This window comes from Rhizobium sp. SU303 (assembly GCF_021052345.1).
GTDB lineage: Bacteria > Pseudomonadota > Alphaproteobacteria > Rhizobiales > Rhizobiaceae > Rhizobium > Rhizobium laguerreae.
This window is the reverse complement of record NZ_CP088095.1, coordinates 224,137-279,447: the sequence shown is the minus strand read 5'-3', so window position 1 is coordinate 279,447 and position 55,311 is coordinate 224,137. Positions and strand designations below refer to the sequence as shown.

At 60.9% G+C, this 55,311-nt stretch carries 56 protein-coding genes and 2 tRNA genes (2 of these 58 cut by a window edge); 14 read left to right on the top strand and 44 right to left on the bottom strand.

Annotation, left to right across the window (positions count from 1 at the left end; genetic code table 11):
- The 12 genes from RlegSU303_RS01405 to RlegSU303_RS01350 all read right to left on the bottom strand — a co-directional run.
- On the bottom strand, positions 1–19 hold the start of the coding sequence (locus RlegSU303_RS01405) for a zinc-dependent alcohol dehydrogenase family protein (protein ID WP_017958943.1). It extends 992 nt beyond the left edge of the window; 19 of the gene's 1,011 nt are visible here — the first part of the coding sequence; it begins with the start codon at positions 17–19; its stop codon lies off the left edge, out of view.
- Positions 20–118: 99 nt separating this feature from the next.
- Positions 119–907, bottom strand: a complete 789-nt coding sequence (locus tag RlegSU303_RS01400) for an L-iditol 2-dehydrogenase (RefSeq protein ID WP_017958942.1) — start codon at positions 905–907, stop codon at positions 119–121.
- Between the two features lie 135 nt (positions 908–1,042).
- Positions 1,043–2,098: a carbohydrate kinase family protein gene (locus RlegSU303_RS01395; RefSeq protein WP_094086740.1), complete on the bottom strand. Its 1,056-nt coding sequence runs from the start codon at positions 2,096–2,098 to the stop codon at positions 1,043–1,045.
- On the bottom strand, positions 2,098–2,769 hold the full coding sequence (locus tag RlegSU303_RS01390; RefSeq protein ID WP_231283836.1) for a D-lyxose/D-mannose family sugar isomerase: 672 nt from the start codon (positions 2,767–2,769) through the stop codon (positions 2,098–2,100). The genes RlegSU303_RS01395 and RlegSU303_RS01390 overlap by 1 nt, the downstream gene beginning before the upstream one ends.
- Entirely contained in the window at positions 2,769–3,923 is a 1,155-nt protein-coding gene (locus RlegSU303_RS01385; protein WP_094086741.1) for a Gfo/Idh/MocA family protein, read from the bottom strand. Before RlegSU303_RS01385 ends, RlegSU303_RS01390 begins: the two co-directional genes overlap by 1 nt.
- Before the next feature lie 22 nt (positions 3,924–3,945).
- Positions 3,946–4,770: a class I fructose-bisphosphate aldolase gene (locus tag RlegSU303_RS01380; RefSeq protein ID WP_094086742.1), complete on the bottom strand. Its 825-nt coding sequence runs from the start codon at positions 4,768–4,770 to the stop codon at positions 3,946–3,948.
- A 136-nt stretch (positions 4,771–4,906) separates the two neighbouring features.
- Positions 4,907–5,680, bottom strand: a complete 774-nt coding sequence (locus RlegSU303_RS01375; RefSeq protein WP_094086743.1) for an SDR family NAD(P)-dependent oxidoreductase — start codon at positions 5,678–5,680, stop codon at positions 4,907–4,909.
- An 11-nt stretch (positions 5,681–5,691) separates the two neighbouring features.
- Entirely contained in the window at positions 5,692–6,417 is a 726-nt protein-coding gene (locus RlegSU303_RS01370; RefSeq protein ID WP_094086744.1) for an SDR family oxidoreductase, read from the bottom strand.
- Between the two features lie 30 nt (positions 6,418–6,447).
- Entirely contained in the window at positions 6,448–7,725 is a 1,278-nt protein-coding gene (locus RlegSU303_RS01365; protein ID WP_094086745.1) for a D-tagatose-bisphosphate aldolase, class II, non-catalytic subunit, read from the bottom strand.
- Positions 7,725–8,702: a tagatose kinase gene (locus RlegSU303_RS01360; RefSeq protein WP_094086746.1), complete on the bottom strand. Its 978-nt coding sequence runs from the start codon at positions 8,700–8,702 to the stop codon at positions 7,725–7,727. The genes RlegSU303_RS01365 and RlegSU303_RS01360 overlap by 1 nt, the downstream gene beginning before the upstream one ends.
- A 30-nt stretch (positions 8,703–8,732) precedes the next feature.
- A complete protein-coding gene (locus RlegSU303_RS01355; RefSeq protein WP_231283382.1) occupies positions 8,733–9,947 on the bottom strand; it encodes an ROK family transcriptional regulator in 1,215 nt (404 codons plus the stop codon).
- A gap of 62 nt (positions 9,948–10,009) precedes the next feature.
- Entirely contained in the window at positions 10,010–10,894 is an 885-nt protein-coding gene (locus tag RlegSU303_RS01350) for a sugar phosphate isomerase/epimerase family protein (protein ID WP_017958932.1), read from the bottom strand.
- A gap of 298 nt (positions 10,895–11,192) precedes the next feature.
- On the opposite strand from RlegSU303_RS01350, the gene RlegSU303_RS01345 reads away from it, so the two are divergent.
- The 6 genes from RlegSU303_RS01345 (at position 11,193) to RlegSU303_RS01320 (ending at position 16,507) form a co-directional block, all read left to right on the top strand.
- Positions 11,193–12,626, top strand: a complete 1,434-nt coding sequence (locus tag RlegSU303_RS01345; protein ID WP_043294391.1) for an extracellular solute-binding protein — start codon at positions 11,193–11,195, stop codon at positions 12,624–12,626.
- A gap of 94 nt (positions 12,627–12,720) precedes the next feature.
- Positions 12,721–13,596, top strand: a complete 876-nt coding sequence (locus RlegSU303_RS01340) for a carbohydrate ABC transporter permease (RefSeq protein WP_017958930.1) — start codon at positions 12,721–12,723, stop codon at positions 13,594–13,596.
- Between the two features lie 4 nt (positions 13,597–13,600).
- The gene (locus tag RlegSU303_RS01335) at positions 13,601–14,437 is read left to right on the top strand and encodes a carbohydrate ABC transporter permease (RefSeq protein WP_231283381.1); all 837 of its coding nucleotides are present in this window, start codon (positions 13,601–13,603) and stop codon (positions 14,435–14,437) included.
- A 4-nt stretch (positions 14,438–14,441) separates the two neighbouring features.
- Entirely contained in the window at positions 14,442–14,648 is a 207-nt protein-coding gene (locus RlegSU303_RS01330) for a DUF2160 family membrane protein (protein WP_003545406.1), read from the top strand.
- Positions 14,649–14,708: 60 nt separating this feature from the next.
- Positions 14,709–15,770: an ABC transporter ATP-binding protein gene (locus RlegSU303_RS01325; protein ID WP_017958928.1), complete on the top strand. Its 1,062-nt coding sequence runs from the start codon at positions 14,709–14,711 to the stop codon at positions 15,768–15,770.
- A gap of 11 nt (positions 15,771–15,781) precedes the next feature.
- Entirely contained in the window at positions 15,782–16,507 is a 726-nt protein-coding gene (locus RlegSU303_RS01320) for an SDR family oxidoreductase (protein ID WP_017958927.1), read from the top strand.
- Positions 16,508–16,516: 9 nt separating this feature from the next.
- Here RlegSU303_RS01320 and RlegSU303_RS01315 read toward each other — a convergent pair whose 3' ends face one another.
- The 5 genes from RlegSU303_RS01315 to RlegSU303_RS01295 all read right to left on the bottom strand — a co-directional run bounded on the left by RlegSU303_RS01315 (position 16,517) and on the right by RlegSU303_RS01295 (position 22,284).
- Positions 16,517–16,786, bottom strand: a complete 270-nt coding sequence (locus RlegSU303_RS01315) for a hypothetical protein (RefSeq protein ID WP_017958926.1) — start codon at positions 16,784–16,786, stop codon at positions 16,517–16,519.
- A 289-nt stretch (positions 16,787–17,075) separates the two neighbouring features.
- Entirely contained in the window at positions 17,076–18,503 is a 1,428-nt protein-coding gene (locus tag RlegSU303_RS01310) for an L-arabinose isomerase family protein (protein ID WP_017958925.1), read from the bottom strand.
- 28 nt (positions 18,504–18,531) lie between these two features.
- Complete coding sequence (locus RlegSU303_RS01305) at positions 18,532–19,536, bottom strand: ABC transporter permease (RefSeq protein WP_017958924.1); 1,005 nt, start codon at positions 19,534–19,536, stop codon at positions 18,532–18,534.
- A complete protein-coding gene (locus tag RlegSU303_RS01300) occupies positions 19,533–21,092 on the bottom strand; it encodes a sugar ABC transporter ATP-binding protein (RefSeq protein WP_017958923.1) in 1,560 nt (519 codons plus the stop codon). The genes RlegSU303_RS01305 and RlegSU303_RS01300 overlap by 4 nt, the downstream gene beginning before the upstream one ends.
- A gap of 22 nt (positions 21,093–21,114) precedes the next feature.
- Complete coding sequence (locus tag RlegSU303_RS01295) at positions 21,115–22,284, bottom strand: sugar ABC transporter substrate-binding protein (RefSeq protein ID WP_094086749.1); 1,170 nt, start codon at positions 22,282–22,284, stop codon at positions 21,115–21,117.
- Positions 22,285–22,474: 190 nt separating this feature from the next.
- Between RlegSU303_RS01295 and RlegSU303_RS01290 the strand changes: the two genes are divergently transcribed.
- On the top strand, positions 22,475–23,344 hold the full coding sequence (locus tag RlegSU303_RS01290) for a helix-turn-helix domain-containing protein (RefSeq protein WP_026158518.1): 870 nt from the start codon (positions 22,475–22,477) through the stop codon (positions 23,342–23,344).
- A 763-nt stretch (positions 23,345–24,107) separates the two neighbouring features.
- On the opposite strand, the gene RlegSU303_RS01280 is transcribed toward RlegSU303_RS01290, so the two are convergent.
- The 10 genes from RlegSU303_RS01280 to RlegSU303_RS01235 all read right to left on the bottom strand — a co-directional run bounded on the left by RlegSU303_RS01280 (position 24,108) and on the right by RlegSU303_RS01235 (position 30,239).
- A tRNA-Phe gene (locus tag RlegSU303_RS01280) sits at positions 24,108–24,183 on the bottom strand.
- Between the two features lie 179 nt (positions 24,184–24,362).
- On the bottom strand, positions 24,363–24,575 hold the full coding sequence (yacG, locus tag RlegSU303_RS01275) for a DNA gyrase inhibitor YacG (protein ID WP_017958919.1): 213 nt from the start codon (positions 24,573–24,575) through the stop codon (positions 24,363–24,365).
- Between the two features lie 135 nt (positions 24,576–24,710).
- Positions 24,711–25,331, bottom strand: a complete 621-nt coding sequence (locus RlegSU303_RS01270) for a Maf-like protein (protein WP_017958918.1) — start codon at positions 25,329–25,331, stop codon at positions 24,711–24,713.
- Between the two features lie 57 nt (positions 25,332–25,388).
- Positions 25,389–25,607 carry a translation initiation factor IF-1 gene (infA, locus tag RlegSU303_RS01265; protein ID WP_003545338.1) on the bottom strand — a complete coding sequence of 73 codons (219 nt, stop codon included), beginning with the start codon at positions 25,605–25,607 and terminating at the stop codon, positions 25,389–25,391.
- Positions 25,608–25,729: 122 nt separating this feature from the next.
- On the bottom strand, positions 25,730–26,215 hold the full coding sequence (locus RlegSU303_RS01260) for an arsenate-mycothiol transferase ArsC (protein ID WP_017958917.1): 486 nt from the start codon (positions 26,213–26,215) through the stop codon (positions 25,730–25,732).
- The gene (locus tag RlegSU303_RS01255; RefSeq protein WP_017958916.1) at positions 26,212–26,685 is read right to left on the bottom strand and encodes a UPF0262 family protein; all 474 of its coding nucleotides are present in this window, start codon (positions 26,683–26,685) and stop codon (positions 26,212–26,214) included. Before RlegSU303_RS01255 ends, RlegSU303_RS01260 begins: the two co-directional genes overlap by 4 nt.
- A gap of 4 nt (positions 26,686–26,689) precedes the next feature.
- The gene (gene hisD, locus RlegSU303_RS01250; RefSeq protein WP_017958915.1) at positions 26,690–27,988 is read right to left on the bottom strand and encodes a histidinol dehydrogenase; all 1,299 of its coding nucleotides are present in this window, start codon (positions 27,986–27,988) and stop codon (positions 26,690–26,692) included.
- A 116-nt stretch (positions 27,989–28,104) separates the two neighbouring features.
- The gene (locus RlegSU303_RS01245) at positions 28,105–28,536 is read right to left on the bottom strand and encodes a DUF2948 family protein (RefSeq protein ID WP_017958914.1); all 432 of its coding nucleotides are present in this window, start codon (positions 28,534–28,536) and stop codon (positions 28,105–28,107) included.
- 108 nt (positions 28,537–28,644) lie between these two features.
- Positions 28,645–29,937: a UDP-N-acetylglucosamine 1-carboxyvinyltransferase gene (murA, locus tag RlegSU303_RS01240; RefSeq protein WP_017958913.1), complete on the bottom strand. Its 1,293-nt coding sequence runs from the start codon at positions 29,935–29,937 to the stop codon at positions 28,645–28,647.
- Positions 29,938–30,044: 107 nt separating this feature from the next.
- Positions 30,045–30,239 (bottom strand): hypothetical protein, encoded by a 195-nt coding sequence (locus RlegSU303_RS01235; RefSeq protein ID WP_003556333.1) that lies wholly within the window; start codon positions 30,237–30,239, stop codon positions 30,045–30,047.
- A gap of 154 nt (positions 30,240–30,393) precedes the next feature.
- Between RlegSU303_RS01235 and RlegSU303_RS01230 the strand changes: the two genes are divergently transcribed.
- A tRNA-Thr gene (locus tag RlegSU303_RS01230) sits at positions 30,394–30,468 on the top strand.
- A gap of 133 nt (positions 30,469–30,601) precedes the next feature.
- Here RlegSU303_RS01230 and RlegSU303_RS01225 read toward each other — a convergent pair.
- The 3 genes from RlegSU303_RS01225 to RlegSU303_RS01215 form a co-directional block, all read right to left on the bottom strand.
- Positions 30,602–31,453, bottom strand: a complete 852-nt coding sequence (locus tag RlegSU303_RS01225) for a helix-turn-helix domain-containing protein (RefSeq protein ID WP_094086751.1) — start codon at positions 31,451–31,453, stop codon at positions 30,602–30,604.
- Between the two features lie 176 nt (positions 31,454–31,629).
- Positions 31,630–32,304: a formylglycine-generating enzyme family protein gene (locus tag RlegSU303_RS01220; protein ID WP_231283379.1), complete on the bottom strand. Its 675-nt coding sequence runs from the start codon at positions 32,302–32,304 to the stop codon at positions 31,630–31,632.
- The gene (locus RlegSU303_RS01215) at positions 32,304–33,230 is read right to left on the bottom strand and encodes an aldo/keto reductase (RefSeq protein ID WP_231283378.1); all 927 of its coding nucleotides are present in this window, start codon (positions 33,228–33,230) and stop codon (positions 32,304–32,306) included. The genes RlegSU303_RS01220 and RlegSU303_RS01215 overlap by 1 nt, the downstream gene beginning before the upstream one ends.
- Before the next feature lie 669 nt (positions 33,231–33,899).
- Between RlegSU303_RS01215 and RlegSU303_RS01210 the strand changes: the two genes are divergently transcribed.
- Complete coding sequence (locus RlegSU303_RS01210) at positions 33,900–34,142, top strand: DUF982 domain-containing protein (protein WP_011650393.1); 243 nt, start codon at positions 33,900–33,902, stop codon at positions 34,140–34,142.
- A gap of 239 nt (positions 34,143–34,381) precedes the next feature.
- Here the strand turns inward: RlegSU303_RS01210 and RlegSU303_RS01205 are convergent, their stop codons facing one another.
- Together RlegSU303_RS01205 and RlegSU303_RS01200 are read right to left on the bottom strand one after the other, a co-directional pair.
- A complete protein-coding gene (locus RlegSU303_RS01205) occupies positions 34,382–34,642 on the bottom strand; it encodes a hypothetical protein (protein ID WP_094086753.1) in 261 nt (86 codons plus the stop codon).
- 115 nt (positions 34,643–34,757) lie between these two features.
- Positions 34,758–35,018, bottom strand: a complete 261-nt coding sequence (locus tag RlegSU303_RS01200; RefSeq protein ID WP_094086754.1) for a BON domain-containing protein — start codon at positions 35,016–35,018, stop codon at positions 34,758–34,760.
- Between the two features lie 182 nt (positions 35,019–35,200).
- Here RlegSU303_RS01200 and RlegSU303_RS01195 point away from each other — a divergent pair, with 182 nt between their 5' ends.
- Together RlegSU303_RS01195 and RlegSU303_RS01190 are read left to right on the top strand one after the other, a co-directional pair.
- Complete coding sequence (locus RlegSU303_RS01195) at positions 35,201–35,467, top strand: hypothetical protein (protein ID WP_094087684.1); 267 nt, start codon at positions 35,201–35,203, stop codon at positions 35,465–35,467.
- Between the two features lie 107 nt (positions 35,468–35,574).
- The gene (locus RlegSU303_RS01190; protein ID WP_231283377.1) at positions 35,575–37,632 is read left to right on the top strand and encodes an ATP-dependent helicase; all 2,058 of its coding nucleotides are present in this window, start codon (positions 35,575–35,577) and stop codon (positions 37,630–37,632) included.
- An 11-nt stretch (positions 37,633–37,643) separates the two neighbouring features.
- Here the strand turns inward: RlegSU303_RS01190 and RlegSU303_RS01185 are convergent, their stop codons facing one another.
- From RlegSU303_RS01185 to mscL, 5 genes are all read right to left on the bottom strand, one after another.
- Complete coding sequence (locus RlegSU303_RS01185; RefSeq protein WP_231283376.1) at positions 37,644–38,696, bottom strand: enoyl-CoA hydratase/isomerase family protein; 1,053 nt, start codon at positions 38,694–38,696, stop codon at positions 37,644–37,646.
- 81 nt (positions 38,697–38,777) lie between these two features.
- The gene (locus tag RlegSU303_RS01180; protein ID WP_231283375.1) at positions 38,778–40,736 is read right to left on the bottom strand and encodes a putative bifunctional diguanylate cyclase/phosphodiesterase; all 1,959 of its coding nucleotides are present in this window, start codon (positions 40,734–40,736) and stop codon (positions 38,778–38,780) included.
- Between the two features lie 107 nt (positions 40,737–40,843).
- Positions 40,844–41,878: a UDP-glucose 4-epimerase GalE gene (galE, locus tag RlegSU303_RS01175; RefSeq protein WP_131718648.1), complete on the bottom strand. Its 1,035-nt coding sequence runs from the start codon at positions 41,876–41,878 to the stop codon at positions 40,844–40,846.
- Between the two features lie 195 nt (positions 41,879–42,073).
- Complete coding sequence (locus tag RlegSU303_RS01170) at positions 42,074–43,240, bottom strand: pyridoxal phosphate-dependent aminotransferase (protein ID WP_151519620.1); 1,167 nt, start codon at positions 43,238–43,240, stop codon at positions 42,074–42,076.
- A 111-nt stretch (positions 43,241–43,351) separates the two neighbouring features.
- A complete protein-coding gene (gene mscL, locus RlegSU303_RS01165) occupies positions 43,352–43,789 on the bottom strand; it encodes a large conductance mechanosensitive channel protein MscL (protein WP_017958900.1) in 438 nt (145 codons plus the stop codon).
- 207 nt (positions 43,790–43,996) lie between these two features.
- Between mscL and RlegSU303_RS01160 the strand changes: the two genes are divergently transcribed.
- Positions 43,997–47,512: a PAS domain-containing hybrid sensor histidine kinase/response regulator gene (locus RlegSU303_RS01160; protein WP_151519621.1), complete on the top strand. Its 3,516-nt coding sequence runs from the start codon at positions 43,997–43,999 to the stop codon at positions 47,510–47,512.
- 8 nt (positions 47,513–47,520) lie between these two features.
- Here the strand turns inward: RlegSU303_RS01160 and RlegSU303_RS01155 are convergent, their stop codons facing one another.
- A complete protein-coding gene (locus RlegSU303_RS01155; protein ID WP_094086759.1) occupies positions 47,521–48,078 on the bottom strand; it encodes a TetR/AcrR family transcriptional regulator in 558 nt (185 codons plus the stop codon).
- Positions 48,079–48,215: 137 nt separating this feature from the next.
- Between RlegSU303_RS01155 and RlegSU303_RS01150 the strand changes: the two genes are divergently transcribed.
- Positions 48,216–49,418: an MFS transporter gene (locus RlegSU303_RS01150; protein WP_151519622.1), complete on the top strand. Its 1,203-nt coding sequence runs from the start codon at positions 48,216–48,218 to the stop codon at positions 49,416–49,418.
- A 4-nt stretch (positions 49,419–49,422) separates the two neighbouring features.
- Here RlegSU303_RS01150 and RlegSU303_RS01145 read toward each other — a convergent pair whose 3' ends face one another.
- On the bottom strand, positions 49,423–49,866 hold the full coding sequence (locus RlegSU303_RS01145) for a YybH family protein (protein ID WP_017958896.1): 444 nt from the start codon (positions 49,864–49,866) through the stop codon (positions 49,423–49,425).
- A gap of 117 nt (positions 49,867–49,983) precedes the next feature.
- Positions 49,984–50,388 carry a GFA family protein gene (locus RlegSU303_RS01140; RefSeq protein ID WP_011650379.1) on the bottom strand — a complete coding sequence of 135 codons (405 nt, stop codon included), beginning with the start codon at positions 50,386–50,388 and terminating at the stop codon, positions 49,984–49,986.
- 58 nt (positions 50,389–50,446) lie between these two features.
- Between RlegSU303_RS01140 and RlegSU303_RS01135 the strand changes: the two genes are divergently transcribed.
- Complete coding sequence (locus tag RlegSU303_RS01135; RefSeq protein WP_017958895.1) at positions 50,447–50,947, top strand: MarR family winged helix-turn-helix transcriptional regulator; 501 nt, start codon at positions 50,447–50,449, stop codon at positions 50,945–50,947.
- Positions 50,948–51,178: 231 nt separating this feature from the next.
- Here the strand turns inward: RlegSU303_RS01135 and RlegSU303_RS01130 are convergent, their stop codons facing one another.
- The 4 genes from RlegSU303_RS01130 to RlegSU303_RS01115 all read right to left on the bottom strand — a co-directional run.
- Positions 51,179–51,388 (bottom strand): cold-shock protein, encoded by a 210-nt coding sequence (locus tag RlegSU303_RS01130; RefSeq protein ID WP_003545273.1) that lies wholly within the window; start codon positions 51,386–51,388, stop codon positions 51,179–51,181.
- Positions 51,389–51,808: 420 nt separating this feature from the next.
- Entirely contained in the window at positions 51,809–54,022 is a 2,214-nt protein-coding gene (locus RlegSU303_RS01125; protein WP_231283374.1) for a 3-hydroxyacyl-CoA dehydrogenase NAD-binding domain-containing protein, read from the bottom strand.
- Positions 54,023–54,037: 15 nt separating this feature from the next.
- Positions 54,038–54,421: a cupin domain-containing protein gene (locus tag RlegSU303_RS01120; RefSeq protein ID WP_131718643.1), complete on the bottom strand. Its 384-nt coding sequence runs from the start codon at positions 54,419–54,421 to the stop codon at positions 54,038–54,040.
- Between the two features lie 2 nt (positions 54,422–54,423).
- A protein-coding gene (locus RlegSU303_RS01115; RefSeq protein WP_017958891.1) for an acetyl-CoA C-acetyltransferase crosses the window boundary here: on the bottom strand, positions 54,424–55,311 show its 3' portion. The gene runs 321 nt beyond the window's last position; the window shows 888 of its 1,209 coding nt (coding positions 322–1,209); its start codon lies beyond the right edge, outside the window; its stop codon occupies positions 54,424–54,426.

Here is a 55,311-nt window from a genome sequence, read left to right as displayed (position 1 = left end):
CTAAACGTACAGCTCTCATTCCACTCCCCCAAACCACAAGATCGATTGTCTCTTCGTGCTGATGAAGCCGCTTCTCAGGATGACGCGGCATCGTCCATCCCGGGCACGGCTCAAGCGCTTAGCTCATGACATTGCCGCCGTCGACATTGTAGCACTGCGCCACGATATATGCTGCATCGGGCCCGGCCAGGAAGGCCGCCATGGCAGCTTGTTCTTGGGGGGCGCCAAATCGTCCGGCGGGCACGGCGGCGGCCACGCGGCGCTTGACGTCACCGGGTTTCAAACCTTCCCGGCTGCCGAGTTTTGCATCGACGACGTCCCACATCGGCGTATCGACGACGCCGGGAGCGATGGCGTTGACGTTGATCCCGTAACGGATCAGCTCCAGAGCGCAGCTTTGCGTGATGCTGATGACGGCCGCCTTGGAAGCGCAATAAGCCACCGCAGGTCCTTCGCCCCGACGGCCGGCCTGGGACGAGAAGTTGATGATGCGTCCACCTTCCCCTCTTTCCACCATGTGCCGGGCAACGGCCTGCGTCATGAAGATCAGGCCTTCGATATTGACCTGAAAAACTTTCGCGGTCCGTTCCCGGGATATTTCCAGGATGGACTCGACGTCGTAAATGCCTGCGGCGTTGACCAGGATGTCGATCTGACCGGCGGTGGCGATAGTGAAGCGTACAGCTTCTTCGATGCTGTCCTGGCTGGTCACATCAAGCGCTACACCCCAGGCATCAGGGCCGATTGCTTCCGCCACCCGTGCGCACCGTTCACCGTCGAGGTCAGCCACGACAACCCTGGCGCCTTCGGTGCCGAAGCGTTCGCATACCGCCTTGCCGATGCCGCTCGCTCCTCCCGTGACCAATGCCACCTTGCCGGAGAGCCGCGCCGTTTCCGCATATGTCATCGCACTGCCTCCCCGATGGCGCCTAAATCGGCAAAGGCGCCGTACGCGGCTGCCATAATGAATAGTTTCATGTTTGCTCCTCCCCTTTTGACTGAACGATAATCGGAACCGCCCTCCTGAGGCGACGCCAATGGGCTAAGCGGATTGCGGGTTCGTCTCCTTCGCCTCGCGAAGAAGGACGGATATGTCGGGGATGCCATCGGTGGCCGTCGCCCCCTTGAGGCAACGCGCAGCTGTGGCATGGGCGACGGCGCAGATATGCTCGACCGGCCAGTTCTCATGCAGGCCGTAGAGCACGGCGGCGCAGAAAGCGTCTCCTGCGCCGACGGTACTGACGATGTCATCGGGATCGACAGGTCGTGAACGCGTGATGATCGGCGAAGCGCCTGATGCAAACCAGAAGCAGGTTTCCGGCGCATGGATGATCGCGCCCTTGGCGACACCCGCCGCAAGCAGGCGCTCGCCCGCTTCCAAAAGCCCCGCCTCGATCAAATCCCCCTTCGCATCGCGAACGATAACGCCGGTTGCACGTCCCGCCTCCATCTCGTTGATGATCAGATAATCGCAGAAAGGCAGAGCGACGCCGACCTTGGCCGCAAATTCCGGGTCTTCGCTCGATACGAAATCCACGCAGGTCGTAAGCCCCGCGCGGCGCGCCGCTTCCAGCAGGCGCGATGCTCCCGAACGGCCGTCGGGGCCGATGCCGTCGAGCCCCGGCAACAGCATGAGATAACCGAGATAGAACAGCCGGTAGCCGGCCTTGGCGAAGGCCGCGGGTGAGACAAGCTTGTCCGTGACGGCATCGTTGGCGCCGCCATGATAGAAGAAGGTCCGGTTCTGACCGGGCACATTCATGACATGCGTATGTGCCGTCACCCGGTCGGCAAGCGCCGTCAGCCCCCCGACATCGACGCCGGCAACTGCTAGGCGGGCCTTGACGATCTCTCCGTCCTGATCGGCGCCGATGCATCCCGCCGCCGCCAGCTTTCCTGGAAATCCAAGCGAGGCCAGATCGGTGACAACATTGGCCGCCCCGCCCCCCACGCCCAGATCCTGGTGCAGGATATGCGCGAGATTGCCCTGTTCGGGCCAATAGGACAGGGTGTGGACGCGATCGACGATGAAGTTTCCCGCACAGACGATGCCGCCCCGCTTCTGACTGTCGCGATCGTCACCCTCCCCGACCCGCATCAGCTGCCTCCTTCGTTCCACAAGGGTCTGAGCGGCGGCTCGTCTTCCTCGATCGCGGCAAAACGTGCGATCGGCTCCAGGAGGAAATTATCGCTGTTGTCGTCGTTGACCTGGCTGACCTCGCCGACAAGGACAGGTCCGCCGCCTTTCCTGCCGTAGAAGCGGTGGTAAAGCCCGGTACGGATCGTTACGCTCTGGCCAGGGTGGAGAACCAGCGGCTCCCATGCGGCGAGCCGGTGCGGCAGGCCGTCTACCGGCACCGTCACATCATCTTTCAGCACATTGCCATCGGCATCGGTTGCGGCGAATTCGATGACGAGATCGCCGCCGGCGCGATTGATGATGTCTTCCATCTTCGCCGCATGACGGTGGGTCGGCGTGAGCTGCCCCTCGCCAACGAAGAGCAGCTTTTCGGCATAGGTCCGTTCACCCCTGATATCGACGATACCATTGCGCAGGCAGAACAACACCAGACCGCATTCGGCGAACCGGTCCGAGCCGAAATCGGTGACATCCCAACCCAGCTGATGAGCGCGCAAATAGGCTGATGCCTCGGGATGTGCGGCAAAATCCGCTGCCGTCCAGGAGCCCCATGCCGGCAGGGACCAGTGCCAGCGCTCGAGGGTCTCGGTTGCCCGCAGAAACGCGGCGTTAATCTCGGAGCGCTTCATCATGTGGGCGCCTCGTCATACTCGACCGGTACCACGACGTCCTCGCGACCGGATTTGAGGGCTGCCGTCAGGACCGCGTGATGCGCCTGCGCCTCGGCCGGGGTCGCGCAGCCGAAACCGTTCGCATTGCCGCCGGCAAGCTCATCGACGAAGGCCGCCCACATCTGCTGAATGGCGTCGGCAAAACCGAACTCGAAAATCTTGCCTGTGATGGCCGGAAACAGCGAGCCATAACCGAGATCCTCGGTGCTCCAAGCCTGGGCACCGCCATTATAGTCCATCCACTGCCACTGGCGCGGCGACTTCGTACTGAAGAACGCGCTCTTCTTCATGCCGAGAACGCGGATGTACCAGGTGTTGGATTCGCCGGGCGCGATGCGCCAGGTTTTCAGCACCATCGGGAAATCTTGATCCCCGGTGCGCACGCGACTGCTGATCGTGGCATTGTCCCAGGTGGTGCAGGGCAACATGCCGCCCTTGCCGTCAGGACGTTCGGTGACCTTCTTGACCAATTGCGCATGCAGGGTGGTCGGGCGCCAGCCGAGACGCAGCGGCACGTGCAGCACATGCATGCCGAGATCACCCATGCAGCCATAGTCGCCATTGATATCGGCCATGCGCTTCCAGTTGATCGGCTTCTGCCGGTCGATATCCGAAGAGTGCAGGAAACCCGCCTCGACTTCGATTATATCCCCCATCTCGCCGCTTTTTGCGAGCGCGATGACCTTCTGCGCGCCGGGGAAGAAAGGCATTTCCGACGAGCAGCGGACCAGGAGTTCGGGATGCTCGGCGAGAACCGCCATGATTTCCCGGTTCTGCGCCGCGTCCATGCCGAAGGGCTTTTCGCCGAGAAGATGTTTTCCGGCCTTCAGGATGTCGATGTAGAATTGCTGGTGCAGCACATGCGGGACAGCGCAATAGACCGCATCGACCTCGGGATTGGCCAGAAGCTCCTTATAGTCGGCGGTGAACTGGCGACCAGTCGGCACATGATCCCTGAACCAGTCGAGCAGCGTCGCGTTGGTATCACAGACGGCGACGATTTCCGGTCGGGCCTTCACATCGGCCAGATGCAGCCAGCGCGCCGCGGCACTCGCGAACTCGCGCCCCATCAGACCGCAGCCGATGACGCCGAAGCGGAATATTTTCGTCATGACATGTCCTCCCAGACGCGCGTCAGGCAATATGCAGCGAGGCTTGCTCGACGGAAGCCTTGTCATGGACAATCGCCATCAAGGCCCGCGTCATGCCGCCGGGATTGTGATGTTGGATGACGTTGCGGCCATAGACGATGCCACGGGCGCCCTGCTCCATCAACTGCTTGGTGCGGATCAGGATTTCCTGATCCGAAACGCGGCCGCCGCCGCGCACCAGCACCGGCAGGCCTTGGGCGATTTCGACCACGCGGTGATATTCCTCGACATTGTCGCAGGGGTCGGCCTTGATGATATCGGCGCCGAGTTCGGCCGCCTGGCGTACAAGCGGCAAGATCTTGTCGATCGCGCCATCGACCATGTAGGCGCCCTTGGAATTGTCCTGCATGACAAGCGGCTCGACCATCAGCGGCATGCCGTAGATCTCGCATTCGCGCTTCAGGCTGTTCACATTGCGCACGCAGGCGCGGTAGACTTCCGGCTGGTCCGGCAGCATCAAGAGATTGACGACGACACAGGCAGCATCCAATGCAACGCCCTGCTCCACCGCCCTGTCGATCATTTCGGAAAACAGCTGAGACGGAAGGGGATTGCCATAGATGTTGGCGATGTCGGTGCGCAGCACCAGTGCCGGGCGATGTTTGCCGGGAATAGCCTGCAGAAGGGGTGCCGTCCCCGGCGGCAGCTGAATGGCATCCGGCGCCGCGTCAGCGATCACCTCGATGGCCGTCTTCATGTTCTCGATGCCGGCGAGGAAGGTCCGTTCATTGAACATGCCGTGATCGATAGCAACGTCAAAACAATTTCCAGACACGCCGAAAAGTCGGTTCAATCGCGCGGATTTCATCAAACTTCCTCCCAATATGGTAACGTTTCCACATTTGGATAAACGCGGCAGGAATACGAGTCAAGATAATGTGGTAACGTTTCCATACTGTTTCCAGATGTGGACGAGGCGCCGCTCACACCTCGTCCGGGAAGGACTACCAGCAGGTGAATCCTGCATCGACGTTGACAATTGCCCCGGTCATCAGGCTGGCGGCGCCCGAGGCGAGGAAGAGGACCGCGCTGGCAACTTCCTCCGGCGTTCCCATCCTGCCCATCGGCGTGTCGGCGAGCCAGAGCGGTATCCGCTCGCGATTGGCTTCGACGGCCACCACCATCGGCGTCTCGATGTAGGTGGGCGCGACGGCGTTTACCCTGATGCCGTGATGGGCCCACTCGGCGGCCAACGAGCGCGTGAGGTGATGGACCGCCGCCTTGGAGACGTTATAGGCCGTCTGAGGCTGGGGCCGGTTGCAGATCGTCCCCGACATCGAGCCGAGGTTCACGATGGCGCCGCGTTTCATCGAAATCATCGAACGACCGAAGGCGCGTGAGCACCAGAAGACGCCGTTGAGATTGACGTCCATCATGCGCAGCCAATCGGCGTCGGTGAGATCCTCCGCCGGGATGCCGCTCTGACCAATTCCGGCATTGTTCACCAGGACGGTCGCCGGCCGGCCGCCGTCGGAGAGCTCAGCCGCGATCGCGTCCATTCGGGCCGCGTCGGTGACGTCGCCCACCCGGACTTCGATGTCGTAGCCTCTGTCGCGGAGAGCTAGCGCTTGCTCAGCGTCGGCCTCGCTGCGTTCGATGACGACGACGGCGGCGCCCGCTTCGGCCAGCGCCTCGGTGCAGCAGAGACCGATCGCACGCCCTCCGCCTGTGACCACCGCACGCTCGCCGTCGAGGCGAAATTTCTGCTGGTAGCTCATGTCACGTCTCCTCAAATGTCAAAGGCGCTTGGAAGCACGACGATATCGCGGATGGTGACGTTGCGCGGCCGGGTCAGCATGAAGATGATCGCGTCAGCGACTTCCTTGGGCTCGATCAAAGCCCCGGCCTCTTTCGCCTTGCGAAGGTTTTCCTCCGGCCAATCCGCGAGCAACGCGCTGATCACCGGGCCTGGAGAAACCGACCCCACACGAATGCCACTTTTCAGAAGCTGGCGTCGCATCGTCTGGACGAAACATGTCATCGCCCATTTCGATGACGAATAGACCGGTTCCCATGGAATCGCCGAGTGTCCAGCAACGGAACTGGTGACGACAATGTCGCCAGTGCCACGTTCGATCATGTGCGGAATGACGCTTCGAACGTTCTTGATGACGACGTTGACATTGAGATTGAGCATCCGATCGATGGTATCGAGGTCGGTTTCCATCAGGTCGCCGCCGATATAGGTGCCTGCATTGGCATGCAGGATATCGAGCTTGCCCGTCTTCGACAGGATGCCCTCGAGCAATCCCGCGCACTGGTGCGGATCCAACAAGTTGAGCACCAGCGGAATAGCGCGCTCGCCAAGCCTGGCACAAACCGTCTCAAGGGCCTTCTCATCGCGGTCGACGAGGACGACCGTCGCGCCTGCGGCGAGCATTGCCTCCGTCGAAGCGAGCCCTATTCCGGACGCAGCACCCGTGACCGCCGCGATCTTCCCATTCAAATCCGTCATCGATTTTTCCTCCTGACTTGATCCAGATTGTCAATTCTTCCCGAGGCCGCAAGCGGCATGATAGTCCGAGAGGCTCTTCGTCACTCTCCAGATCAAAACCTGTTCCGGATCGAGCGGCGCATCTGCGAAATCCTGTGCGGCCGGCATGTGCTGCCAAAGCAACGGCAGCGGTACGATTTGCCCTCGAAGGGCCTCGCACAGGCGCCGGACGGCATCTTGTGCTTCAGCCGACGCCCAATAATAGCGGATGCGGTCGGACAGCGAATAGTGCCGCAGCCAGCGCATCTCGGCGTCTGTGCCGTGGTAGTGGCGGCTCCAATTGCCTGGCTGATCGAGCATCAGCACCTCCATCGCCGCATAGAGCGGACGCGGGCCGTAATCGAGCAAGAGGTCCGAAGCGATCGCATCCAGCGCGTAGAGCGCTTCGCGCAGGACAAAGGTCAGTTCGGGACCGACCTTCAGAATGGGAAAGCCGTCCTCCACCAGCGCGGTCAAGGGCCGGGTTCCCTGATAGTCCGTCGAATGCGCCTCGAAGACGAACTGCGGCTCCTCGGTGAGCACCGATTTCAGCGCGTCTATCTTGCTGCGATCATAATGGATGACATTCTGATTGCCGAACTCGACGCCCGGCTGAACGACCAGACCGATGGCCCGTCCAAACGCTTGCCCGAGTCCGGCCTCCGCAAAGATCCGGCGGTGGACTCCGATCGTCTTCAGCGCCGCTGCGGCAGCTGTCGGTTCGATGGTTGTCAGGGCATGGTCGGCCCCGCCTGGCGGCGGCACTTCGGTGCCGATGACGTAAACCGGCATTGCGCCGCCGCTCTTCTTCGCCGACGCCTCGGCGACCGCCGCAAGCCGGGCGGCGCGATGGGCGGTGGTTTCGTCGTCGAGCGCCATCGGCTCGCTCTTGCAGCCCATCGAGGCGTCGAGGTGAATCTTGCGAAATCCGGCCTCGACATAGGCGGCAACCATCTTCTCGGCCTCGGCCATGGCCTCTTCGGCCGGGCGGTCACGCCACGGATTGGGACCGAGGTGATCGCCGCCGAGAACGATCAGATTTTCGGGGCATCCCTCCTCGGCTGCTATTTTGCCGACGAGGGACGCGAAGTCGCTTGGCGTCATTCCGGTATAGCCGCCGAGGTGGTTGACCTGGTTGCAGGTGGCTTCGATCAGGACGGTGCTTGCCTGTTGCCGCCCGTGTCGGAGAGCGGCGCGCAGCACGATCGGATGGGCCGAGCATACGGAGGTCACGCCTCTGGGGTGGCCTTCGATCCTCAGCCTGGCCAGTTCGTTGAGATGCACCTGCATCACGGCCGCCTTTCCGTTGAAGCGATAAACGCATCGAGCTCTTGCCGAGTGCCGGCGCCTTCCATCGGACCGAGGACCGTCACGTTGCGCGCGCCAGCGGCCGAGCCGTAGGTCAGAGCTTGCTTCGGGGACATTCCGAGCCGCCGGCAGGTGAGATAGGCACCGCCGAAGCAGTCGCCGGCGCCGGTGGGGTCGACCTCTTGAACGACAAATGCCGGTGCGTCGATGCGGTCTCCGTCTCTGCCGAAATAGGTCGCGCCTTCGGCTCCGCGCTTCAGCACGATCTCTTTGACGCCCACCTCGAACAAGCGGCGGATCGCGTCTGCCTCCCCTTCGACACCTGCGGCACGCTCAAGCTCCTCTCCGGACGGCAGAAGCAGATCGGCGGCAGCGACAAGCTTGGAAAAGCGGCGCTCGGTATCCTCATCCAGCTTCAATTCCTTGCGAATGTTCGGATCCACCGAGAGCGTCCCCCCGCGTGCCTTGACGATATCGACCGCCTTGTCGATCACCTCACGCGCACTGGGGACCGACAGGGCCGAACCCATCACGTGAAGATGACCGCTCCGATTGATCAGATCGCCGACCGCTTGAGACCAGCCGAAGCGCGCAGCTGCTGATGTGGCGATGTTGTAGACGAAATCCCGGGAGCCATCCTTGCGGTAGCGGACAAAGGCGCTTCCTGTGGGATAGTCCGGATCGATCGAGATCGTCGAAACGTCGACGCCGTCGCGTTTGAGCCGATCGGTATTGACACGACCGAAGTCGTCATTGCCGACGGCGCCGACCATTGCGGCCTTGCCGCCGAGGCGCCCGCATTGCGAGATGAAGATAGCCGGCGCTCCGCTCGCGAACGGACCGACGAGCGGCTGGGCTTTAAGAAAACCGTCTCCGACCGTCGTGGCGACGATCTCGACGAGGATCTCCCCTACGCAAACGGTGGGACCAAGCAGGTCCGGAGCCAGTACTGAAGTCATTTGCAATCCTGCTTTCGATCGTTCTTGTCTTCAACTCGTCGCCGAATGGATCGGCGCACCGTCCTCGCCGCCGAACTCCTCGCTCTCCAATGACAGAAAGCGCTGGTGCAACATGCACGCCGCCCCGAAGGCGGAACCGAACTCCGCATCATCGTCCACGACGATGTCAGGCGTGGGGAAAGGTATGCTCTGGCCCTCCGACATGTGGACCGCCACGCGGGCGGCCACCATCGGGTAGAGGGATGCCACGGAGCCACCCAGCACGATCCTGTCGGGGTCGAGCAAACGACAGGCCTGCAGCAATGCGTAAGCGAGATGGCGCGACCAGATTTCGGCGATATTGACCGCGGCCGGGACGCGATCATGAACGTCGCCAAGGAACTCCTGCAGATCGACGTGCTTACGTCCAATAGCCTCGCGATACTGCCTGATCAGCACTTCGCGACCGATCAGCTGCTCAAACTTCTGACCGCCGCTTCCCGGCACCAGAGTGTGGCCGATTTCTCCCGCCAGGCCGTGGCCGCCCCGGAACAGTTTGCCATCGATCATGATGCCGCCGCCGACGCCGGTTTCCATCAGCAGGAACAGGGTCACGCCTGAGACGCCGTGACGATAGCTGTAGCCGATCGCAAAGGCGTTGGCGTCGTTTTCAACCGCGATCGGGACGGTGGCCGGGAAAGCAGACCGCCCAACCTCCTTCAACGACACCTCCCGCCAGCCGATGATGGGTGCGAGGGTGACGATTCCGTCCGGCCGGATGTGGGCCGGCGCCGATATGCCGAGACCCTTGCACCGTCCGATCATCCCCTTCGCCATTGCGCCTATGATCAGCTCGACGCCCTGCGCCACGGCCTCCTCCACGGTCGACGACGGCGTGTCGAACGCGATTTTCCGACATGCCCGGACTTCAGCGGAGAGATCGACAACTGCAGCCGATATATGCTCGACGCCAATCTCTATCCCGACGAAGAATGCGGCATCGGGGACAAGTTCGAGCATGATGCCCGGGCGCCCGGCACGGGAATGTTCCAGGCGCTGCTTGCCGCTCTCGTCCGACTCCTGAACGAACCCGCCTTCCGTGAGTTCCGCGACGATCTCTCCCGAGGACGAGCGATTCATCCCGAGCTTCCGGGCGAGATCCGCCCGGCTGAGGCTTCGGTGGGCATAGATCGTCTGCAAGGCGGCGACGATATTATTCTGCCGGATCCTGCGCGGCGAACTTCCGATGGAGACGGTGTCGTTCATATTTCAATTCCCTTCAGTCGGCCCAACCCTTACACGACTGGAACAGGCTGTCAGAGGGATAATCAGGGCCGCGCGTTTGTGGCGCGGCGGCGCTTGGCCTCGTCATATTTCAGCTCGATGTAGCGCTTCGCGTGCGCCGCGAGCGGATCATTATCCTCCCAGGTGTCGCGCCAGATCGCGCAGGCGAGCGACAGGCCTTCGTCCACGACCGTCGTCGAGAAGCTCTCGAACACGATGTCGCGCTTGTAGTCGATGTCGAGCAGAGCGTCGAAGATCAGATCGAAGTTGATGACGCCGTCGCCGAGGTAACCGCGGTTGCTCTCGCCGATGTGGAAGTAACCGATCTTGTCGCCGGCCAGGCGGATCGCCGCGGCCGGATTGGCTTCCTCGATATTCATATGGAACGTGTCGAGGTGGAGACGGACATGCTCCGATCCGGTCTCGGCGATGAACTTCAGCCCCTGCGCCGCCGTATTCAGCAGGTTCGTCTCGAACCGGTTGACAATTTCCAGGACGAGGTCGACGTTCGCTTGTCTCGCGACTTCGGCAGTCGCGGCGATCGCCGCGACGCTGTTGTCCCAGCCCCTCTTCGTCGGCTGGCGATTGTACTTGGTGTGCGCGGAATAGAGAATTCCACCCAGCTTGTTGCCGCCGATATCACGGACCGCACGAACGGCGTCGGCCAGCGTCTGCTTGCCGGCAGACACCGCAGAAGCGTCCTCGCTCGATACGTCCCTGTCGAGCGGCAGACCCATCGTCACGCCAATCTCGACGTCAAGCGACTGCGCAAGCTTTGCAAGTCGATCGAGATTGAATTTCTCGGGGCGCAGATAGGCAAATTCGATGGTGCGATATCCGTGTTCGGCCGTCTTGTTCAGGGCCATCTCCAGCCCTTCCTGCGTTTGGCCGCCTGTCCATACAAATGAATGGATACCCAATCGACGCATAGCCTTTTCCTCCAAAAAATGCCTTTGGCTGTGGACAGTGCTATGCCATTTAGTTTGGCAAGACAACAAATAATTTTAACGGCTATTTTTGTGCTGCTTTGCGAAATTACCTTGCAATGCAATATATTACACTTCTTGCGATTTGCATCGCACCCTCCGCCGGAAATTAGTTTCTGCAAAAATCAATGGGATAGATCAACGATTTGCATGTTTAGACAACAAATGTTGCGTCGCCGGTTTTTTTGGCCTACACAAAGGACCGGCGAAATGATCTCGCTGCACTTTGGGAGGATTGAAAATGAATTATGCTTTGAAGGCTAGCGCGCTTGCGCTGACGCTCGGCCTCGCCACGACTGCTTCGCCGGCCTGGGCTGACTTCTGGTCCGACGCCGGCGCCAAATTCAAGGGCGTGACACTGCACGGCGTCACCGAGAGCACCCCGCCATCGAACTACATCAGGAACGTGCTCGCTCCGGAATTCGAAAAAAAGACCGGCATCAAGGTCGACATCGAGACGACGTCCTGGGATCAGATGTACGACAAGGCCATCAAGGACATGGAAGCCAAGACCGGCATCTATGACATGGTCTATATCGAGCAGGACATCATCTACTCCTATCTGGCCAGGAATTTCCTCGTCGACATCACGAAGACGCTGAAAGACCAGCCGGATCTGAAGGCGCCGACCTACGACGACGCCAATTTCACCAGCTTTGCCGACTACTTCAAGGACTCGAGCGGCGATCTCTTCGGCGTTCCGATGGAAGCCTTCCTGAAGGCGTATCTCTATCGCAAGGACCTCTTCGACGATCCGAAGATCAAGGAAGCCTTCAAGAAGGAAACAGGCAAGGACCTGAAGCCGGCGACCACACACGCGGAATATACTGAGATCGCCGAATTCTTCACGAAGTACGGCAAGGACAACGGCATGGAGCTCTGGGGCACGACCGCTCAGGCACATACAGGCCATCCGGCGTCCTGGTATGAATTCTTCGAGTCCATCGTGCCGACCTTCGGTGTCTACAATTGGGGCATCGACGCCAAGAACAACTATGCGGCGACGGTCGAACATGGCGGCGCGATGAACAGCGACAAGGCGAAGGCCGCCTTGAAGTACTGGCTGCACCTGCGCGACATCGCTCCTCCGGAATCGACGCAGTCAACCTGGACGGAAACTGCAACGACCTTCGCCGCGGGCCGTGTCGCCCAGGGGCTGATCTATGGTGAGAACGCCGCCTGGATCGCAAGCGATCCGGCGCAGTCGAAAGTGGTCGGCCAGGTCGGTTTCGCTCTGCCGCCGCTCGAGCCGGGCGTGCTGGACGACGCGAAAGCCGGAAAGGGCTATATCGGCTACTACGATGGCGGTGCCTTCGGCGTGCCGGTCACGTCCAAGAACAAGGAAGCGTCACTGCTGTTCCTCGAATTCATCGGCCAGAACGAAGTGCAGCCCGATTGGGCGATCGCCGCACCACGCATCACCAATACGGCGACGTTCGACGATCCGAAGGTGAAGGAGATGGACGTCAAGCTCGGCGGCTTCTACACGATGCTGAAGGACGACGGCAAGCTCTTCGCCGGCGCTCCCCCCTACCCCTTCCATGCGCAGGTGCGTGAAGCGACCGCTCCCATCTTCTACGACATCCTGACCGGCAACATCGGGCCTGATGAAGGCCTCGACCAGATGGCGGCCAAAGCCGAAGAAGAGCTCACCTCGCTCGGTTATCGCAAATAAAGCATCCTCCCCAACTGACGGGTCGTTCCGACGACCCGTCATCTTTCGCTCCTGATGGAGCGGACGTCCACATAGTGTTCAATGGGGGATAGCGATGCATTCGCAGAAGCTCGGGTGGCTGTTGCTGTCACCGACCATAGTGATCCTCGGACTGTTCGGGATATTTCCGTTCATTTACGTCCTCTGGGTCTCTTTCCATTCATGGAACCCGTTCGCTGCCAATCCGGGCATGATCTTCAACTGGGCTGAGAACTATCGGCGGCTCGTCTTCGACCCGCAGTTCCTGGCATCGCTCGGCATAACCCTGGCATTCGTCTTCTTCGCGGTCGTGTCGGAGTTGGTCCTCGGCTACATCCTCGCCCAGGCGCTGCTTAAGGACTTTCCCGGAAAAGCAGTGTTTCGCACGATCCATACTCTGCCGCTGATCATGGCGCCGATCATCGTCGGCTCCGTCTGGAAGCTGATGACCACGCCGTCGATCGGCATCATTCCCTATCTTCTCAGGAGCTGGTTCGGCTACGATCTGAATATCGGCCAGAGCGCGGTTGCGGCCTTCACCGTCACTGTCATCATGGATATCTGGCACTGGACGCCGCTCGTCACCCTCTCGCTGATCGCCGCACTTGTCTCGCTTCCATCAGACCCGTTCGAGCAGGCGCAGATCGACGGCGCCGGCAAGAGCCAGATCTTCTGGCACATAACGCTGCCCCTGATCCGCCCGGCCCTGCTCGCCACGGTGTTCATCAGGCTGATGGACGCACTGCGCACCGTCGACGAAGTCCTGATGCTGACCGGCGGCGGCCCGGGCTCATCGACGCGCTACATCGGCGTCCATATCTTCAGGGAAGTCTTTCCCAAGACGAATTACGGCTACGGTTCGGCGATCTCCGTCATCGTCCTCTATCTCACCATCGTCGTCTGCTGGCTGCTCTATGTCGGCCTGATTGCACCCCGCGTGAAGAGAGGTTGAAGCGATGAAGACCCGTTTTCCCTGGCTTCCGGTCGTCCTGTGGACCTTGATAAGCTTCGTCACCCTTTTCCCAATCTACTGGCTCTTCGTCATATCGGTGAAACAGCCGTTCGACCTGTTTTCGACGCCCGATGTCATTCTCCGGAGCTTCTTCTGGAAGAATTACCAGGACGTGCTGACCAATCCGACCTTGCGCGGATACATGCTCAACTCGCTGATCATTTCGTCGGGCAACGCGCTGCTCGTCACCACGCTCGCCTTCCTTGCCTGCTACGCCCTGACGCGCTTCGACCTCGCCGGCAAGGAAAGCATCTTCTTCTGGACGATCACCAACCGCATGGCGCCGCCGGCGGTCTTCCTGCTGCCGCTTTTCCTGCTGCTGACGCAGGTCTACAGGATCGGCGACTTCTCGCTCGCCGATTCCAAGTTGGGCATGATCCTGGTCTATTGCTCCTTCAACCTTCCCTTCGCCATCTGGACGCTGCGCCCGACCGTGGAAGGCATTCCGAAGGAATTGGACGAGGCGGCCTATATGGACGGCGCGAGCCCATGGACCGTGCTCTATGATATCATCTTTCCTTTGGCACGGCCCGGACTTGCGGTGACGCTGATCCTGACCTGGGTGTTTGCGTGGAACGAATATCTGCTGGCGGCGACGCTCACCAACTTCCATGCGCGGACACTCACCACCGGCCTGTCGGAATATGTGACGACGACGGGGACGGCCTGGGGCATCATGGCCGCGATCTCGATGCTGACATTGGTTCCGGCGCTCATCGTCTTTTCGGTGGTCCAGCGTCACATCGTCGCCGGCCTGACGTTCGGTGCCGTGAAAGGATGAAACGATGACGTCTCAATCAGAAAATAACGAACCCAAGCCAGGCTTCCTGCCAATCGAAACGAACTGGTTCGACCGGCTCTTCATCTCGATCGTGATCTGGGTCGCGCTCTCCCTGTTTTGGATGCGGTTCATCGAGCCGTTCGGGCTTTCCGTATGGTTCGCGGCGGCAATCTCGGCAGTCCTTGGCGCCTATATCGTCTGGAAGGGATGAGGCGATGAATTCCGTCAACGACATCAAGTCACAAATCGTGCTGCTTTAGGGGGAACGACATTGGCAAACGTACAGGTTAGCGACGTCACCAAGAAATATGGCTCTCTTCAGGTCATGCATGGCGTCAGCGTCGACATCGAGGACGGCGAATTCGTCGTGCTGGTCGGTCCATCCGGCTGCGGCAAATCCACCCTGCTCCGGATGATCGCCGGGCTGGAGACGGTCAGCAGCGGAGATATCCGGATCGGCAGCCGTGTCGTCACCAATGCTCCCCCGAAGGAGCGTGACATCGCGATGGTGTTTCAGAGCTACGCGCTCTATCCCCACAAGACGGTCGCCGAGAATATGGGCTTTCCGCTGAAGATGGCCAAGCGGCCGAAGGCGGAGATCGCCGAGAAGGTCGGCAGGGCTGCCGAGATCCTCGACCTGACACGTTATCTCGACCGTTATCCGAAGCAACTGTCGGGCGGACAGCGTCAACGCGTGGCGATGGGCCGTGCCATCGTTCGCGATCCGCAGGTCTTCCTGTTCGACGAGCCGTTGTCGAACCTCGACGCCAAACTCCGGGTCACCATGCGCGTCGAGATCAAGGAGCTTCACCAGCGGCTGAAGACCACCACCGTCTACGTCACGCACGATCAGATCGAGGCGATGACGATGGCCAACAAGATCGTGGTGATGCGCGACGGCAGGGTCGAGCAGATCGGCAAGCCTCTCGATCTTTACGACTTCCCCGTCAACCTCTTCGTCGCCGGCTTCATCGGCAGCCCATCGATGAACTTCCTTCAGGGTCGCATAGCCACCCGCGACGGCAGGAAGATCGTCGTCACCGACCAGGGCATCACCCTTCCGATGGCGGACACAAATGCGGATGAAGGACGAGCCGTGACCTACGGTATCCGACCGGAGCACATCACGATCGGCGAGGAGGGCGTTCCGGTCGAGGTATCAGTGTTCGAGCCGACGGGTTCGGAGACATTGATCTTCGGACGCACGGGAGGCGTGCCGATCGACGCCCTTATCCGCGAGCGTATCGAGGTCGACCCCGGACGGACGATGTACTTCCACATAGATCCCCGACGTGCGCATATCTTCGATCGGGAAACAGGCCAGAGACTTTAGGAGATCGACCCATGGAGTTCAGAGGAAAGACGGTGATCGTGACCGGCGCCGGCAAAGGCATCGGACGCGAAATTGTAAGGATGCTCGTCGAACGGGGTGCGCAGGTCGTCGCGCTGACCCGCAGTGCTGCCGACGTCGAAGCGTTGCGAGGGGAATTCGGCTGCCGGGCAATCCAGGTCGATCTTGCGGACGCCGATGCGACCAGGCAGGCGGCGATCGCTGCCCTTCCCGCAGATTTCCTTATCAACTGCGCCGGAACGACCGAGCTTCAGCCGTTCCTCGAGACAACCGTCGAAGCATTCGACCGTCTTGTCGCGGTCAATACGCGTGCTCCGATGCTCGTCGCCCAGGAATATGCCCGTTCGCTGATCAAGGATGGCCGCATGGGCGCCATCGTCAATGTCTCGTCGGTCGCATCCTTCGTCGGCATCCCCGACCACGCAGCCTATTGTGCATCGAAGGGTGGATTGGATGGCTTGACGCGGGTCATGGCAAAGGAGCTTGCGCCTCATGGCATCCGCGCAAACGGCGTCCACCCAACGGTGACGTTGACGCCAATGGCGGTAAAGGCATGGAGCGATCCCGAGAAGGCCGCAGGGATGATGAAGCGAATTCCGGTCGGACGCTTCGCTGAGCCGGCAGACATTGCCGAGGTTGTTCTTTTCCTGCTCTCAGACCAGGCTGCCATGGTGAACGGCATATCGATGCCGGTGGACGGCGGCTATATGATTGCTTGAAGGTCAGGACTAACGTGCAGTACGACCCTGCCGAGTAGTACGATCCTGCGATTGCAATACGGGACGCGGCGACGTTGACCGCCGCACCAAACGGCGCAGCTCATCTTGATCAACAAAATGATCCGTCACTCCGGCCTCTTTATCCGGATGGCTGAAGACAAGACCGTCGGAATCCTCAAGCTTCAGAGCTTGCTCCGTATTCATGATCCCCAGTGCCTGGCGCTCGTACTCGGACTCGAGCGCCGCCTCGACGATGGCTTTTTTCTTGCGCATGTCCATTTCCTCCGTTGCTCAAATGGTAACGGACGGGCGGAGTCGCGGTTCCCATCAGGGCATCACGATATGAGACCCGTTGAAACGAACGCCCCGTCGATACACGGCCATTCATCGCGCCGGCCAAGCTGTTTTTGTGCTCTCGCTGCGAGGTTGGCGCTACCACCAGCATGCCACTACGGCCGCCAAAGACCATATCGGCCACAACCGGCAAGATAGGCAGAGGAGCTGCGATCGTTTTGACGGGTCTATTTATTCGTCAAGCAGTTCCCGCAGCGAGAAATATTTTTGACAATTAGCAAATTCTCACGAACTCGACCTCCAACAGCTTTCCTAATTTTTCGATGCTGCTCCCAATGTGTCCGACGCCGACTGCGCAATGATGCGCCGGTCCTTCGGCGTTCCAATTCTCGACGAACGCGCGCGCCCCGATTGGAAATTGATAGCGGCTGTTGGTGTTTCCAATTTCCAGGATCGGCCCGGGCACCGATTGTCCTTCGGCGCACAACAGCTTCACTTTTCCGGCGCACTCCACCACGGAGAGCAGTGTTACCGGGCCATTCTTAACCGACATTTCGACGCTAACGCCGGAGCCGACCTTACCGTGATAGACCTCGAGAGGACGGATCTTGGTTCGACCCTCTGCAATTTTAGTATGGCCTGGGCCATCATGGCCCATCAGGACCACATCTGCATCGAAATCCATTGCATAATATTCGGTGAAGGAACCTCCGGCGCCGAAGCTGTCCATGATCTTCATGGCCTGCGCGTTCTTGATCTCATATTCGCCAGCAACCGGTATGCCTTCGGCGGTGAGCATCGAACAACCAACGATTACCGACGTGATGACGTCCTCGTATTCATGCCCGGACACCGATTCATAATAATAGGCGAGCGCGCCGAGACGCTTCGCGTCGACGAGTTTGCGCAGCGCGACAGCAGTTCTTGCCGCCCGCGCCAGTTCGTCCGGATCGCAATCCGGCTGCACGTCGAACTCCGTTCGGATTCTGTCCAAGCAAGCCGCCACTTCCGCCTCGCCAACATCGCGTCTGAGGCGTGCTAGTTCGTCAATCTCCACCACTTCGATGTGTGTCCCGAATGCCGTGCTTTGGGCTGTAAGATCGGAATAGATATCGAGCATGCCGTTGTAATAGCGCCCCATGACGCCAAGGCGATTATGCGACATGACGTGGGCTACCCGTGCGGCCTCGATCCACTCCTCGATCTCGTTGTCGACAAACGGGTCACCGTTCAGAACGCCTGTTACTTGGTGGAACCGAATGCCCGCTCGAGTGAACACATTGGCAATCTCGGGCACCGGGCATGCAGCGCAGTGCGCCAGCCACTCGCCGGTCATGGCAGTCCTGTTGCCGAGTGCGTTGAAGGACGCGTAGTCGATCGCACCAGCCGGCTGCAGATTCAAAATAATGACCGGCACCTTTGCACGCCGAACAACCGGCAAGACGGTCGACGATAGAGCGTAGGTGGTGATGTAAAGGAAAATGATATCGACATCGGCCTGACGAAACAGATGGCCGGCATCGACGGCCTTCTCCGGCGTATCGACGAGGCCAAGATTGACGACTTCGACCCCGGGCCGTTCCAGCTTGGACGCGACGACATGTACATATCCGCGCAGCCTTGCTTCGAGACCGTCAAACTGCGGCCAATAGGCCTCCAGACCGATACCGAACAGGCCGGCCTTCAAAGGGCGATCAGACATTCCATTTTCTCCTGGAATTATGACGGGGTCAGCCCTGCAGGCGGACACGAAGCTGGTCGAGGCCCACGGCCAGAAGCAACACGACACCGCGCGTGACATCCTGCCAGAAACTGGACACGTTCATGAGGGTCAGGCCGTTGTTCAGAGTTCCGAGGATCAGCACCGCAATCAGCGTACCCCAGACGCTTCCCCGCCCGCCAAAGAGGCTCGTTCCTCCAAGAATGATCGCGGCGATGATCGTCAGCAGATGCTGACTTGCTGCATTCGGGGCTGCCGCGCCGAGCATTGCTGCAAGAATGATACCAGCGGCAGCGCCTGAAATGCCTGAGATCACGTAGAGGATCATCTGGGTGCGCTCGACCGGCACGCCGAGAAGGCTGCTGGCCTCGGGATTGCCGCCGGTTGCGTACACAAACCGTCCGAACGGCGTCTTGGCAAGCACGAGCCAAAGGACGGCAAAGACGATCAGCATGACGATGACGGGAAACGGCACGGAAAAGATGCGACCTGAACCAAGCCAGTTGAAGGCCGGCACGAAAAGCGGCTTGCTCAAGCCACCCGTCATGACCATCGACAGGCCCGAGAAGATGCTCATCGTCCCGAGTGTCACGATCAGGGGATTGAGGCGCAGCTTGGTGACGATGACGCCATTCAAAATTCCGACCCCGGCGCCGATGACCAAGGCTGTCAGGCATCCAACCCAGATATTGATCCCGTTGGAATGCATCAATGCGACAATGACGCCGGCCAGTCCGGCAACGGCAGCCACCGACAGGTCGAGTCCACCGCCAATGATCAGCGGCGTTCCGGCTGCGGCCATGAGCCCGATGAAGGCCATGTTCGTGCCAATATTGGCAAGATTGCTCACCGACAGAAAGAACGGCGACAGCATAGCGAAAGCCGCAAGAAGGATGACATAGAAGCCTAGCAGAACCACGATCCCGGCGACCGGTCTGGCAAGGATCTCCGTCATCGACTGGTGTTGGCTGATCGGCTTGGGTTCGCCCGTAACGATCGAGTTTGACTTGTTCATGCTTTCTCCAATTCGTTCGCAGCAGCCACGGAGTGCGACTCCGCCGCCTGCATCAACTCGGCGGCCGATGCATTGGCTCCCAGTGTGGCCACGGCCCGGCCCTCTTCGAAGACGATCGCTCGGTCGGCAAGACCGGCGACTTCCTCAGCGTCCGATGAGACGAGGAGTATGCCCAATCCGTTCGCTGCGAGCCGGCGGATCTCCTCATAAATCTCTCGTCGAGCGCCGAGGTCGACCCCGCGGGTCGGTTCCTCGAGAATGAGCAGCTTGGGGTCGCCGAGCAGCCATCGCGCCAGGCACACTTTCTGCTGGTTGCCGCCGGACAGGAGTCTTATCTCCTGCTCCGGGCCCGTCGTCTTGACGCGCAGGGTGCGGATCCAGTGTTGCGACATTACCCGCTCCCGATTGTCATCGACGAGCCCGAAGCGCGTAAAGCGCGTGAGGTAAGGAAGGGTCGTGTTGGTACGGACGGTGAGGTTGGCGATCAGGCCTTGCCGCTTGCGCTCGGCTGCAACGAAACCGATACCGCTTCGAATGCTTGCCCGCGGGTTCGACAACGCCGTTTCGGCTGTCCCCATCCGGATTGAACGGACCTTTGCCTTGGGCTCCGCCCCATAAATGGCTCTGCCGACCTTCTCAATCCCGGAGCCGATTAGGCCGAACGCGCCCAGGACCTCGCCACGGCGCACCGAAAAGGACACGTCGCTGAGCCAACCTGGCAGCGACAGTCCTTCGACAGCCAGGATCGTCTCGTCCGGCAGGGATTGCGGCTTTGCCGGAAAAAGATCGCCGAGATCGCCTCCGAGCATCGCCCGTAGCACCTCGTCGTGACTGGTGGCGCTCGTCTGGAACTGGCCGCGTACCTCGCCGTCCCGCAACACGACGATCCGGTCGGAGAGGCGAAACACCTCGTCGAGGTAGTGGGAGATATAGATGATCGTGACGCCGTCGGCGCGAAGCGCATCGATCACTCCGAACAGGGTTTCGGCATCTGCTTCTCCGAGTGCAGCAGTCGGTTCATCCATGATCAGAATACGAGCCTGGCCAGCCAATGCCCGGGCGATCTCGACGATCCGCTGCTCCGGAAGCGATAGCGATCCCATTCTCCGGCTCGCAGAGACATGACCGAGCTTCAGTCGGCCGAGCAGTGTCGTCGCTTGCCTCTGCATGGCGGCACGGTCGACGAAACTTATGCCGGCGATCTTGCGCAGGGGCATCGATCCCAACGCGATGTTCTCCGCGACCGACAAGTCCGGATGCACGGACAGTTCCTGCGGCATCAAGCGAATGCCCGATGCTATGGCCGCACGTGCCGACGTGATGTCGACTGCGGCCCCATCGATCTGTATCTGTCCGGCGTCGCAGGAATAGACGCCGGACAGGATCTTCATCAGCGTGGATTTGCCTGCACCGTTAGCCCCGAGCAGCGCCACGACCTCGCCAGCATCGGCCGAACAGGTGACGTTTTTCAGGACCTGCACGCCGGAGAAGGACTTCGTGACGTTGGTGATTTGGAGCCGCGCTACGCGGCTCCCCGTGCTCGATACAGTCTGCATCAAAATCGCCTCCGACCCCAGATCATTGCTTGGGGAGAATTGCCTCGTAGCCCTTCAGCCAATCCTCTTTTTTCAGACCAGAGAGATAGCTTGCGAACTCTGCCTCAGGAAACGTGTAACCGTCGGCTTCGCCGGCGCAGGCGAATTCCTTGTAGAATTTGCAGATGTTTGCCTTGGTTACCATCTGATGGGTAACGAAGGTTGCCTCCGGCACGGCCTTGCCGGCGAGTGCAGACAGTGCAATCGGAATGAGATAATTCCCGTAGCTGCCTGGAAACGAACCCGTCGCTGCCACGAGTTTCGGGTCCGTGGCGAGCGCCTCGGCTTCATCCGCGCCGTTGCCGACGGCGATGGCCTGATCAACACGTCCGGCTGCTCGGACGGCCTGCAGCATGCCCATGGTCGCCTGGTCGTTGATCGCGATGATCAGGATCGGCGCTTCTGGCGGAATGCGGCCGAGTACGTTGTTCATCTGGGTATAGGATTCCTGCAGCGTATTCTTCGTATCGATCTCGATGATGTGGTCGGCCGGGAAATCCTTGGTCAGGGCCAGGAAGCCGGCGCGCTGACCTTCCGTGCGCATGCGCGGGATGACGCCCGACTGGGGCAGTGCGCCGATGACGAGATAGCCGCTTTTTACCGTGTCCGCGCCAAACTGTTTTGCCGCAGCCGTTGCAAGGTAGGACCCGCCCATGAAACCGGACTTGGGATTGTTGACGCCGAAGAAACTTGCACCGGGCATAGGGATATCGATTGCCGTGACCTTGGTGCCGTCTTGCTTGAACACGTCCATCACGGTCTGACCGAAGTTTGCGTCGGTCTGAAACTCGATGACGTAGTCAACCTTGCGTTCGGCAAAAGACTTGGCATTGGCAAGCGCGGTCGGCCCATCGAGCCGGTTGTCGGCGACAACGAGTTCCACGCCGGCAGCATCGGCGTTTGCCTGGATGCCTTTCTCAACGAGCACGCCGAAAGCGATGTCACGCTGAAGATTGGCGAAGCCGATGCTGTACTTGCTGCCGTTTTTCGGAGGCGTCATTTTCGACGCGTCGGCGGCCATGGCCTTGAGAGCCTCGGCCGAAAGCATATTGCCGTCGAACTTCGCGGGATCGAACCCGTGGAAATCATCGGCATAGGCAGCAGATGCGGCGAGGCAAGCGGCTGCGACCAGCAGTCTGGCGTGAGTTTTCATATCTATTCTCCTCCCAGCCGCTACCCTCCCCGGCAGCGGCGATAGCTGATGCAATCAGCGTTTCGGCAAATTCGATCGACTTTGCCCTGACCTGATGACGGTACCATCGGCCCCACCTGTTGACACGACGCCAAAATCCACAAAAGTGATCATTTGCATACAAAAAATGATCCTAAAAAGGCGACGTCAAATGACGGAAAACTACTTCGTCTACATGCCTGACAACAGAATTTCTGCAGCATGGGGCTGCACCGCTGTCTCGACGGGCTATTCGGTCATTGCGCCGCACTCCAGTTACCCTCCGAGCCGTCATCCGGACGACCATCATTTCAGCTGGTCTCGAGGCCGCATCCTTCAGGCCTATCAGGTCGTGCTGATCAGCGCCGGCAACGGGAAGCTCGAATTCGGCAACCTGCGCCGACAGGTGCGCGTCACGGAAGGATCGATTTTTCTCCTGTTCCCGGGCGTGTGGCACAGGTTCGCGCCCGATCGGCGAACCGGCTGGACCGAGCACTGGATAGAGTGCCGGGGAACCGCTTTCGATTTTGCAGTGGATGCTGGCCTCCTGCATGTCGAACGCCCGCTCAACCCGGCAAGCGATGAGATCAATCATGTGTTCGCCGCCATCCATGACCTGGCGCGGCAGGATCCCGTGCTTCATCAGCTGGTGATATCCACGCTCGGGTTGCAGCTCCTTGCGCTGCTCTGCCGGCCGGACGATCTGGCAACCGGCGCCGGCGCGCGCCTCGTCGATCGGGCGCGCATGATCCTGATGGAGCGCTGCGGAACTTCACAATCAGTCGAGGATCTCGCAGCAGAGATGGGGGTGAGCTACCCCTATTTTCGCCGGCTGTTTCGTGAGCAAGCCGGGATGTCGGCGAAACAGTATCAAATGAACGTCCGGGTTCAGCGAGCACGCGACTTCCTGGTAAACACCGACAAATCCGTAAAAGAAATCGCCGGCCTGCTCGGCTTTCATTCCGCCTTCCATTTTTCCAGCCAATTCAAAAATGCGGTTGGCTGCGCACCGACGGAATATCGTAGGACCTCTGAGAATTGAGAGGTCTGCCGATCCGTGGCACCGCGCGACCCCAGACGTCGCTCAGTCCGTCTTCGATGTCAGGAACCAGCTGTAGCGTGCTTGATATGGTCCGACAGGCCGCACGCCGTTTCGCGGCGTAGAAACGAGAGCGGCTGCTCGACGCTGCAATCAGTGGAGAAGCCGCATGTCCGCCAGTCGCTGAAGAGGCGGCGCGTCGGGCAATGGGAACCACAGTATCTGGAAGACCTCTTATTTCATTGAAAGCTAATTTGAACTTCGTTAGCTTCCTTTGCGGGAGGACTACAATGCAACACATTGATTCGATTACTGCCGAGCCTATCGTAGCGGCGAAGGTCTGGTGCATCGCGGACTTCTGCTCGCAGCACCGATTGGATAGCGAGGAGCAAGCCAAGCTTACTGCTTTGTTCGGTGAGTTCGCGACCATCAGCGAACTCGTCCACAATGTAACGCGTAGATCAAGGTCAAGGTGAAGAGGCCGACCCGGCGAAACGGCTGACGTTCCATGCGCTTACCTGGCCGGCGGCACCAGCGAGCGTGCGATATCGATGATGTCGTCACGCGAGGTGGTCGGGTCCAGGCCATCACGATATGAGACCCGTTGAAACGAGCGCCCATCGATACACGGTGCCCGCCATCGCGCCGGCCACGCTGTTTTGGCCCTCTCCACCACGTTTGGCGCGGCTACCAATGTGCTACCACGGCCGTCAACCAGGCGCCTTTTCCAAGGCCAAAATTCTCTAATGATGCAAGGAAATCAAAGTGGTGCCCAGGACCGGAATCGAACCAGTGACACGCGGATTTTCAATCCGCTGCTCTACCAACTGAGCTACCTGGGCTAACCTGCTTCCGATAGTCCCTTTCAAAAAAGGAACCGCGGGGCCTTGGTTCACCCCGGAAGCGAGCGGGGTTATAGCATCTTGTTCGCCCATGGCAAGCGTCAAATGACTCTTTTTTGACGGTCTTGCCGGCTTTGCGGATTCATGAGGAAAAATAAGAGCTTCGCGGGTGGATTTCTCTAGTTTTCCTCATCCGGATAATCGGCCTTCGTCTCATCGTCGGCAACCGGAATGGCATAGGCGCCGGTCAGCCAGCGGGACAGATCGGCCTCGCGGCAGCGGTTGCAGCAGAAGGGGTAATGTTCGCGGTGGGAAGGTTTGCCGCATTCGGGGCAAGGGCGCGTCTTGCGCAGCGGTTCGACCTTGGCGGCCGGTTTCTTGTCTTCAGGCATATCGGTCCGTCCTAAAGCATGTCGCGCAAAAGTGTGTAGCGGTTTTGCAACAACGACATGCGTAAAAACAAAGCCTTAAAGCGCGACGCGCGGATCTGAAAGATCGTGACGCGCTTTAAGCATCGGCCGTCGGGCTCAGCCCTCGGGCCACCGGCTATGCACATCGAAGCCCTCGCCGGTCAAAAGCAGAATGGTTTCATAAAGCGGCAGGCCGACCACATTGGTGTAGGAGCCCACCATCTTCTGCACGAAGGTGCCGGCAAGGCCCTGGATGCCGTAGGCGCCTGCCTTGCCGCGCCACTGGCCGGAGGCCAGGTAGTTCTCGATCTCGAAGCCGGAGAGACGCTTGAAGCGTACCTTGGTCTCGACGATCTTCTGCCGAATCTTGCGATCCGGCGTCACCAGGCAAACGCCGGTATAAACCATATGGTTGCGTCCCGACAGGAGATGCAGCGAACTCAGCGCCTCGTCAGCGAACTCGGCCTTGCCGAGGATGCGCCGGCCGACGGCGACCACCGTATCGGCAGACAGGATATAGCTGCCCTTCCAGGTGATATCGCTCTTGATGGCGGCAAGGGCCGCTTCGGCCTTTTCAGCCGAAAGCCTGCGGGCAAGCGAACGCGGATGCTCCGACTTCTTCGGCGCCTCGTCGATATCCATCGGCATCAGGCGCGAAGGCTCGATGCCGGCCTGGTTGAGCAGGTCGACGCGACGGGGCGAGCCCGAGGCCAGAATGAGCTTGTATTTCAGCGCCATGGAACCTCGACCATCGGCAGACGGGAGCAAAAACCCCTGCAGGATCTTCGGGCAAACTTACTTGAAACGGTAGGTGATCCGGCCTTTGGTCAGATCGTAGGGCGTCATTTCCACAAGCACCTTGTCGCCGGCGAGAACGCGGATGCGATTCTTGCGCATGCGGCCGGCGGTGTGGGCGATGATCTCATGTTCGTTTTCGAGCTTCACGCGGAACGTCGCATTCGGCAGAAGTTCGGTGACGATTCCTGGGAATTCGAGGACTTCTTCTTTCGGCATATAAGTGTTTTCTTCCTGTGCGTTGAATAGGCAGCGCAGCGCGCGCCTTGAAATTTGGGCGGAAACTACACAATCAACGAAGGTTTGTGAACCTCGTTGATCAGGCTTTCCTTTATTTGTTTTCATGCCGATTGCGCGGCAATGCCATTTCGTTTGAGTAGCCGGCTTTCGATGAGGCCGGCCAGATGATCGCGGACCTCGCGGTAGCTCTCCAGAATCTGCTCGCGCGTTCCGATTGCAACCGTCGGATCCATGGTCGGCCAGTAGACCACATCGACTGCACTCGACCGCGTCAGCTCGAGTGCGGCATGATGGGCCTGGGGCGACAGCGTGATGATCAGATCGAAGTAATCATCCTCGAGTTCTTCCAGCGTCTGCGGCTGGCGGCGCCCAAGGGAAAGCCCAATCTCCTCGAGCACGACATCCACGAAGGGATCGCGCTCGCCGGCGCGAACGCCGGCAGACCTGATATAAGTGTTGGCCGGCAAAATGCTACGGGCGATCGCTTCGGCCATCGGCGAACGGATGGCATTCATACCGCACATGAAGAGGATGGCGCCCGGCCGCTTTCCCTCCTCGACGTCGGCGGCGAGCTCCATTGCCGTCATCCGCGCCAGTAGAGCACGCAGACCAGCGTGAAAAGGCGCCGGGCGGTGTCGAAATCGACCTCTATCTTGCCGGCCAGCCTATCCTTCAGCGTCTGCGAGCCTTCATTGTGGATGCCGCGCCGGCCCATGTCGATCGCCTCGATACGGCTCGGCGTCGACGAACGGATCGCTTCGTAATAGCTTTCGCAGATCATGAAGTAATCCTTGACGATCCGCCGGAAGGGCGTGAGCGACAGGATATGGGTGGCGACCCCGCCGCCCTCTTCGGTGGTAATGGCGAAAACCAGCTTGGAATCGACCAGCGAGATGTTCAGTCGGTAGGGCCCGCCGGCATGACCAAGCGGCTCGAAGCTGTTCTCCTCGATCAGGTCGAAGATGGCGACGGCGCGTTCATGCTCGACATCGGGCGTCGAACGGCCGATCGTATCGTCAAGGACGACGTCGCAAAGCCGGAAATCGCCCTTCGCCATGCCCTCACCTTTCGAGGTTGAGGCGGATCGCGACCGATCGCGCATGGGCATCAAGGCCTTCGGAAACGGCAAGGGCGATCGCCGCCGGGCCGAGGGTGCGGAGCTGCTGCGGACCGAGGCGCAGGATCGACGTGCGCTTGACGAAATCAAGCACCGAAAGGCCGGAGGAGAAGCGCGCCGAACGCGCCGTCGGCAGCACATGGTTCGAACCGCCGACATAATCGCCGATGACTTCAGGCGTATGGGCGCCGATGAAGATCGCTCCGGCATTGCGGATGCCGTCGAGCAGCCGGTCCGGATCGACGACGGCGAGCTCCAGATGCTCGGCAGCGATACGGTTTGCCAAGGGAATGGCCTGTTTCAGATCGGCAACGAGGATGACCGCGCCGAAATCGCGCCAGCTTGCCGCCGCCGTCTCGGCGCGGTTCAGCGTCTTCAGCTGGCGTTCGACCGCCTGCTCCACAGCCTTGCCGAATGCGGCATCATCTGTGATCAGGATCGCCTGGGCGCTGACATCGTGCTCGGCCTGGGCCAAGAGGTCGGCTGCGATCCAATCCGGATTGTTGTCCTTGTCTGCAATGACGAGCACCTCGGAGGGGCCGGCGATCATGTCGATGCCGACGGTGCCGAAGACATGGCGCTTGGCGGCAGCGACATAGGCATTGCCGGGGCCGGTGATCTTGGCGACCGGGGCGATGGTCTCGGTGCCATAGGCAAGAGCCGCGATCGCCTGGGCGCCGCCGACACGATAAATCTCCGTGACACCGACAAGCTTGGCAGCGGCAAGCACCGCCGGATTGACGGCGCCGCCGGTGGCCGGAACGGCGATGACGATGCGATCGACACCGGCGACCTTGGCCGGCACCGCATTCATCAATACCGAGCTTGGATAGCTCGCCGTGCCACCCGGAACATAAAGCCCGACCGCTTCTATCGCCGTCCAGCGCGAGCCGAGACCGACACCCATATCGTCTTCGTAGATATCGTCCTTCGGCAGTTGCCGGCGATGGTGGGATTCGATGCGCAGTGCCGCGAGCTTCAGCGCCCCCAGCACCTCTGAGGGCACCGCCTCGACGGCGGCGTCGATCTCTTCAGCTGTGACGCGCATCGGGACGGTGGCGTAATCGATGCCGTCGAACTTCAGCGAATATTCGGCCAGCGCCACATCGCCGCGGGCTCTGATATCATCGATGATGGCACGAACGACGACGTTCACATCATCGGAGACCTCCCGCTTCGTCGTCAGAAAGGCGGCAAAATGCTGCTCGAAACCTTCCGATGCCTGATCCAGCCAGATTGCCAAAGCCGATATTCCTTCTCAACTCGAAACTGCGATGTTCAAATTTTAGGGCGTCAAACACTCATTGTTTTATGCATGTCGTTATCCCGGAACCGCTGCACACTTCCGGGCGACATGCATTAGCGGTGACGAGGCTTTGACGAAGCCTCCCAGGCGCCGCCGATATCGGCCAGCTGGACCTCGATGCATTCGACATCGAGCGCAATCGAGGCCGTGCCTGACAGCGCCAGCTCGATCGTACCATCGGGCCCCTCGCCCTTCTTCTCGAAGCGCAGCGCCAGCAGCGACAGCACCTCGTCGCGTTTGCCACGATCGATGCCAAGCGAGCGGACGGCAAGCACGCGCTTGAAGACCAGGGCAGCACGGCGGCGCTCGAAACCCTTGCGCTTGCGCTCGGCACCTTCCCAGACGAAACGATTGGCGGCAAGCGCGAACTGCGCGTCGCGCGGCGACCAGTCGATGTCGCCGACCTTGAAGACGCTGTCCTGCATATGCGCGGACATGATCGCAAGATCCTCGTTATCGAGCGCAACAAGTTTCAGGTCGGTCATTCAGCCTCATCCCATTACCGGCCTACGCCGGGCACCGCCGGAATGGCGATGCGTCAGACAAGGGAAATAAGGCGCGGCGACCAATTACGCAACCGGGATGAACGGTGCTTACTCGCTGATGCGCTCGACGATGGCGCCGCAGCGGGTCAGCTTCTCCTCGAGCCGTTCGAAACCACGGTCGAGGTGATAGACACGGGAGACCGTGGTTTCGCCCTCGGCGGCAAGGCCGGCGATGACGAGCGAGACGGAGGCGCGCAGATCGGTCGCCATGACGGGCGCGCCGCGCAAGCGTTGGACACCCTCGATCTTCGCCGTCTGGCCGGACAGCGAGATCCTGGCGCCGAGGCGGGCAAGCTCCTGCACATGCATAAAACGGTTTTCGAAAATGGTCTCGGTGACATGTGAGACGCCGGAAGAACGGGTCATCAGCGCCATGAACTGCGCCTGCAGATCGGTCGGGAAGCCCGGGAAAGGATCGGTGACGATATCGACCGGCCTGATGCCGGCGCCGTTGCGCTTGATGCGCATGCCGTTGTTGGTCGACGAGATCTCCGCACCGGCGCGGCGCAGCGTTTCCAGCGCGGTTTCGAGCAACGCCATGTCGGTATTTTCGAGCACGACGTCGCCGCCGGCCATGGCGACGGCCATGGCATAGGTGCCGGTCTCGATGCGGTCCGGCAGCACGCGGTGGCGGGCGCCGGAAAGCGAGGTGACGCCTTCGACGGTGATCGTCGCCGTGCCTGCGCCCGATATCTTGGCGCCCATGGCGTTCAGGCAGTTGGCGAGATCGACGACCTCAGGCTCGCGGGCGGCATTGCCGATGACAGTCGTGCCGCGGGCAAGCGTTGCCGCCATCATCACCACATGGGTGGCGCCGACGGAGACCTTCGGGAAGGTGTAGCGTGCGCCGATCAGGCCGCCGGCAGGCGCCTTGGCGTTGATATAACCGGCATCGATCTCCATGGTCGCGCCGAGCGCCGTCAGGCCCTCGATGAAGAGATCGACGGGGCGCGTGCCGATGGCACAGCCGCCCGGCAGCGAAACGCGGCAATGGCCTTCGCGCGCCAGCAACGGGCCGATGACCCAGAAGGAGGCGCGCATCTTCGAGACCAGTTCATAGGATGCGGTCGTATCGACGATGGTGCGGCAGGTGAAATGGATCGTGCGCGAATAGGAATCTTCCTGGCGCTCGCGGCGGCCGTTGACGGCGACGTCGACGCCGTGATTGCCGAGGATGCGCATCAAGAGTTCGACATCGGCCAGATGCGGCACGTTTTCGAGCGTCAGCGTATCGCTGGTCAGAAGCGAGGCGATCATCAGCGGCAGTGCGGCATTCTTGGCGCCGGAAATCGGAATGATGCCATTCAGCTCATTACCGCCGACGATTCTGATACGATCCATGTGCGCTTACGGGCAGCGCCCGCCTTTCCTGAAAGTTCTGCCTTGAAATAAGGAGTGAGGTGTTTAGGGGATTTATCGAGACGCTTCAATTCGCGACGGACGGAACATTACGATTCGTCCATTTTTGCGGCGGGCAGCCCATTTGTTTCGTCGGCTTGGCCGGAACGGCGGGCGCGCACCTGTTGTTTGCGTCGACCCAGATTTTCCCTGAGCTTTTCGGCGGCGCGCTCACGGCGCAGTTTTGCCTGTGCCTCGATCGCTTGCTTGCGGCTCTGCTGGCCGGTTTCGGTCTTTTCGTTCATGCGACAGGATTAGCCGAATTCGCGCTAATCCAAAAGGCCCTTGCATCCCAATCCACGCGAAGTTGGAATTTGCTGCTTGCGCTTGCCGTCAAGCTGTGGCAATAGCCCCCCGTTCTCGCGATTGAGCCACATGGCTCGCGCGGGTACTGGTCCTGCTGCCGTAGCTCAGTGGTAGAGCACACCCTTGGTAAGGGTGAGGTCGGTGGTTCAATCCCACTCGGCAGCACCAGTTTTTCATCAGCAAAATCAACCAGACGGCTGTCTCGACTCATCGGCATGAAGTGGCGGAGATTGGTGTCGATGGGACCGGGAACGAGTAGGTTGTCAGTCGTGCTTTGGATGTTTGGCCGTTAGAGGCTGACCTACAGTCGCCGCCATCCCGATGGCGATATCCCTTTATGCGCTCGAAACAGCCGCGCGAAGTGGCTGGGGCTCTCGATGCCGCATCTGGCTGCAATCTCCGTCACGTCCAGATCTGTCTCGGTCAGCAGTTGCGCGGCGCGATCCATGCGTCGGGCTGAGATCGCCTGGAGCGGGGTCTGGCCGGTAGCGCCACGAAATGCGCGGAAGAAGTGGCCCTCCGATATGCCGAGCGGGGTCGCCAGGTCACAGATCGCAATCGGTCCAGACAGACGGCCGTCTATTCTCTCGTGTGTTTCGCGCAGCTGTTTGACCGTCAGGGTGTATTTCGGACAAGCCATCGGCGCGTCGCGACGACTGTGATGAGAGAGGTATTCCGTGAGAGCGAGCGCCATGGACGAGCAATAACTTTGGTCCAATGTTCGGTCGCATTGCAAAAGATCGCTCATCTGAGCGGCCATCCCGTAAATGAAGTCATCCCCGGCAATAAGGAATGGTCCCATGTCGAAGGCATGACGGCGCACCGTCATCGGGTCTATTGCGATGGCGCCCCACTCCCAGGCGACATTGCGTAACACGAGATCACGACCGCAGCCTGCGGGCAGGAACGAAACCATTCCCTTCGTGTCCCTACCATCGTAGCGAAAGCCATCGTCGGTACGAAAGCGATGCTGGTTTGCTCCACCGTTCAAGGTTACCATGATGAGGTGATGATCGGGTGCAATCCTGCCTTCGACCTCGACCGTCGGACCACGTCGGGCGGTCTCGAAATAGCCGCCCGACCAAATGGCTTTGAGATGGTCGTTGGGTGGTCTAGTCAGTTGCCAAGCTGGGCTTTTAACTTGCTGCGGCATTATCTGGCCAACTCCAAATATTGCGTCAATCGGATGCCGTCGAGCGGCTGACGTCCATTTGAAAGATAGGTCAGACTGACCGCTGTCGCATCAGCCTATTTGCTCTGTAAGCCCATCGGTCATTCAATTGCCGGTGAGCAGGATTTGGGCTAATGATCGTCCCAAGACCCGCGGCATCAACGCGCCAAATCATATGCACATCGAAAACCGATGTAGACTACATAGAAGTCGGCCGGCTTCCATTGCATCGCCTGCCTGCGCATCTTGTCTGGTCCATACCACCATGAGCCGCCGGCTGTCAGAGCGTTTGCCCCTTCACGTTCGGAAAGCCACTCCCATACGTTTCCACCCATGTCGTAGAGACCGTTGACACCAGCGCGAGTTGCGCGTGCTGGTGCGTGGCGCGGCCATGGATCATTTTCATTGATGTTGGCCCCATCAGGTGTTTCTCCCGTCGGATAGGGATACGTCCGGTCAACTAAAAAGTTCTCACCGCCGCCATGTTCATGATAGGCGGCCAATTCCCACTCGGCCCTCGTCGGAAGCCGGCCTCCAGCGGAAGCACAGTAGTCACGCGCCTCGGGCCAACTGACATGAACCGCCGGCTCGGTCATATTGTCCGGAGCATTTCCAAAAGGTGTGCGGAATGCCCAGCCAGGCCGGCGCTCCCAGCCGCTTCCCCATTCGTGGCCACCGCCTGCTCGCTCGGCCTCCGTGCGAAAATTCCGGTCATCAGCAAAGTCTGCGAAGTCAGCAATACTGACTTCGCTTCGATCAATGGCGAAACCGTTGAGTGTTACACGGTCGCTCGCGAATGAAGATGATTCAGAGACGATCAGGTATGTGAGCATCAGGTACGTTGCGGGGTTCGCGGGAAAGGCCATGTGACGACACCACCATAGTTCTTGCCGGGATAAGGAGGTTGTTTAAGCGCGTCCGCGACGCCTGTCAGCCCAGTATAATGGTCGGCCATGCGTTTGCGCATCGCCCGATCGGGAAGATCGCCGTAGAGTGCCCCCATATTATCGATGACATGCTGCGGCTGGCTGGTTGCCGGGATGACGTTTGTAACCGCCGGATGCGCAATGATCCATTTCAGGAAATATTGCGCCCAGGTCTCAATCCCCATTTCCCTCGCGAAGTCCGGCACCGGCTGTCCAGCAATAGGAGTGAAGAGCCGCGCCTTTTCGAACGGAATGTTGACCTGCACCGCGACGCCATTGGCAGCGCAGGCATCCAGCAGCCTCTGTTCGGCAGCGCGGGTCAGGATCGTATAGGCGATCTGAACGAAATCCAGCGTGCCGGTGCTCACCAGCCGCTCCATGGTGTCGTAGTACTCAGGACTCCACTGGGTGATGCCGATATAACGTACGGAGCCTTCCGCTTTTTTCTGCGCCAGCCAGTGACGCACTTGATCATGATTTTCGAGACTATGGACCTGCAGCACGTCGATCCGGTCCCGCCACAGCCGTTCGCGAGACTGCCTGAGCTGGCGCTCCGAATGACTGTTGTCCGAAAGGTAGTCGCCTGTCGCCCAGGTCTTGTTGGTGACGAATATGTCGTTGGAAATGCCGAGGTCGGTGATGAAGTCTCCCACGCTCACCTCCGACATTCCGTAGAGCGGCGAAGTGTCGATGACCTTGCCGCCTCGCTCATGGAACAGCCGGATGACCTCACGGACATTGTCGCGAGCTTCGCCTGGCCGGATATCGAAGGTCTCGAACGTTCCAAGCCCCACGGCCGGGATCATCTCGCCGGTCTTCGGGATAGGTCGCATAATGGGGGCCGGTCCTCCTTGCCCTCGTGCCTCCCGTATCGAAACACCGGCACCAAATATGGAAGTAGCAGTTGTCGCGACCACTCCGACGAGAAGCTGGCGACGACTTGGAAAAAATCCTTCAATTGGTCGGAATGACATTGGATGCGTCCTTGTTGCGGTAGCATCGACGTTAAGGCCCATGCCGCAGCGATGCGCTCCCGATCCTCACCAACTGACGCAATCCTGACCAATTTTGTGTGGACATGGCAGGGTCAGGCGTTGAAACATGAATTCATGGGTTCGCAGTGCCCGGTCTCCGAGAGCAATCCCATAACTTCCTTCAAAAACTCGGAGCGCCCGCGCCCTCCCGAGATCTATCACGGAGCCTTCTTGCGACTTCAGGGTAGCTCGCAAGTATTCCCTTTGCAGTCTTGGGATGACCTCAATGGAGAGACGCGCAAGGAAAGCGTCGTCAGCGGACGTCTCTGCGGCTTCTAAAAACTCCTCTTTGGGTATTCTTCGCGTGTGTGCGTCTAACGAAAACAGCCAATTCGCCTCACCATCGGCAACCTATCCGCCATTGCTGCCCGTGGAAATCACGCTAGAATATTAACTATCGCAGAGTCTCCCCGGAGGAACTGGGAGATGCTGCACTTCGTTTCTGTCGAAAATCGTGGAGGAGCATCGATGGCAACTGAAAGATGGAACAGCCCGGTCAAGGTTGGTTTCGAAGGTGCCGATGCGCGAACGGTCAATGGGCCGTTCGATGCGCTGAAGTGCCTGGCGGATCTGTGGCCGAGTATGCGCGGGCTTCGTTATATCAAGGCCCGCAGCGCCTGCCGGGCGGCGCTCGATGGGCGCAAGAGCGTGGAAGAAGCAAGAGCCGAGTTCCTGGCGGCCGCCGAAGAGGCGAAGCTGAAGTTGCATTAGCACTTCGGCAAGGAATTTCGGGCGATTTTCGCCTTCTGGGCGCGCAAGCGTGCCGGAACGGAACAATGCTTTAATTTTAGTTTAACCCTGCAGCAAGTGCGCGCCGGGTTTTGGTGCAAAAGGGCGTTGCGCCTGGTACACCTGCATCAATAGAAGACGACCAGCCATCATGATGATGGTTAGAGGCTCGTCACCTCTGCGGACACGCAGGCGAGCCTCGTCCGAGCAAAGCGGATGTTTCAGCAGTCCGCGCCCTCATTCTCCACTTCGATATAACCGACGCCGATGATCGTGCCATCCGATGCGCGGATGAAGGAGGGGAGATAATGCGGCTCTACCGGTGTGCAGGCGACGGCCCCGGTATATTCGTTGAGGGCGATCTGGTCCTTCGGCAAAGCGGAATAATTCGTGCCGGTTTCGAGCGATGCATGGGCGGGGCCGGCAAGGACACCGCAACCCACTATCAAGGTCGTTGCCCAGAGGCGAGGAAGCAGCTGCATGGGAGTCTCCAGCGTTTAGGTCCGGCATTTCAACACGCGGGAGAGCACTTGGTTCCCTTTATGCGTTGCAAGGACAGTTGAGCACAGGGCCGGCGCAGCATCCCATCTTTCGACTTCAGCGTCGCAGCAGGCGGCTGCGCACATAGCCTCGACCGACGACGCTCTCGGCGATCTCGATCGCCCGCTCGACATCGCCCCGCCGGCGCACGGAACCTTCCAGGATGACATATGAGCCTAAAGTGGTGACGATGATGTCTATGGCTTCGATATCGCCTGCGGCATGAAGTGCGCACTCCACCGAGGCGCGTGTTGCCGCGTCGATGTGATCCTGCCGGCCGGATTCCCCATAGTTCGTGAATGCTGCAAAGCCGAGCACAGTGACCGTCTCCTGATGTCAGTTGATATCTGTTAACGCCGCGGCGAGGCATTTCGTTGCGGTGCGCCACGCATGGAGGAGCCTATTTGAGAGCGCTTCCTATGGACCCTGGCATGGACGACCCTTGGCGAAAGACGTCGCGACTTCCATATCTGGCTGCAGTCGAAAGAGGGATGACGACGATGAAAGCGCTTCTGCCCGCCTTGTTTGGCGGGGCATTGCTTGCCGGCTGCTCTGCGGCCGATACGCCGGCGCTGGAACCCATTCCCGGCAGCATTACCTATGGCGGCCAGCCGCGAACGAAGCTCAGCAAGTCGCCGGTCGGCAGCGCCATCTACAACCAGTTCTACAACGGTACGGGCCAGCGCGTGGAGGAAACCTATATCCTTCAGCCCGACCGCAGCCTGAAGCTGGTGCGGCGCGAGATCGGCCCGGATTTCCCCGACTGAAATGTTGCTCGCGCGCCAGATCGCTTGACAGAGGCAGCAATCGCGAACATTCAAGGAACATCTAATCTTTCCGCGGTGATTCTGCGGGAGCCCGACCGGACGGCTGGATGTATCTCGAAAAGCTCAATCCGCAGCAGCGCATGGCCGTCGAGCACGGCACGCTCATCGACGGCAGCCATATTGCCGGGCCGCTGCTGGTCATTGCCGGCGCCGGCTCCGGCAAGACGAATACCTTGGCGCATCGCGTCGCCCATCTGATCGTCAAGGGCGCCGACCCCCGCCGCATCCTGCTGATGACCTTCTCGCGCCGGGCAGCCGCCGAGATGGCGCGGCGTGTCGAACGCATCTGCCGCGACGTGCTCGGTTCGAATGCCGGCGTGATGGCGGATGCGCTTTCCTGGTCCGGCACCTTCCACGGCATCGGCGCGCGGCTGCTGCGCGATTATGCCCAGCAGATCGGCCTCGACCCCGATTTCACCATTCACGACCGCGAAGACAGCGCCGATCTGATGAACCTGATCCGGCACGACCTCGGTTTCTCGAAGACGGAAAGCCGCTTTCCCACAAAGGGCACCTGCCTTGCCATCTATTCCAGGGCGGTGAATTCGGAAACCGCGCTCGACCTCGTGCTGCGCGACGTCTTTCCCTGGTGCGCAGGGTGGGAGAAACAGCTGCGCGAACTTTTCGCCTGTTATGTCGAGGCCAAGCAGAGCCAGAACGTGCTCGATTACGACGATCTGCTGCTCTACTGGGCGCAGATGGTTGGCGAAGCGATGATTGCCGAGGATATCGGCAGCCGTTTCGACCATGTGCTGGTCGACGAATATCAGGACACCAATCGGCTGCAGGCCTCGATCCTGCTGGCGCTGAAGCCCGAAGGTCAGGGGCTGACCGTCGTCGGCGACGATGCGCAGTCGATCTATTCCTTCCGTGCCGCGACAGTGCGCAACATCCTCGATTTTCCCGCCGCCTTCAGCCCGGCCGCCAATATCGTCACACTCGACCGCAACTACCGCTCGACGCAGCCGATCCTCGCGGCCGCCAACGCCGTCATCGATCTCGCCTCGGAGCGCTTCACCAAGAACCTCTGGACCGAGCGGCAATCGTCCGAGCGGCCACGCCTCGTCACCGTGCGCGACGAGGCCGAGCAGGCGCGGTATATCACCGACATGGTGCTCGACAATCGCGAGGAAGGCCTCACGCTCAAGCAGCAGGCCGTGCTCTTCCGCGCCTCGCATCACAGCGGGCCTCTGGAGGTCGAGCTGACCCGGCGCAACATCCCCTTCGTCAAGTTCGGCGGGCTGAAGTTTCTCGACAGCGCGCATGTGAAGGACATGCTGGCTGCCCTTCGCTTCGCGCAGAATCCGCGCGACCGGGTGGCGGGCTTCCGGCTGATGCAGATCCTGACGGGCGTCGGGCCGTCGACTGCGCAGAAGACGCTCGACCTGATGGCCGAGGATGCCAGTCCGATTTCTGCTCTCGCTGCAATGCCGGCGCCACCGCGCTCCGGCGAGGACTGGACAATGTTCGTTTCGATGCTGCAGGAGCTGAAGACCGGCAAGGCCGGCTGGCCGGCAGAGATCGGCCTGGCGCGGCAATGGTACGCGCCGCATCTGGAACGGCTGCACGAGGACGCAGCAACGCGGCAGGCCGACCTGCTGCAGCTCGAGCAGATCGCTAGCGGTTATGCCTCGCGCGAGCGCTTTCTCACCGAGCTCACCCTCGATCCGCCGGATGCGACCAGCGACCAGGCGGGCGTGCCGCTTCTCGACGAGGACTATCTCATCCTGTCGACCATCCATTCCGCCAAGGGCCAGGAATGGACGAAGGTATTCATGCTGAACGTCGTCGACGGATGCATACCGAGCGATCTCGCCGTCGGCACAACCGCCGAAATCGAAGAGGAACGCCGGCTGCTCTATGTCGCCATGACGCGCGCCCGGGACGGTCTTGACCTCGTCGTGCCGCAACGCTTCTTCACCTACGGGCAGAACTCGCAGGGCGACCGGCACGTCTATGCCTCACGCAGCCGCTTCATTCCCGCGACCCTGCTCCAGTTCTTCGAGCCCTGCAGCTGGCCGCAGGGGAAATCGGAGGCCGCTCAAGCCCAAGCGCGGCAGGTGCGCATCGATGTCGGCGCCCGCATGCGCGGCATGTGGCGATAACCGGATAGCGTTCAGAGTGAAAGCGGCGGCTCGGCTGGTTTCAGGAAAAATTCGACCCTTGCTGACTCCACGGCATCGACTGACGCCGGCGACCATTGCGGATTGCGGTCCTTGTCGATGACGGCGGCGCGAATACCCTCGAAGAAATCGGGATTATCAAGCATCTGCAGGCAGGCACCGAGTTCGCGGCCGAGGCATTCGGCAAGCGAGGCACTGCTGCGGCCGGCCCTGAGCAGCCGCAAAGCAAGCTTCAGGCTGGTCGGTGAACGCGTCAGCATCACCCGGCGCGTCTCGGCGGCAAATTCGCCTTCCTCCCCGGCGAGTACTGCCAGGATCTCCTCGACGCTGTCGAACCGAAAAGCGCGATCGATCATCGCCGCGTTCTGCCGCAGCCGGCTTTCTCCCTGAGGCTCAGAAAGCGCCTGCAGCACGGCATCGACATCGCCGGATGAGCTGGCGCGCGGCAGGCCGGAGAGAGCATCGATCACCTCTCCGAGCCGCGACGAGGCGATCTGAAGATCGGCAAGCCCAGCGTAGATCGCATCGGCAGCACCAATATCGAGCCCTGTCAGGCCGAGCCATGTTCCGGCCTCGCCGGGGCCACGCGGCAGCAGCCAGGTGGCGCCGACATCCGGGACATAGCCGATGCCGGTTTCGGGCATGGCAAGCCGCGTGCGCTCGGTGACGACGCGGTGGCGACCGTGCGAGGACAGGCCGACGCCGCCGCCCATGGTGATACCGTCCATCAGCGCGACATAGGGTTTGGGATAGGAGGCAATGATATGGTTGAGGCGGAACTCCTCGCGCCAGAAGGTGCCGGCGAGGCCATCGCCGGCGCGGGCGCTCTCATGCAGGGCGCGGATATCGCCGCCGGCGCAAAAGCCGCGTTCGCCCTCCCCCACCATCACGACGCTTGCCACCTCGGGATCACCGGCAAAAGCGTGAAGGGCCGCAGTGATCGCCCGGATCATCGGCAGGGTCAGGCTGTTCAGCGCCCGCGGCCGGTTGAGGCGGATCACGCCCACGGTCCCCCGCCGTTCAATGATGACTTCGCCGTCTTGCATGGTTCACCTCATCTGTTGAGACCATGAATAGACGACGACGTAGCTTCGCTCCAGTCGATTTAAGACCGATCGGAGATTGGCTCAGGCAGACAGCGAATTGCGGGCGGAGGCTGCGGCCTCGCACCGGGCGGCGTAATCGATGGCAACTTCGAGCGGCAGCGGCCGCGAGAAATGATAGCCCTGCGCCAGACGAACGCCCATCGCCTTCAATCCCTCGGCAATCTCTTCGCTTTCGACGCCTTCGGCGACGGATGCAATGCCGAGATTCTGGCAGAGATTGGCGACCGAGCGGGTGATGTTCATGCAGCGGGCGTCACGATCGAAATTCATCACGAAGGACTTGTCGATCTTCAGCTTGTCGAAGGCGAGACGATGAATATGGCTGAGGCTCGAATAGCCGGTGCCGAAGTCGTCGAGCGCAATCGAGATGCCGGCAGCGCGCAGCATCGTGATCACCTGGTCGGCGGTGTCGAAATCGGAGAGCAATGCGGTCTCGGTAATCTCGAACTCGATGCGCTTCGGATCGATGCCGGAGCGGGTGATCATGGCCAGCAGCGCCATCGAGGTCTCGTGGTCGCAAATATCACGTGCGGAGAGATTGAAAGACAGGCTCAGATGCCGTGGAATGATCGCCAGCGCTTCGAGCGCCTTGGCGAAGAGGATGCGGGTCATGCGGCCGATGACCGCCGTGCGCTCGGCAGCGGGAATGAAGGCTTCGGGACTGATGCGGCCGAAGCGGGCGCTGTCCCAGCGGGCGAGCGCCTCGTAAGCGACGACGCGGCCGCTCCTCAAGTCGACGATCGGCTGATAATCGAGTTTCAATTCCTTGGCGAAATCATTCGCCTGCAGTTCGAGTTCGATCAGATGGCGCTGCGTCAGGATCTTCTCGTGCTCGGCTGAAAAGAATTCGACGCCGCTGCTGCGCTTGCTCTTGACCTGGTAAAGAGCGAAGTCCGCTTTCTCGTAGAGATCCTCGGCGGTGTATGTGCCGATATCGGGATAGACGATGCCGCAGGAGCCGAAGACGCGGACCGAGCCGTCGGGGATTTCGAAGGGGTCGCGGACGGCAGCGCAGAGCGCCTGGCCGAGATCGGCGATCGCCTGGCGCGTCATCGAGCAAGGAAAGATGATCCCGAACTCATCGCCGCCGAGACGGGAGACGATGCCCTCTTCGCCGACCAGCGCGACGAAGCGGCGGGCCGTCTCCTTGAGCACGAGGTCGCCGGCGGCATGGCCGAAGACGTCGTTGACCGGCTTGAAGCCATCGAGATCGAGAATGCCGAGGACCGGCGGCGAAGACGGATTCTTTTGCAGCCGTTTTTCCAGCGAGAGAAAGAAGCTGCGGCGATTGGCAAGGCCGGTCAGCTGGTCATGCAGCGCATTGCGGCTGTTGACGAGGTTCAGCTCTTCGGCTTCCGCCTGCTTCTGCTTCAGCTCCTCGGTCAATTGCACGAGACCGACGAAATTCTGGAAATAGCTGTTGATCACCCTGAGGAAGGGCAGGATCAGGAAGAGGCCGCTGATGGCCGTCGCGACGAAAACGGGATTGCCCGAGAACAAGAAGGTCGCGACCATGGCCGAGAAAGTGATGACCGTGGTCAGCGCTGCCGCCATCGGCAGGTGCATCAGGCAAAAGATGCAGGAAATGCCTGTCACGACGAGGAAGTAGGCGATCTGACCCTGCTGGGAAGCATCGCCATATTGGTAAAGCGCGATCGCCCAGCCGCCGAAAGCGACGGCCAAGATGCCGGCGCCTGATACCGTCACCTTCATCAGCCTGTAGGCTTGCTCGGCGGTGACGTTTTCCTTGCCCCTGATCTCCCACCAGCAGAGACGGAAGACACAGACGACGCACAAGGCCACGGGAATGTAGAGCGAGAGCCAAAAGGGGGCGGATTTGAGGTGGGTTATCGCCACCGCAAGGGCGTTGATGATCAGCAGGACATAGAGAATGGGGATCTGCGACGACAGGGCCCGGAACTGCGCCGAAAGCGTCGGATTGTCTTTTTGCAGCTGCAATGAGGCGAGAAAGTTCTTCATCTTCTCTTTTCCGTTGGCCCCGAGCTAGCCAGAGAAAGCTTGATTTCCTTATTCACGTGACGGCATGCGGCCCCCGCGGGCGCGGGGATGATAAACGGGTTCCTGGATCAGAAGGACGCGGCGGCGAGTGCCCGGTGAATGCTGTGCAGGTCATCGACATTCTTGTTCGAAAGGAACAGTTCCCAATCGAGCGAGCTCTGGACGATGGTTTCCAGCGAATCGTATCTGGGCTTCCAGTCGAGCACCTGCCGGGCGAGGGAAGCGTCGGCGACGACGCTTGCCGAATCGCCGGCGCGGCGCGGCGCCATGTGGATCTTGAAGGAATGCCCGTGCAGGCGGGTGACCATGTTCAACACGTCGAGCACCGAATAGCCGCTGCCATAACCGCAATTGGCGACGAGCGAGCCCTTGCCTCTGCGCAGGTGCTGCAGCGCTTTCAGATGTGCATCCGTGAGATCGCTGACATGGATGTAGTCGCGCACGCCGGTGCCGTCATGGGTGGGATAGTCGATGCCGTAGACATGGACGCTGTCGCGCCTGCCGAGCGCTGCCTCGCAGGCGACCTTGATGAGGTGCGTGGCGCCTGAGGTCGACTGGCCGGCGCGATGATGCGGGTCGGCGCCGGCGACGTTGAAGTAGCGAAGCGCGACATAGTTGAAATCATAGGCGGCGGCGGCATCGCGCAGCATGAATTCGGTCATCAGCTTCGACTGGCCGTAGGGATTTTCCGGGTTGAGGGGGGCCGTCTCCTTCACCGGCAGATCCGTCTTTTGCTGGCCGTAGACGGCCGCCGTCGAGGAGAAGACGAAGTTGCGGATACCGGCCTTGACCGAAGCGCTCAGAAGCGCCCGGGTCTTGCCGGAATTGTTGTCGTAATAGGAGAGCGGATCGGCGACCGAGACCGGGACGACGGCGGAGCCGGCGAAATGGATGATCGCCTCGATGTCGTTTTCGATGAAGACCTTTTTCAATATATCGGGATCGGCAACGTCGCCGAGATAGAAACGCGCCGCCGGCGCCACGGCCCAGCGAAAGCCTGTGGAGAGGCGGTCGAGCACGACCACATCCTCGCCCGCATCGAGCAGCGCCCAAACCATGTGACTGCCGATATAACCGGCCCCGCCCGTCACCAAAACCGCCATGTCCCGCATCCCCGCTTTCGTATTTATAAGCAGGGGCATCAGGCGCCGGTTTTTCTTTCCAAGTTTCTTATCGAACGGCCTTTGGAAGGCCTTTGAACGGGTATGTTTGGAGTCGTGGTTAGAGGCCGATTTCGGGCTTTGCTAGAGTTTTATCGATCCGGCGATTCCGGCACAAAATCGACTTGGCGACGCTTCTCAGAGCTTGACGATATAGTCGCAGAGGCGCTCGGCCGCGACCGCCACCTGCGCGGGGTCACGCAGGAAGCAGGCGCGCAGGAAGAGTTCGCCGCCCGGGCCGAAGGCTGTTCCGGGTGCTAACCCGACGCCTGTCTTGTCGACGATGTCGAGCGCTGCCTTGCGGCTGTCGGCGACGCCGTCGATCTTCAGGAAGGCGTAGATCGCGCCGTCCGGTTTCAGTGTCTCGACGCGGTTGGTGGCAATTAGCGCATCGCAGAGAATATCGCGGGAGCGGGCCGCCTTGGCGATATTGGCAGCGACGAAATCGTCGCCTTGATCAAGGGCTGCGACGGCGCCCTTCTGCATGAACTGCGCCACCCCCGATGTCGAATACTGAATGAGGTTTTCGAGCACCTGGCCCATCTCCGGCGGCGCGACGATCCAGCCGACGCGCCAGCCGGTCATCGACCAGTTCTTCGAGAAGGAATTGACGAAGATGATCTTGTCGCCCTCGTCCATCACATCGAGGAAAGAGGGCGCGCGGCCGCCGGCAAAATAATAGCGGGCGTAGATTTCATCTGCCAGGATCCAGAGGTCGTGCTTGCGGGCAAGCGCCAGAATATCGCCAAGATCCTGTTTCGTTGCCGTCCAGCCCGTCGGGTTCGACGGCGTGTTGATGAAGATGCCCTTGGTCTTCGGGGTGATCGCGGTTTCGATGCGGTTAAGATCGACCGCCCATTTGCCGCCTTCGAACTGCAGCTCGACGCTGAGCGAGCGCGCACCTGCTATCTCCAGGGCGGCGGCGATATTCGGCCAGGAAGGCGAGAGGTAAACCAGTTCGTCGCCCGGCGAGGTCAGCGCCTGCACGGCAATCTGGATCGCCTGCATGCCGGAACCGGTAACGTAGAAATGCTCGACAGGAAGACGGATTCCGAAATGTCTGTTGTAATAATCCGAAAGCGCCTGGCGAAGCTCCGGAATGCCGCGCTGCCAGGTGTAGAATGTCTCGCCGGCGGCAAGCGCATCCATCGCCGCTCTGCTGATGAATTCGGGCGTCGGCAGATCGCCCTCACCCACCCAGAGCGGCAGCAGGCCTTCGCGGCCACGGGCATAGTTGACGAGTTCGACGATCCCGCTTTCGGGCGCCGCCAGGGCGCGCGGGCTGAGGCTGCTGACGATCGACATGCATATCTCCGGTTTCCGCCTTCATAGCGGATTTACGCCGGCAAATCCCATGACATCCAGTGATGGCATATCGATTTTGGTGATGAATGAGCCCGGCCGCAGCGGACAGGATCAAGCCGTCGGGCGCGTGGCGAGAAGATCGCGGATTTCCGTCAGCAGCTGAACGTCTGCCGGCGGCGCTGGCAGCTCTTCCGGTGCCGCCTTTTCCTGGCGCTCGACCTGGGCACGCAGGGTGTTCACGCCCTTGACCATCAGAAAGATGATCCAGGCGAGAATGAGGAAGTTGATGAGCACGGTCAGGAAGCTGCCATAGGCAAAAACCGCTCCCTGCTCGCGGGCAGCGGCGAGCGACTGCGCGTTGACGGCCGACGAGAGTGGGAGGAAGTAATTCGAAAAATCGAAGCCGCCGAAAATGGCGCCGACGATCGGCATAATGAGGTCATCCACCAAAGATTTGACGATGCCGCCAAAGGCGCCGCCGATGATGACGCCGACTGCGAGATCCATGACATTGCCACGGGCGATAAAGGCCTTGAACTCATTGAGCATCGGATCCGTCTCCCTTTGATACAATTGTGTTAATTAGCTACATCTTCATTGCAATTAATCAATCGGCAATCGCAATTATTCGGCAATACCTCCCCCGCGGTCTTTGACTTAAGGCCTAGATGGCCGGCAATTTTCAAAGTGCCTGAAATGACCTAAGCTGACCCGCGTTGCGGGAGGTCCCGGCGGGTTTCCGCCGGCGGAGGGTCAATGCTTCCAGGCTGGGTTATATTCGCGTCTGCCTTCGGCTATCTGCTCCTGCTTTTCGCCGTGGCTAGCTATGGCGACCGCAAGAACCGCAGCCAGGGCACGCTCGGATCGGGCACGCTGAGCGGATGGCCGGTGGTCTATGCGCTGAGCCTTGCGATCTACTGCACCTCCTGGACCTATTTCGGCAGCGTCGGGCTTGCGGCGCAACGGGGCCTGGAATTTGCCGGCATCTATATCGGCCCGATCCTCGTCTTCACGCTCGGCATGCCGCTGCTTCGCCGCATCATCGAGCTCGCCAAGGCGGAGAAGCTCACCTCGGTTGCCGATTTCGTCGCCGCGCGCTACGGCAAGAACCCGACGGTCGCCACGATCGTCGCACTGATCTCGCTGATCGGCGCCATTCCTTATATCGCGCTGCAGCTCAAGGCGATCTCGAGCACCGTCAGCGCCATGGTCAATCCGTCCGATTACGGCATCGGCAGCGGCAATCTCTATTTTCTCGACCTGCCGCTCGCCGCAACGCTGGTGCTTGCCTGCTTCGCCATCATGTTCGGCACGCGGCATACGGATGCGACGGAACATCAGGATGGCCTCATCCTCGCCGTCTCGATGGAATCCGTGGTCAAACTCGTCGCCTTCCTGACGGCCGGCGTCTGCGTCATCTGGTTTCTGTTCGATGGCCCGACCGATCTCTGGCGCAAGACCGTCGACAATGAGCTGGTCATGTCGGCGCTCAACTACCATACGCCGATCAGCCGCTGGATCACCCTGATCATCTTGTCGGCCTTTGCGATCATCCTGCTGCCGCGGCAATTCCACGTGACGGTTGTCGAAAACCGAACTCCGAAACAGCTGAAACTCGCAGGTTTCCTGTTTCCCACCTATCTCATCGCCATCAATCTCTTCGTGCTGCCGGTGGCAATCGGCGGGCTCTTGACCTTCGGCGGCACCGGCAATGCCGATTTCTACATGCTGTCGCTGCCGCTTGCCGGCCAGATGCCCGTCATTTCGCTGATCATCTTCATCGGCGGTTTCTCCGCCGCAACGGCGATGGTCATCGTCGATTCCGTCGCACTGTCGATCATGGTGTCGAACGACATCATCATGCCGATCTTCCTCAGGCGCAAACTCGCCGGCCGCGCCGGCCAGCGCGACAATTTTGCCAAGACGCTGCTCAACATCCGCCGCAGCGCCATTTTCGCCGTGCTGCTGTTCGGTTATGCCTATTACCGCTCGACCGACAGCACCGCCGGCCTTGCCTCGATCGGCCTTCTTTCCTTTGCCGCGATCGCGCAAATCGCCCCAGCGCTTTTCGGCGGGCTGATCTGGCGGCGGGCGAATGCGCGCGGCGCGATCCTCGGGCTGACCTCCGGCTTCGTCATCTGGATCTACCTGCTGTTCCTGCCCTCGCTCGGCGGCCCCGATTATTCCTATGTGGCGAGCGCCGTGCTCGGCTTCATCTTTCCCGGGACCACGCTGTTCACTGCTCCCGACGCCGATCCGCTGGTCAACGCGACGGCGATGAGCCTGATGGTCAACACCGCCTTCTTCGTCGTCGGCTCGCTCACCCGCAACGCCAAGCCGCTGGAGCGCATCCAGGCCGGCATCTTCGTCAAGCGGCATTCGCGTTCGCAATTTGCCACGCGCGGCTGGAAGACCCGCATCAGCGTCGGCGATCTCAAGGCGGCGATCTCGCGCTACCTCGGCGAAGAGCGCATGCAGCGCTCGTTGACGACCTACGAACAAAGCTCCGGCCGCAAGCTGGAAGACGAGCAGCCGGCCGACATGGCGCTCATCCATTTCAGCGAACAGCTGCTCGGCAGCGCCATCGGCTCGTCCTCGGCCCGGCTGGTGCTGTCATTGATCCTGCAGAAGATCGAGGATGCCTCTTCCGACACCGCCTGGCTGCTCGACCAGGCGAGCGAGGCGCTGCAATATAACCAGGACATGTTGCAGACAGCACTTTCGCAGATGGACCAGGGCATTGCCGTCTTCGACAGTTCCAACCGGCTGACGATCTGGAACCGGCGCTTCCGGCAATTGCTGGACCTGCCTGAGAATGCCGGCCAGGTCGGTTTTCCCTTGTCCGAAATCGTTACCACGCTCAGCCAGCGCGGCGACATCGCGCCCGGCGATCTCAGCCAGACGGTCCGGCATTTCCTGACGCTCGACAAACCCTTTTCGCTGGTGCTCGGCGGCGGCGAGCGGATCATCGAAGTGCGCTCCAATGCCATGCCCGACAAGGGCATCGTCGCCACCTTCACCGACATCACCCAGCGCGTCAGTGCCGATAAAGCGCTGAAACAGGCGAATGAGACGCTGGAGCAGCGGGTCGCCGAACGCACCGCCGAGCTTACCCGCGTCAACCGCGAACTCGGCGAGGCGCGCGCCGCCGCCGACGAGGCGAATATCGGCAAGACACGCTTTTTCGCTGCCGCCGGCCACGATATCCTGCAGCCGCTGAACGCCGCCCGGCTCTATTCCTCGGCATTGGTCGAGCGCATGGCGCAATCCGACAACAGCCCGATCGTGCGCAACATCGATTCCGCGCTGGAATCGGTCGAGACCATTCTCGGCGCGGTGCTCGATATATCCAGGCTCGATACCGGTGCCATGCGGCCGCGGCTCGCCTCCGTCGCGCTATCCGACCTCTTGGAGCGTATCCAGACCGATTTTGCGCCGATCGCCCGCGAAAAGCGGCTGAAGCTGGTGGTCATGCCGACGTCGCTGCGCGTCCGCTCCGATCCCAATCTGCTGCGCCGGCTGGTGCAGAACCTGGTCTCCAACGCCATCAAATACACGATTTCAGGCAAGGTGCTGGTCGGGGCGCGGCGGCGCGGCAACCAGGTGATCATCCAGGTGATCGATTCCGGCATCGGCATCCCGCCGTCGAAATTCCGCACCGTGTTCAAGGAATTCGCGCGGCTGGACGAAGGCGCGAAAACCGCCTCCGGCCTCGGGCTCGGCCTGTCGATCGTCGACCGCATCGCCCGCGTGCTCAACCATCCGGTCGAGCTGCAGTCGACGCATGGCAAGGGCACGGAATTCCGCATTGCCATGCCGCTCGACGTGTCGCGCACGGCCGCGGCTGCAGCAGCGATTGCGCCCGCCGACCGCCCCGGCCAGCCGCTGAGCGGGTTGAAGATCCTCTGCATCGACAACGAGCCGAAGATCCTCGAAGGCATGCGGCTCCTGATCAGCGGCTGGGGCTGCGAGGTGGAGTCGCTCAATTGCCTCGCCGACGCCAACACCGTCGATGGCCAGGAGGGAGCGCCTGATATCGTCATCGCCGACTACCATCTCGGCGACGGCACCGGCATTGCCGCGATCCTGCATCTGCGCCGGCAGTTCGGCGCCGATATCCCCGCTTTGCTGATCACGGCAGACCGCACGCCGGAGGTGCGCAGCGAGGCCGAGCGATACGGCATCGCCGTCCAGCACAAGCCGGTGCGGCCGGCAGCGTTGCGCGCCTATATCACCCAGATTTCCGGCATCAAGCGCGCCGCCGCGGAGTAACACAAAACTCAGTCCGTCGTGCCCATGACACGCGCAACCAGATCGTGCACGCGCGCTGTTGCCGGCACGTCGCCAAACAGGATGCGGTACATGATCGGCGCCACGACCTGGTCCATGACGCGCTCGACATCCGGAAAGGCCTCGCCGCGGGCCTTCGCCCTCTCGGCGATGACGTCGATCTGCTGGCGGGTATATTCGCTGCATTTACAGGCGTTCGCGCCCGCCTGCGCCGCCAGCACGTCGCGGATCATCTCGCGGCCCGGACCGGAGGACATTTCCTCGGCATATTGCTCGGCCCAGGTTTCGAGATCGGCCTTGCCGCTGCCGGCATCGATCGGCTGCATATCCGGCCGCAGCCGATCGACGGCGACATCGGCAAGAAGCTCGTGCAGGTCGCCCCAGCGGCGATAGATGGTCGACGGCGTTACCCCCGCCTTGCCGGCAATCAGCGGGATCGTCACGTCGGCGCGGCTCATCTCGGCCATCAGCTCACGGACCGCCTTGTGCACCGATGCCTGAACCCGGGCGCTTCTGCCGCCCGGACGGAGATTCTCTTTCACTGTCACGTGTGCAACCCGACTTTCTCTCCTTGCCACCGATGGTTCAAAATCTTTGACAGACCTATTAACGCAAATAATTTGCTTTTACGAAATGCCGGCTCTACATAGGCTAAAGCAACGGCTTAGCTTTAAGGGGCTTATATATGTTCGCCGCAGCCAAATCCACCAAGAATTCGCCGCGCCCCTCGATCGGCTTTCATGCGCTGACGCTCGCGACCTTCTTCGGCGCCTCCGCCGCACCGACGCCGCTCTACCGGATCTATGAGGAAAACTTCTCCGTCTCGCCGGTGCTGATCACGGTGATCTTTGCGGTCTATGCCTTCGCGCTGCTGGCGGCGCTGTTGATCGCCGGTTCGATCTCCGACCACCTCGGCCGCAAGCCGGTGATCTTCTTCGCCCTCGCGCTCGAAATCGTCGCCATGGGCCTCTTCGTCGTCGCGAGCGGTCCCGGCTGGCTGATTGCAGCACGGATCGTGCAGGGACTGGCAACGGGAATCGCCGGCGCCTCGATCGGAGCGGCGCTCGTCGATGTCGACCGGGCAAAGGGACAGATCGTCAATTCGATCGCGCCGCTTTGCGGCATGGCGGTGGGGGCAGTGGGCACCAGCGCCCTGATCCAATACGGCCCCTTCCCGATGCATCTGGTCTATGCGCTGCTGCTCGTCGCCTTCACGCTGCAGGCAGCCGCCATCTGGCTGACAGGCGAGACCGGCGGCACGCGGCCTGGCGCGCTCGGCTCGCTGATACCGCGGGTCACCATTCCCAAGCAGGTGAAGCGGCCGCTCTCGCTGGTGACGCCGATCAACATCGCCAACTGGACGCTTGCCGGCTTCTATCTCTCGCTGGTCCCGTCCTTGGTCGCCAGCACGACCGGCAGCCGGGCGCCGCTGACGGGCGGGGCCGTCGTCACCGCGCTGATGGTGAGCGGAGCAATCGCCGTCTATCTCAGGCGCAGCAAGACGGCCTCGGCCAATCTCGCTTTCGGCGTGTCGGCCAAGACGCTCGGCATCCTGACGGTCGTTGCCGGCGTGCATCTTGCCAATGTGGCGCTGCTGCTCGTCGGCACGATTTTTACCGGCGTCGGTTTCGGCACCAATTTCCTCGGGTCGATCGGCACCATCATGCCGCTTGCCAAGGCGGACGAGCGGGCCGGACTGTTATCGGCCTTCTACGTCCAGAGCTACCTCGCCTTCAGCCTGCCGGCGATCCTGGCCGGGTTCCTGGCAAAGTCGGCCGGTTACGCATTGACGACGGATATCTATGCGACGGCGATCCTGCTTTTGATGGGCGTCGGATTGGTGAGCATTCGCGCCGACCGGCGGAAGGTCGCGGGGAGTGCTGCCTGACACTTCACGGCTTGAGATCGAGCAGCGCCCGGCCGCTGCCATCCATGGCGAAGGGCACCGAGGCGTGCTGGTGGGCAACCAGCCAGCGGCCATCCTGCTTGACGAGGCCGAGGGTCTGGCGGAACCACAGATCGACGGCGGCGCCGTCGGTCTTGGTCCCGGTCATGCGCGTGAGGCCGCTCCAGAAAGCCACATCCTCGCCAACCGTCAGTCTGGCATCGCGCACATCGCCGCCGATCGGGCCTTCCCAGGTATCGAACCAGGCCTGCAGGCCCGCCTCGTCCTTGCCGTAATAGACCAGCGGCGGCGCCAGCGAAAATTCGATCTCATCCTCGGTCTCGTAGGAAAGCGCATCCTTGGCATTTTTTTCGCCCAGCGCCTTGGCCCGCATCATCAGCATGGCGATGATCGCCTCTTCGTCGATCCTGGCATTCGCTTCGTCTTTCACAATCGGTCTCCTTCTGCGTTATTGACAGAGGACGAAGGGGAGGACGACGATCCGACATCGACTTCGAGCTGAGCATGATGTCGTCCGAAAACCGCTCACACTTTTCGGCATCATGCTCTAGAGATAACTCGTCACCGCCGGTTCGTTCCACCAGGCATCGTGCCTGCCGTCGGCATAACGGACCGGCAGTGCTGCCAGTTCCTCAGGGGTGATATCGTCGAGGCAGGCGATGTTGATCGAGACATAGGCGCCACCGATCGCTTCGACATAACCGTCGCCATAGGCCGGCACACCGCAGGTGCGGCAGAAGCGGTGATGACCGCTCATGGTGTTGAACTGATAGTCGGAGGTCTCCGCCTGGTCGCACATCAGCCGGAAGTCCTCCGGCTTGACGTTGGCGCCCCAATAGCGACGCTTGGCGCAGATCGAACAATTGCAGCGGCCGGTGCCCTCCTCGAGGTCCATGTCCACCTCGTAATGCACTTTGCCGCAATGGCAGCTTCCCTTGTAGGTTTTCTTCACGGCGCTTTCCTCCTTCGGCGTTGCCTTCAGTCTACTGATATGACAATATGTTGTCATTATGGATGAGATACAAAATCGACAACATGTTGTCAAACAAAATCGACCGGAGCGAACGATGGAGGGGGATGCCTTTTCCGCTTTCGCAATCACCGCCCTTCGCCTCGCCGGTCATCTGACGGCGGCGGGCGACCAGTTGGCAAAGCCGGCGGGACAGACGAGCGCGCGCTGGCAGGTGTTGGCCGCGGCACGACGCGGCGGCATGTCGGTGGCGCAGATCGCCCGCGCGCTCGGCCTCGCCCGCCAGGGCGTGCAGCGGCTTGCCGACGTGCTGGAGAGCGAAGGCCTGATCGCCTATGCCGACAACCCGCAGCACCAGCGCGCCAAGCTGGTGCGACTGACGGAAGAAGGGGCGGCGCGGCTCGGTGTCATCGAGGTCGCGCAAGCCGGTTGGGCCGACGCGCTAGGCGCCGCTTTCACGTCAGCCGAGCTCGATGCGGCACGGGCGGTGATGGCGCGGGTGATGGAGATGCTGGAGGGTGGCGAGACGGCCGGCGGTTGAGGGGCTTTGCTGTCTTGCAGGATTTGTTGTCGCCGGCGCCGTATTCAGCTTGACCAAACGAAAGATTCTTTAAGATCGTGCCGTGGCCGGCTACTCCGCCAACTGGGCACAGCATCAACCGACCAGACACAAAAAAAGGCCGGGTTAACCCGACCTTCCCTGCTATCTCAACGAAAAGTGCCAGTACATCCGTGGTCACGATCCGGAGATGATATTTAGAGCCTTGAAGGCTCAGGCCGCCTGGAGGCGGTCTGCCGACATCTTGCCGGACTTGTTGTCGCGGACGAGCTCGTAAGACAGCTTCTGGCCATCCTTGAGATCGCGCATGCCAGCGCGTTCAACGGCGGAGATGTGGACGAAAACGTCGGCTGCGCCGTCATCCGGCTGAATGAAGCCGAAGCCCTTGGTTGCGTTGAACCACTTTACGGTACCTGTGCTCATGACGATATCCTTTTCGAATCGTTCATAGAAGACTGCAGCTCGGATAAATGCCGAGCGGCGATGAAAACCGATTTTGGAGGAAGTTCGCCAGGAACGACGCGAGGCCGTTTCAAAGTTCATCTAGCAAGATCGATGCGCGAACATGTAATCGGAAATTGTGTCCGTGGCAAGGCCGCAGCAAGGGAAAGTCGAGCGGGCTGAGGGAGGATTTCTTTGACGTCGTGCGTGTCCAGCCCCCTCTAGCTTGCCGGCCATCTCCCCCACAGGTGGGGAGATCGGCAAGCCGCCGGCTCACCGGACCTCTTCGGCGTCTTGCCGTAACGGATATGATAGGGGAAGCCGTCGCGCCCAGCTAATCTCCCCACTTGTGGGGGAGATGCCCGGCAGGGCAGAGGAGCGCGCCGCGGCAGATACAGAGGCCTAAGCCGCCTGCCCCATCTTCGCATAGGGGTCGAACCGTCCGTAGAACGTCTCGCCCTTGGCGGCCATGTCCTTCAACAGTGGCGTCGGCTTGAAGCGACTTCCGTAAGTATTAGCTAACTTTTCAGCCAGTTCCACGAAAGCCTTGGCACCCATCCCGTCGATATAGCTCAGCGCCCCGCCGGTATAGGGCGCGAAGCCGAATCCGAGGATCGAGCCGACATCCGCTTCGCGCGGATCGGTGACGATACCTTCCTCCACCGTGCGGGCGGCTTCCAGCGCGATGGTGACGAGGAAACGCTGTTTGAGGACGTTGACGTCAACCTCATCCGTCGGCTTCTGCGGATAGTAGGTCTTGAGGTCTGGCCAGAGGGACTTCTTCGCCGGTTTCGGCGGGTAGTCGTAGAAGCCCTTGGAATTCTTGCGGCCGAAACGGCCCTCCTTTTCCACCATGCGGGAGATGAGTTCCATATGCCTGGGGTCGATGGCTTTTTCGCCGAGATCGGCGACCGTCGCCTTGAGGATCTTCAGCGAGAGGTCGATGGCGACCTCGTCGTTGAGCGCCAACGGACCGACCGGCATGCCGGCCATCTTGGCGGCATTCTCGATCATGACAGGCGGCACGCCCTCGATCAGCATGTCGTAGCTTTCCGACATGTAGCGCAGCACGCAACGATTGACGAAGAAGCCGCGGGTGTCGTAGACGACGATCGGCGTCTTCTTGATGGCTGCAACATAGTCGAGAGCGACAGCCAGCGCCCTGTCGCCGGTGTCGCTTCCGAGGATGACCTCGGTCAACATCATCTTCTCGACAGGCGAGAAGAAGTGGATGCCGATGAAATCGGCCGGGCGTTTCGAATTCTTGGCGAGACCTGAGATCGGCAGGGTCGAAGTGTTGGAGGCAAAGATCGCACCTTCCGGCAGCACGGCTTCGACCGCCTCGATGACCGCTCTCTTCACCTCGCGATCCTCGAACACCGCCTCGATGACGAGGTCGGCATTGGTGAGGTCGGCATAGTCTGCCGAGGGTGTGATGCGGGAGAGCAGTGCAGCTGCTTCATCCTGCGTAAGACGCCCCTTACCGACAGAATCCTTGACCAGACCTTCGGAGACGGTCTTGCCCTTGGTCGCCGCTTCGATGTCGCGATCAATCAGCGTCACGGGAATGCCGGCGGCGGCGGTGACATAAGCAATCGAGGCGCCCATGAAACCGGCGCCGACGACGCCGACATGCTTCAGCTCGGTCTTCGCATGACCTGCCGGGCGGCGGGCGCCTTTTCCGAGCTCCTGCATGGAGATGAACAGCGAACGGATCATCGAGAAGGCTTCGCGGGTCTGCAGCACCTCGGTGAAATAACGCTGCTCGATTTTCAGGCCGGTGTCGAAAGGCACCTGCAAGCCTTCGTAGACGCATTTCAGGATGGCAAGCGCTGCCGGATAATTGCCCGATGTTTCCCTGCGCAGGATCGCCGGAGCTGCCGGCCAGAGCTGGGCAGAGGCCGGCGTCCAGATGCCGCCGCCGGGCGCCTTGAAGCCCTTCTCGTCCCACGGGGCGACCGGCTTCAGGCCATCCTTGATCATCTGCTTTGCGGCCGCGATGAGCTGATCGGGCTCCACCACCTGGTGGACGAGGTTCATCGCCTTGGCGCGGGAGCCGGTCAGCGACTGGCCCGTCGTCATCATCTGCAGCGCATCCTGGGCGTTCGCCAGCCGCGGCACACGCTGCGTGCCGCCGGCGCCGGGGAAGATACCGACCTTCACTTCGGGCAGTGCGATCTTGACGCTCTTGGCATTGGAGGCGACGCGGCCGTGGCAGGCGAGCGACAGTTCGAAAGCGCCGCCCATGCAGGTGCCGTTGATGGCGGAAACCCAGGGCTTGCCCGATGTTTCGAGCTTGCGGAACAGGCCGCTCATGCGGCCGACCAAACCGAAGAGGTTCTGCACCGCCGTTTGCGGGCTCTTTTCCTTCTCATCCTGATAGGAGCTGAACATCGACTTGATCATCGAAAGATCAGCGCCGCCGGAGAAGGAGGACTTGCCCGAGGTGATGACGACACCCTTGATGGCGGCACCGGCGGTCGTGGCGTCGATGATCGCGTCAAGTTCGGCCATCACCTCCGCGGTAAAGACGTTCATCGATTTGCCGGGCATGTCCCAGGTGACGAGAGAAATGCCGTCGGCGTCGGTTTCGAGCGTGAAATTGGTGTAGGTCATTGGGTTCCTCCCCGATCAGGCCGGCAAATGGCTGCGCTGCGCGTCTAAGGTCTTCGTCTTTTCGGTGACGACATCGCCGGTATGCTTGGTCAGCGACGGCTCGAAAAGCACGATCCAGCATTCCTCCTCAGCAACCGGATTATGCTCGACACCCATTGGCACGACATGAAAATCACCGGCGTTCAGATGCACATGCGGACGGTCGCGATATTCGATGGTCAGCGCGCCCTTCCAGATCAGGAAAAGCTCGTCCTCGTCGCGGTGGGAATGCCAGGCGAGCTGACCCTTAACCTTGGCAAGCTTGACGCTCTGGCCGTTGAGATCGGCGATGACGCGGGGCGACCAGTGCTCGCTGACCTCGGCATATTCGGTTTCGATCGTGCCGGTGTTGAAGCCCATCGTCAGACCCTCTCGATAACCGTTGCCGTGCCCATGCCGGCGCCGATGCAGAGCGTCACCAGCGCGGTGTTGAGGTCGCGGCGTTCAAGTTCATCCAGCACCGTGCCGAGGATCATCGCGCCGGTGGCGCCGAGCGGATGGCCCATGGCGATGGCGCCGCCATTGACGTTGATCCTGTCATGGTCGATGTCAAAGGCCTGCATGTAGCGCAGCACCACGGCAGCGAAGGCCTCGTTGAGTTCGAAGAGATCGATGTCGGCAAGGCTCATGCCTGATCGTTTCAACAGTTTCTCGGTGACGTCGACAGGCCCGGTCAGCATCAGGGCCGGATCGGAGCCGATATTGGCGAAAGCCCTGATGCGGGCGCGCGGCTTTTTGCCCATGCTCTCACCGCCCGCCTTGGAACCAAGCAGGACGACGCTGGCGCCATCGACGATGCCGGAGGAATTGCCGGCATGATGGACATAGTTGATGCGCTCGATCTCGGGATGGGCCTGGATGCCGACGGCCTCGAAGCCGCCCATCTCGCCGGGCATCTGGAAGGACGGATTGAGGGAGGCGAGCGCCTGCATGTCTGTGCCGGGGCGCATATGCTCGTCCTTTGCCAGGATCGTCAGGCCGTTCTGATCCTTGACGGGGATGACCGACTTGTCGAACCAGCCCTTTTCCCAGGCATGGGCGGCACGCTTCTGGCTCTCGACCGCGTAAGCGTCGACATCGGTTCTGCTGAAGCCGTATTTGGTGGCGATCAGATCGGCCGAGACGCCCTGCGGCATGAAATAGGCCGGGAAATTCACCGAAGGATCCATGAACCAGGCGCCGCCGGACATGCCGAGGCCGACGCGCGACATGCTTTCGACGCCGCCTGCAATGACGATATCGTCGGCCCC

What these genes read in the sequence shown, in the direction of transcription:
- RlegSU303_RS01305 (WP_017958924.1), bottom strand. Translation starts at nt 19,536, where the DNA reads ATGAACAAGTCAAACTCGATCGTTACGGGCGAACCCAAGCCGATCAGC.
- murA (WP_017958913.1), bottom strand. Translation starts at nt 29,937, where the DNA reads ATGGATCGTATCAGAATCGTCGGCGGTAATGAGCTGAATGGCATCATT.
- mscL (WP_017958900.1), bottom strand. Translation starts at nt 43,789, where the DNA reads ATGCTCAATGAGTTCAAGGCCTTTATCGCCCGTGGCAATGTCATGGAT.
- RlegSU303_RS01375 (WP_094086743.1), bottom strand. Translation starts at nt 5,680, where the DNA reads ATGAGCTACCAGCAGAAATTTCGCCTCGACGGCGAGCGTGCGGTGGTC.
- RlegSU303_RS01205 (WP_094086753.1), bottom strand. Translation starts at nt 34,642, where the DNA reads ATGCAGCTGCTTCCTCGCCTCTGGGCAACGACCTTGATAGTGGGTTGC.
- RlegSU303_RS01380 (WP_094086742.1), bottom strand. Translation starts at nt 4,770, where the DNA reads ATGAAATCCGCGCGATTGAACCGACTTTTCGGCGTGTCTGGAAATTGT.
- RlegSU303_RS01190 (WP_231283377.1), top strand. Translation starts at nt 35,575, where the DNA reads ATGTATCTCGAAAAGCTCAATCCGCAGCAGCGCATGGCCGTCGAGCAC.
- RlegSU303_RS01295 (WP_094086749.1), bottom strand. Translation starts at nt 22,284, where the DNA reads ATGAAAACTCACGCCAGACTGCTGGTCGCAGCCGCTTGCCTCGCCGCA.
- RlegSU303_RS01315 (WP_017958926.1), bottom strand. Translation starts at nt 16,786, where the DNA reads ATGGACATGCGCAAGAAAAAAGCCATCGTCGAGGCGGCGCTCGAGTCC.
- RlegSU303_RS01130 (WP_003545273.1), bottom strand. Translation starts at nt 51,388, where the DNA reads ATGAGCACAGGTACCGTAAAGTGGTTCAACGCAACCAAGGGCTTCGGC.
- RlegSU303_RS01330 (WP_003545406.1), top strand. Translation starts at nt 14,442, where the DNA reads ATGACGTCTCAATCAGAAAATAACGAACCCAAGCCAGGCTTCCTGCCA.
- RlegSU303_RS01270 (WP_017958918.1), bottom strand. Translation starts at nt 25,331, where the DNA reads ATGGCGCTGAAATACAAGCTCATTCTGGCCTCGGGCTCGCCCCGTCGC.
- RlegSU303_RS01220 (WP_231283379.1), bottom strand. Translation starts at nt 32,304, where the DNA reads ATGCTCACATACCTGATCGTCTCTGAATCATCTTCATTCGCGAGCGAC.
- RlegSU303_RS01160 (WP_151519621.1), top strand. Translation starts at nt 43,997, where the DNA reads ATGCTTCCAGGCTGGGTTATATTCGCGTCTGCCTTCGGCTATCTGCTC.
- RlegSU303_RS01150 (WP_151519622.1), top strand. Translation starts at nt 48,216, where the DNA reads ATGTTCGCCGCAGCCAAATCCACCAAGAATTCGCCGCGCCCCTCGATC.
- RlegSU303_RS01170 (WP_151519620.1), bottom strand. Translation starts at nt 43,240, where the DNA reads ATGTCGATCGTCAGCAGCCTCAGCCCGCGCGCCCTGGCGGCGCCCGAA.
- RlegSU303_RS01335 (WP_231283381.1), top strand. Translation starts at nt 13,601, where the DNA reads ATGAAGACCCGTTTTCCCTGGCTTCCGGTCGTCCTGTGGACCTTGATA.
- yacG (WP_017958919.1), bottom strand. Translation starts at nt 24,575, where the DNA reads ATGCCTGAAGACAAGAAACCGGCCGCCAAGGTCGAACCGCTGCGCAAG.
- RlegSU303_RS01395 (WP_094086740.1), bottom strand. Translation starts at nt 2,098, where the DNA reads ATGCGGGTCGGGGAGGGTGACGATCGCGACAGTCAGAAGCGGGGCGGC.
- RlegSU303_RS01245 (WP_017958914.1), bottom strand. Translation starts at nt 28,536, where the DNA reads ATGACCGACCTGAAACTTGTTGCGCTCGATAACGAGGATCTTGCGATC.
- RlegSU303_RS01310 (WP_017958925.1), bottom strand. Translation starts at nt 18,503, where the DNA reads ATGTCTGATCGCCCTTTGAAGGCCGGCCTGTTCGGTATCGGTCTGGAG.
- RlegSU303_RS01365 (WP_094086745.1), bottom strand. Translation starts at nt 7,725, where the DNA reads ATGCAGGTGCATCTCAACGAACTGGCCAGGCTGAGGATCGAAGGCCAC.
- infA (WP_003545338.1), bottom strand. Translation starts at nt 25,607, where the DNA reads ATGCCGAAAGAAGAAGTCCTCGAATTCCCAGGAATCGTCACCGAACTT.
- RlegSU303_RS01120 (WP_131718643.1), bottom strand. Translation starts at nt 54,421, where the DNA reads ATGGGCTTCAACACCGGCACGATCGAAACCGAATATGCCGAGGTCAGC.
- RlegSU303_RS01370 (WP_094086744.1), bottom strand. Translation starts at nt 6,417, where the DNA reads ATGACGGATTTGAATGGGAAGATCGCGGCGGTCACGGGTGCTGCGTCC.
- RlegSU303_RS01345 (WP_043294391.1), top strand. Translation starts at nt 11,193, where the DNA reads ATGAATTATGCTTTGAAGGCTAGCGCGCTTGCGCTGACGCTCGGCCTC.
- RlegSU303_RS01235 (WP_003556333.1), bottom strand. Translation starts at nt 30,239, where the DNA reads ATGAACGAAAAGACCGAAACCGGCCAGCAGAGCCGCAAGCAAGCGATC.
- RlegSU303_RS01185 (WP_231283376.1), bottom strand. Translation starts at nt 38,696, where the DNA reads ATGCAAGACGGCGAAGTCATCATTGAACGGCGGGGGACCGTGGGCGTG.
- RlegSU303_RS01210 (WP_011650393.1), top strand. Translation starts at nt 33,900, where the DNA reads ATGGCAACTGAAAGATGGAACAGCCCGGTCAAGGTTGGTTTCGAAGGT.
- RlegSU303_RS01255 (WP_017958916.1), bottom strand. Translation starts at nt 26,685, where the DNA reads ATGGCGAAGGGCGATTTCCGGCTTTGCGACGTCGTCCTTGACGATACG.
- RlegSU303_RS01125 (WP_231283374.1), bottom strand. Translation starts at nt 54,022, where the DNA reads ATGACCTACACCAATTTCACGCTCGAAACCGACGCCGACGGCATTTCT.
- RlegSU303_RS01340 (WP_017958930.1), top strand. Translation starts at nt 12,721, where the DNA reads ATGCATTCGCAGAAGCTCGGGTGGCTGTTGCTGTCACCGACCATAGTG.
- RlegSU303_RS01360 (WP_094086746.1), bottom strand. Translation starts at nt 8,702, where the DNA reads ATGACTTCAGTACTGGCTCCGGACCTGCTTGGTCCCACCGTTTGCGTA.
- RlegSU303_RS01215 (WP_231283378.1), bottom strand. Translation starts at nt 33,230, where the DNA reads ATGCGACCTATCCCGAAGACCGGCGAGATGATCCCGGCCGTGGGGCTT.
- RlegSU303_RS01350 (WP_017958932.1), bottom strand. Translation starts at nt 10,894, where the DNA reads ATGCGTCGATTGGGTATCCATTCATTTGTATGGACAGGCGGCCAAACG.
- RlegSU303_RS01290 (WP_026158518.1), top strand. Translation starts at nt 22,475, where the DNA reads ATGACGGAAAACTACTTCGTCTACATGCCTGACAACAGAATTTCTGCA.
- RlegSU303_RS01180 (WP_231283375.1), bottom strand. Translation starts at nt 40,736, where the DNA reads ATGAAGAACTTTCTCGCCTCATTGCAGCTGCAAAAAGACAATCCGACG.
- RlegSU303_RS01385 (WP_094086741.1), bottom strand. Translation starts at nt 3,923, where the DNA reads ATGACGAAAATATTCCGCTTCGGCGTCATCGGCTGCGGTCTGATGGGG.
- galE (WP_131718648.1), bottom strand. Translation starts at nt 41,878, where the DNA reads ATGGCGGTTTTGGTGACGGGCGGGGCCGGTTATATCGGCAGTCACATG.
- RlegSU303_RS01320 (WP_017958927.1), top strand. Translation starts at nt 15,782, where the DNA reads ATGGAGTTCAGAGGAAAGACGGTGATCGTGACCGGCGCCGGCAAAGGC.
- RlegSU303_RS01390 (WP_231283836.1), bottom strand. Translation starts at nt 2,769, where the DNA reads ATGAAGCGCTCCGAGATTAACGCCGCGTTTCTGCGGGCAACCGAGACC.
- RlegSU303_RS01135 (WP_017958895.1), top strand. Translation starts at nt 50,447, where the DNA reads ATGGATGAGATACAAAATCGACAACATGTTGTCAAACAAAATCGACCG.
- RlegSU303_RS01355 (WP_231283382.1), bottom strand. Translation starts at nt 9,947, where the DNA reads ATGAACGACACCGTCTCCATCGGAAGTTCGCCGCGCAGGATCCGGCAG.
- RlegSU303_RS01195 (WP_094087684.1), top strand. Translation starts at nt 35,201, where the DNA reads ATGAAAGCGCTTCTGCCCGCCTTGTTTGGCGGGGCATTGCTTGCCGGC.
- RlegSU303_RS01225 (WP_094086751.1), bottom strand. Translation starts at nt 31,453, where the DNA reads ATGCCGCAGCAAGTTAAAAGCCCAGCTTGGCAACTGACTAGACCACCC.
- RlegSU303_RS01300 (WP_017958923.1), bottom strand. Translation starts at nt 21,092, where the DNA reads ATGCAGACTGTATCGAGCACGGGGAGCCGCGTAGCGCGGCTCCAAATC.
- RlegSU303_RS01260 (WP_017958917.1), bottom strand. Translation starts at nt 26,215, where the DNA reads ATGACGGCAATGGAGCTCGCCGCCGACGTCGAGGAGGGAAAGCGGCCG.
- RlegSU303_RS01400 (WP_017958942.1), bottom strand. Translation starts at nt 907, where the DNA reads ATGACATATGCGGAAACGGCGCGGCTCTCCGGCAAGGTGGCATTGGTC.